64 protein-coding genes, 2 tRNA genes and 2 pseudogenes (2 of these 68 only partly in view) are annotated in these 53161 nt (G+C 54.8%); 28 read left to right on the top strand and 40 right to left on the bottom strand.

Annotated elements, in window-relative coordinates; genetic code table 11:
• On the bottom strand, window positions 1-266 hold the 5' portion of the coding sequence (locus tag ACR3EM_RS17580; RefSeq protein ID WP_480468821.1) for a ferritin. It extends 244 nt beyond the left edge of the window; the window shows 266 of its 510 coding nt (coding positions 1-266); the start codon lies at window positions 264-266; its stop codon lies beyond the left edge, outside the window.
• A 352-nt stretch (window positions 267-618) separates the two neighbouring features.
• Between ACR3EM_RS17580 and ACR3EM_RS17575 the strand changes: the two genes are divergently transcribed.
• Together ACR3EM_RS17575 and ACR3EM_RS17570 are read left to right on the top strand one after the other, a co-directional pair.
• Window positions 619-693: transfer RNA gene (locus tag ACR3EM_RS17575), tRNA-Gln, on the top strand.
• Window positions 694-856: 163 nt separating this feature from the next.
• Window positions 857-1630 carry a DUF4145 domain-containing protein gene (locus ACR3EM_RS17570; RefSeq protein ID WP_480468820.1) on the top strand — a complete coding sequence of 258 codons (774 nt, stop codon included), beginning with the start codon at window positions 857-859 and terminating at the stop codon, window positions 1628-1630.
• A gap of 631 nt (window positions 1631-2261) precedes the next feature.
• On the opposite strand, the gene ACR3EM_RS17565 is transcribed toward ACR3EM_RS17570, so the two are convergent.
• The gene (locus ACR3EM_RS17565) at window positions 2262-2714 is read right to left on the bottom strand and encodes a MarR family winged helix-turn-helix transcriptional regulator (protein ID WP_480468819.1); all 453 of its coding nucleotides are present in this window, start codon (window positions 2712-2714) and stop codon (window positions 2262-2264) included.
• A gap of 139 nt (window positions 2715-2853) precedes the next feature.
• Here ACR3EM_RS17565 and ACR3EM_RS17560 point away from each other — a divergent pair, with 139 nt between their 5' ends.
• The 3 genes from ACR3EM_RS17560 to ACR3EM_RS17550 all read left to right on the top strand — a co-directional run bounded on the left by ACR3EM_RS17560 (window position 2854) and on the right by ACR3EM_RS17550 (window position 4372).
• Window positions 2854-3222, top strand: coding sequence for an antibiotic biosynthesis monooxygenase family protein (locus ACR3EM_RS17560; protein ID WP_480468818.1), 369 nt, complete (start codon window positions 2854-2856; stop codon window positions 3220-3222).
• 37 nt (window positions 3223-3259) lie between these two features.
• Window positions 3260-3703 (top strand): hypothetical protein, encoded by a 444-nt coding sequence (locus tag ACR3EM_RS17555; protein WP_480468817.1) that lies wholly within the window; start codon window positions 3260-3262, stop codon window positions 3701-3703.
• A 411-nt stretch (window positions 3704-4114) separates the two neighbouring features.
• Window positions 4115-4372 carry a hypothetical protein gene (locus tag ACR3EM_RS17550; protein WP_480468816.1) on the top strand — a complete coding sequence of 86 codons (258 nt, stop codon included), beginning with the start codon at window positions 4115-4117 and terminating at the stop codon, window positions 4370-4372.
• Between the two features lie 146 nt (window positions 4373-4518).
• Here the strand turns inward: ACR3EM_RS17550 and ACR3EM_RS17545 are convergent, their stop codons facing one another.
• From ACR3EM_RS17545 to ACR3EM_RS17535, 3 genes are all read right to left on the bottom strand, one after another.
• Window positions 4519-4782: a hypothetical protein gene (locus ACR3EM_RS17545; RefSeq protein ID WP_480468815.1), complete on the bottom strand. Its 264-nt coding sequence runs from the start codon at window positions 4780-4782 to the stop codon at window positions 4519-4521.
• 569 nt (window positions 4783-5351) lie between these two features.
• Window positions 5352-5570, bottom strand: coding sequence for a GDCCVxC domain-containing (seleno)protein (locus ACR3EM_RS17540; RefSeq protein ID WP_237217120.1), 219 nt, complete (start codon window positions 5568-5570; stop codon window positions 5352-5354).
• Window positions 5571-5574: 4 nt separating this feature from the next.
• Window positions 5575-5898, bottom strand: coding sequence for a hypothetical protein (locus tag ACR3EM_RS17535; RefSeq protein WP_170499188.1), 324 nt, complete (start codon window positions 5896-5898; stop codon window positions 5575-5577).
• Between the two features lie 98 nt (window positions 5899-5996).
• Between ACR3EM_RS17535 and ACR3EM_RS17530 the strand changes: the two genes are divergently transcribed.
• The 4 genes from ACR3EM_RS17530 to ACR3EM_RS17515 all read left to right on the top strand — a co-directional run bounded on the left by ACR3EM_RS17530 (window position 5997) and on the right by ACR3EM_RS17515 (window position 8181).
• Entirely contained in the window at window positions 5997-6386 is a 390-nt protein-coding gene (locus tag ACR3EM_RS17530; protein WP_170499190.1) for a MerR family transcriptional regulator, read from the top strand.
• 503 nt (window positions 6387-6889) lie between these two features.
• On the top strand, window positions 6890-7096 hold the full coding sequence (locus ACR3EM_RS17525; RefSeq protein ID WP_170430361.1) for a cold-shock protein: 207 nt from the start codon (window positions 6890-6892) through the stop codon (window positions 7094-7096).
• A gap of 18 nt (window positions 7097-7114) precedes the next feature.
• The gene (locus ACR3EM_RS17520) at window positions 7115-7750 is read left to right on the top strand and encodes a fatty acid desaturase (RefSeq protein ID WP_480468814.1); all 636 of its coding nucleotides are present in this window, start codon (window positions 7115-7117) and stop codon (window positions 7748-7750) included.
• On the top strand, window positions 7678-8181 hold the full coding sequence (locus tag ACR3EM_RS17515; protein WP_480468813.1) for a fatty acid desaturase: 504 nt from the start codon (window positions 7678-7680) through the stop codon (window positions 8179-8181). Before ACR3EM_RS17520 ends, ACR3EM_RS17515 begins: the two co-directional genes overlap by 73 nt.
• On the opposite strand, the gene ACR3EM_RS17510 is transcribed toward ACR3EM_RS17515, so the two are convergent.
• From ACR3EM_RS17510 to ACR3EM_RS17465, 10 genes are all read right to left on the bottom strand, one after another.
• On the bottom strand, window positions 8173-8421 hold the full coding sequence (locus ACR3EM_RS17510; RefSeq protein ID WP_170353732.1) for a ParB N-terminal domain-containing protein: 249 nt from the start codon (window positions 8419-8421) through the stop codon (window positions 8173-8175). The genes ACR3EM_RS17515 and ACR3EM_RS17510 overlap by 9 nt on opposite strands.
• A 180-nt stretch (window positions 8422-8601) precedes the next feature.
• Window positions 8602-9183, bottom strand: coding sequence for a hypothetical protein (locus ACR3EM_RS17505; RefSeq protein ID WP_480471869.1), 582 nt, complete (start codon window positions 9181-9183; stop codon window positions 8602-8604).
• Window positions 9184-10822: 1639 nt separating this feature from the next.
• A complete protein-coding gene (locus tag ACR3EM_RS17500; RefSeq protein ID WP_480468811.1) occupies window positions 10823-11455 on the bottom strand; it encodes a tyrosine-type recombinase/integrase in 633 nt (210 codons plus the stop codon).
• Between the two features lie 523 nt (window positions 11456-11978).
• Window positions 11979-12584 carry a hypothetical protein gene (locus ACR3EM_RS17495; protein WP_480471868.1) on the bottom strand — a complete coding sequence of 202 codons (606 nt, stop codon included), beginning with the start codon at window positions 12582-12584 and terminating at the stop codon, window positions 11979-11981.
• Window positions 12585-12959: 375 nt separating this feature from the next.
• On the bottom strand, window positions 12960-14081 hold the full coding sequence (locus ACR3EM_RS17490) for an alanine/ornithine racemase family PLP-dependent enzyme (protein ID WP_480471867.1): 1122 nt from the start codon (window positions 14079-14081) through the stop codon (window positions 12960-12962).
• On the bottom strand, window positions 14078-15277 hold the full coding sequence (locus tag ACR3EM_RS17485; RefSeq protein ID WP_480468809.1) for an N-acetyltransferase DgcN family protein: 1200 nt from the start codon (window positions 15275-15277) through the stop codon (window positions 14078-14080). Before ACR3EM_RS17485 ends, ACR3EM_RS17490 begins: the two co-directional genes overlap by 4 nt.
• Before the next feature lie 92 nt (window positions 15278-15369).
• Window positions 15370-16182: a hypothetical protein gene (locus ACR3EM_RS17480; RefSeq protein WP_480471866.1), complete on the bottom strand. Its 813-nt coding sequence runs from the start codon at window positions 16180-16182 to the stop codon at window positions 15370-15372.
• A gap of 30 nt (window positions 16183-16212) precedes the next feature.
• Window positions 16213-16566, bottom strand: coding sequence for a hypothetical protein (locus ACR3EM_RS17475; protein WP_010442293.1), 354 nt, complete (start codon window positions 16564-16566; stop codon window positions 16213-16215).
• Between the two features lie 3 nt (window positions 16567-16569).
• Window positions 16570-16878, bottom strand: coding sequence for a hypothetical protein (locus ACR3EM_RS17470; RefSeq protein ID WP_170499210.1), 309 nt, complete (start codon window positions 16876-16878; stop codon window positions 16570-16572).
• 446 nt (window positions 16879-17324) lie between these two features.
• Entirely contained in the window at window positions 17325-18077 is a 753-nt protein-coding gene (locus ACR3EM_RS17465; protein ID WP_170499212.1) for a Crp/Fnr family transcriptional regulator, read from the bottom strand.
• 135 nt (window positions 18078-18212) lie between these two features.
• On the opposite strand from ACR3EM_RS17465, the gene ACR3EM_RS17460 reads away from it, so the two are divergent.
• A complete protein-coding gene (locus ACR3EM_RS17460) occupies window positions 18213-18446 on the top strand; it encodes a hypothetical protein (protein ID WP_010442296.1) in 234 nt (77 codons plus the stop codon).
• Between the two features lie 387 nt (window positions 18447-18833).
• Window positions 18834-19205 carry a hypothetical protein gene (locus ACR3EM_RS17455; protein ID WP_480468806.1) on the top strand — a complete coding sequence of 124 codons (372 nt, stop codon included), beginning with the start codon at window positions 18834-18836 and terminating at the stop codon, window positions 19203-19205.
• 41 nt (window positions 19206-19246) lie between these two features.
• Here ACR3EM_RS17455 and groL read toward each other — a convergent pair whose 3' ends face one another.
• From groL to mgtE, 4 genes are all read right to left on the bottom strand, one after another.
• Window positions 19247-20887: a chaperonin GroEL gene (gene groL / locus ACR3EM_RS17450; RefSeq protein WP_480468805.1), complete on the bottom strand. Its 1641-nt coding sequence runs from the start codon at window positions 20885-20887 to the stop codon at window positions 19247-19249.
• A gap of 51 nt (window positions 20888-20938) precedes the next feature.
• A complete protein-coding gene (groES, locus tag ACR3EM_RS17445) occupies window positions 20939-21250 on the bottom strand; it encodes a co-chaperone GroES (RefSeq protein WP_480468804.1) in 312 nt (103 codons plus the stop codon).
• Window positions 21251-21582: 332 nt separating this feature from the next.
• Window positions 21583-22134: a 2OG-Fe(II) oxygenase gene (locus ACR3EM_RS17440; RefSeq protein WP_480468803.1), complete on the bottom strand. Its 552-nt coding sequence runs from the start codon at window positions 22132-22134 to the stop codon at window positions 21583-21585.
• A gap of 218 nt (window positions 22135-22352) precedes the next feature.
• On the bottom strand, window positions 22353-23717 hold the full coding sequence (gene mgtE, locus ACR3EM_RS17435; protein ID WP_480468802.1) for a magnesium transporter: 1365 nt from the start codon (window positions 23715-23717) through the stop codon (window positions 22353-22355).
• A gap of 95 nt (window positions 23718-23812) precedes the next feature.
• Between mgtE and ACR3EM_RS17430 the strand changes: the two genes are divergently transcribed.
• Genes ACR3EM_RS17430 through ACR3EM_RS17420 form a run of 3 tightly spaced genes read left to right on the top strand, consistent with a single transcriptional unit; the run spans window position 23813 to window position 26537 of the window.
• Window positions 23813-24091: a hypothetical protein gene (locus ACR3EM_RS17430; protein ID WP_480468801.1), complete on the top strand. Its 279-nt coding sequence runs from the start codon at window positions 23813-23815 to the stop codon at window positions 24089-24091.
• 5 nt (window positions 24092-24096) lie between these two features.
• A complete protein-coding gene (rimK, locus tag ACR3EM_RS17425; RefSeq protein ID WP_480471865.1) occupies window positions 24097-25497 on the top strand; it encodes a 30S ribosomal protein S6--L-glutamate ligase in 1401 nt (466 codons plus the stop codon).
• Between the two features lie 5 nt (window positions 25498-25502).
• Complete coding sequence (locus ACR3EM_RS17420) at window positions 25503-26537, top strand: succinylglutamate desuccinylase/aspartoacylase family protein (RefSeq protein WP_480468798.1); 1035 nt, start codon at window positions 25503-25505, stop codon at window positions 26535-26537.
• 47 nt (window positions 26538-26584) lie between these two features.
• Here the strand turns inward: ACR3EM_RS17420 and ACR3EM_RS17415 are convergent, their stop codons facing one another.
• The 6 genes and pseudogenes from ACR3EM_RS17415 to ACR3EM_RS17390 form a co-directional block, all read right to left on the bottom strand.
• Window positions 26585-26950, bottom strand: a complete 366-nt coding sequence (locus ACR3EM_RS17415; protein WP_480468797.1) for a hypothetical protein — start codon at window positions 26948-26950, stop codon at window positions 26585-26587.
• Window positions 26951-26968: 18 nt separating this feature from the next.
• Entirely contained in the window at window positions 26969-27217 is a 249-nt protein-coding gene (locus ACR3EM_RS17410; RefSeq protein WP_480468796.1) for an EF-hand domain-containing protein, read from the bottom strand.
• Between the two features lie 389 nt (window positions 27218-27606).
• Window positions 27607-27824 (bottom strand): annotated as a pseudogene (gene groEL, locus ACR3EM_RS17405) (chaperonin GroEL); the annotation flags it as partial.
• Window positions 27825-27903: 79 nt separating this feature from the next.
• Window positions 27904-28113, bottom strand: coding sequence for a hypothetical protein (locus ACR3EM_RS17400; RefSeq protein ID WP_480468795.1), 210 nt, complete (start codon window positions 28111-28113; stop codon window positions 27904-27906).
• 53 nt (window positions 28114-28166) lie between these two features.
• Window positions 28167-29045, bottom strand: a complete 879-nt coding sequence (locus ACR3EM_RS17395; RefSeq protein WP_480468794.1) for a LysR family transcriptional regulator — start codon at window positions 29043-29045, stop codon at window positions 28167-28169.
• A 455-nt stretch (window positions 29046-29500) separates the two neighbouring features.
• On the bottom strand, window positions 29501-29689 hold the full coding sequence (locus tag ACR3EM_RS17390; protein WP_480468793.1) for an EF-hand domain-containing protein: 189 nt from the start codon (window positions 29687-29689) through the stop codon (window positions 29501-29503).
• A gap of 361 nt (window positions 29690-30050) precedes the next feature.
• Between ACR3EM_RS17390 and ACR3EM_RS17385 the strand changes: the two genes are divergently transcribed.
• Window positions 30051-30443: a LysR family transcriptional regulator gene (locus tag ACR3EM_RS17385; protein WP_480471864.1), complete on the top strand. Its 393-nt coding sequence runs from the start codon at window positions 30051-30053 to the stop codon at window positions 30441-30443.
• A 38-nt stretch (window positions 30444-30481) separates the two neighbouring features.
• Window positions 30482-30913, top strand: a complete 432-nt coding sequence (locus tag ACR3EM_RS17380) for a hypothetical protein (protein WP_480471863.1) — start codon at window positions 30482-30484, stop codon at window positions 30911-30913.
• Between the two features lie 49 nt (window positions 30914-30962).
• On the opposite strand, the gene ACR3EM_RS17375 is transcribed toward ACR3EM_RS17380, so the two are convergent.
• The 5 genes and pseudogenes from ACR3EM_RS17375 to ACR3EM_RS17355 all read right to left on the bottom strand — a co-directional run.
• Complete coding sequence (locus tag ACR3EM_RS17375) at window positions 30963-31109, bottom strand: hypothetical protein (protein WP_480468791.1); 147 nt, start codon at window positions 31107-31109, stop codon at window positions 30963-30965.
• Window positions 31110-31230: 121 nt separating this feature from the next.
• A complete protein-coding gene (locus ACR3EM_RS17370; protein ID WP_480468790.1) occupies window positions 31231-31392 on the bottom strand; it encodes a hypothetical protein in 162 nt (53 codons plus the stop codon).
• Window positions 31393-31926: 534 nt separating this feature from the next.
• A complete protein-coding gene (locus tag ACR3EM_RS17365) occupies window positions 31927-32448 on the bottom strand; it encodes a hypothetical protein (protein ID WP_480471862.1) in 522 nt (173 codons plus the stop codon).
• Between the two features lie 26 nt (window positions 32449-32474).
• On the bottom strand, window positions 32475-32723 hold the full coding sequence (locus ACR3EM_RS17360) for an EF-hand domain-containing protein (protein WP_480468788.1): 249 nt from the start codon (window positions 32721-32723) through the stop codon (window positions 32475-32477).
• A gap of 301 nt (window positions 32724-33024) precedes the next feature.
• Window positions 33025-33198: pseudogene (locus ACR3EM_RS17355) on the bottom strand (helix-turn-helix domain-containing protein); the annotation flags it as partial.
• Window positions 33199-33280: 82 nt separating this feature from the next.
• Here ACR3EM_RS17355 and ACR3EM_RS17350 point away from each other — a divergent pair.
• The gene (locus tag ACR3EM_RS17350; RefSeq protein WP_480471870.1) at window positions 33281-33658 is read left to right on the top strand and encodes a hypothetical protein; all 378 of its coding nucleotides are present in this window, start codon (window positions 33281-33283) and stop codon (window positions 33656-33658) included.
• A 670-nt stretch (window positions 33659-34328) separates the two neighbouring features.
• On the opposite strand, the gene ACR3EM_RS17345 is transcribed toward ACR3EM_RS17350, so the two are convergent.
• The 4 genes from ACR3EM_RS17345 to ACR3EM_RS17330 all read right to left on the bottom strand — a co-directional run bounded on the left by ACR3EM_RS17345 (window position 34329) and on the right by ACR3EM_RS17330 (window position 38051).
• A tRNA-Arg gene (locus ACR3EM_RS17345) sits at window positions 34329-34405 on the bottom strand.
• Window positions 34406-34469: 64 nt separating this feature from the next.
• The gene (locus tag ACR3EM_RS17340) at window positions 34470-35852 is read right to left on the bottom strand and encodes an ATP-binding protein (RefSeq protein ID WP_480471861.1); all 1383 of its coding nucleotides are present in this window, start codon (window positions 35850-35852) and stop codon (window positions 34470-34472) included.
• A gap of 18 nt (window positions 35853-35870) precedes the next feature.
• A complete protein-coding gene (locus tag ACR3EM_RS17335) occupies window positions 35871-37289 on the bottom strand; it encodes a dihydrolipoyl dehydrogenase family protein (protein ID WP_480471860.1) in 1419 nt (472 codons plus the stop codon).
• Window positions 37290-37292: 3 nt separating this feature from the next.
• Window positions 37293-38051, bottom strand: coding sequence for a TVP38/TMEM64 family protein (locus ACR3EM_RS17330; RefSeq protein ID WP_480471859.1), 759 nt, complete (start codon window positions 38049-38051; stop codon window positions 37293-37295).
• Between the two features lie 269 nt (window positions 38052-38320).
• Between ACR3EM_RS17330 and rpmH the strand changes: the two genes are divergently transcribed.
• The 11 genes from rpmH to ACR3EM_RS17275 all read left to right on the top strand — a co-directional run bounded on the left by rpmH (window position 38321) and on the right by ACR3EM_RS17275 (window position 47127).
• Window positions 38321-38455 carry a 50S ribosomal protein L34 gene (gene rpmH / locus ACR3EM_RS17325; protein WP_005980833.1) on the top strand — a complete coding sequence of 45 codons (135 nt, stop codon included), beginning with the start codon at window positions 38321-38323 and terminating at the stop codon, window positions 38453-38455.
• A gap of 25 nt (window positions 38456-38480) precedes the next feature.
• Window positions 38481-38903: a ribonuclease P protein component gene (gene rnpA, locus ACR3EM_RS17320; RefSeq protein ID WP_480471858.1), complete on the top strand. Its 423-nt coding sequence runs from the start codon at window positions 38481-38483 to the stop codon at window positions 38901-38903.
• A complete protein-coding gene (gene yidD / locus ACR3EM_RS17315) occupies window positions 38900-39130 on the top strand; it encodes a membrane protein insertion efficiency factor YidD (protein ID WP_480471857.1) in 231 nt (76 codons plus the stop codon). The genes rnpA and yidD overlap by 4 nt, the downstream gene beginning before the upstream one ends.
• Before the next feature lie 38 nt (window positions 39131-39168).
• Window positions 39169-40062, top strand: coding sequence for a tRNA 2-thiocytidine(32) synthetase TtcA (gene ttcA / locus ACR3EM_RS17310; RefSeq protein ID WP_480471856.1), 894 nt, complete (start codon window positions 39169-39171; stop codon window positions 40060-40062).
• Window positions 40063-40133: 71 nt separating this feature from the next.
• Complete coding sequence (locus ACR3EM_RS17305) at window positions 40134-41672, top strand: putative bifunctional diguanylate cyclase/phosphodiesterase (RefSeq protein WP_480471855.1); 1539 nt, start codon at window positions 40134-40136, stop codon at window positions 41670-41672.
• 126 nt (window positions 41673-41798) lie between these two features.
• On the top strand, window positions 41799-43622 hold the full coding sequence (yidC, locus tag ACR3EM_RS17300; protein ID WP_480471854.1) for a membrane protein insertase YidC: 1824 nt from the start codon (window positions 41799-41801) through the stop codon (window positions 43620-43622).
• Complete coding sequence (locus ACR3EM_RS17295; RefSeq protein ID WP_480471853.1) at window positions 43619-44356, top strand: MOSC domain-containing protein; 738 nt, start codon at window positions 43619-43621, stop codon at window positions 44354-44356. The genes yidC and ACR3EM_RS17295 overlap by 4 nt, the downstream gene beginning before the upstream one ends.
• Entirely contained in the window at window positions 44353-45006 is a 654-nt protein-coding gene (gene yihA, locus ACR3EM_RS17290) for a ribosome biogenesis GTP-binding protein YihA/YsxC (protein WP_480471852.1), read from the top strand. Before ACR3EM_RS17295 ends, yihA begins: the two co-directional genes overlap by 4 nt.
• Window positions 45007-45066: 60 nt before the next feature.
• Window positions 45067-45930, top strand: coding sequence for an acetylglutamate kinase (argB, locus tag ACR3EM_RS17285; RefSeq protein WP_480471851.1), 864 nt, complete (start codon window positions 45067-45069; stop codon window positions 45928-45930).
• A 19-nt stretch (window positions 45931-45949) separates the two neighbouring features.
• Window positions 45950-46633 carry a ferredoxin gene (locus ACR3EM_RS17280; protein ID WP_480471850.1) on the top strand — a complete coding sequence of 228 codons (684 nt, stop codon included), beginning with the start codon at window positions 45950-45952 and terminating at the stop codon, window positions 46631-46633.
• Window positions 46630-47127 carry a SixA phosphatase family protein gene (locus ACR3EM_RS17275; protein ID WP_480471849.1) on the top strand — a complete coding sequence of 166 codons (498 nt, stop codon included), beginning with the start codon at window positions 46630-46632 and terminating at the stop codon, window positions 47125-47127. Before ACR3EM_RS17280 ends, ACR3EM_RS17275 begins: the two co-directional genes overlap by 4 nt.
• A gap of 46 nt (window positions 47128-47173) precedes the next feature.
• On the opposite strand, the gene ACR3EM_RS17270 is transcribed toward ACR3EM_RS17275, so the two are convergent.
• The 6 genes from ACR3EM_RS17270 to ACR3EM_RS17245 form a co-directional block, all read right to left on the bottom strand.
• Window positions 47174-47965, bottom strand: a complete 792-nt coding sequence (locus ACR3EM_RS17270) for an amino acid ABC transporter ATP-binding protein (RefSeq protein WP_269149813.1) — start codon at window positions 47963-47965, stop codon at window positions 47174-47176.
• Window positions 47966-47977: 12 nt separating this feature from the next.
• Complete coding sequence (locus ACR3EM_RS17265) at window positions 47978-49276, bottom strand: amino acid ABC transporter permease (RefSeq protein WP_480471848.1); 1299 nt, start codon at window positions 49274-49276, stop codon at window positions 47978-47980.
• Window positions 49277-49279: 3 nt separating this feature from the next.
• Window positions 49280-50512, bottom strand: coding sequence for an amino acid ABC transporter permease (locus ACR3EM_RS17260; RefSeq protein ID WP_480471847.1), 1233 nt, complete (start codon window positions 50510-50512; stop codon window positions 49280-49282).
• A 125-nt stretch (window positions 50513-50637) separates the two neighbouring features.
• Window positions 50638-51654, bottom strand: a complete 1017-nt coding sequence (locus ACR3EM_RS17255; protein WP_480471846.1) for an amino acid ABC transporter substrate-binding protein — start codon at window positions 51652-51654, stop codon at window positions 50638-50640.
• A 206-nt stretch (window positions 51655-51860) separates the two neighbouring features.
• Window positions 51861-52568 carry an ATP12 family chaperone protein gene (locus tag ACR3EM_RS17250; RefSeq protein ID WP_480471845.1) on the bottom strand — a complete coding sequence of 236 codons (708 nt, stop codon included), beginning with the start codon at window positions 52566-52568 and terminating at the stop codon, window positions 51861-51863.
• 1 nt (window position 52569) lies between these two features.
• Window positions 52570-53161: the 3' portion of an HAD-IA family hydrolase gene (locus ACR3EM_RS17245; protein WP_480471844.1), read on the bottom strand. Its footprint extends 83 nt past the window's final position; only the last 592 of its 675 coding nucleotides appear in the window; its start codon lies off the right edge, out of view — the gene reads right to left on this strand; the stop codon is at window positions 52570-52572.

Below are 53161 nucleotides of genomic sequence, written 5' to 3'. Positions count from 1 at the left end.
TCCAGCACGTCGACCGGCGACGCATAATCCGAGTGCGGTTTCGCAATCCCTTCCAACTCAATTCGCGCGCCTCGCTTGGCGACAAAATCGAAGATCCGCATCGCGTGTGTTTCCTCTTCGGCCGAATGGCCCCGGAACCAACTGGCAAATCCTGGCAAATCCTGAGCCTCGAAATAAGCCGACATTGCAAGATAGCTGTAGGAAGCGTTCAACTCATTATTGATCTGCTTGTTCAGCGCCTCGGCGACTTTTGGGTTCAGATTCATCGCGTGCTCCTTCCAACTCAGTGGCGTGTGGTTGGAAGATAGTATCAGGGATTGATATCCTCAATGGCGAGGCTTCTTATTTTATAATAATAAACAATACCTTACAATTTTCCTTCTGTAGCTGAGTTTCACCTGCAACTGCATCGGCCGTCTTATCTCGGGCATTGATCTTCCCCTCAAACTCTTCGCGCGCGGGCATAACAGGTAAGCAATGAAGACGCCGATATGGTGTTGAATTATCGGATCACATCCACCGCAAGTGTCATTCAAAATTATTTCCAGATTGATGACACTTTTGTCCTAAAAAGCTCTTGAACCCCGCAACCAACAGTCGTAGATAGCCGCTCACCGTTGGGGTGTAGCCAAGTGGTAAGGCAGCGGTTTTTGGTACCGTGTATCGTAGGTTCGAATCCTACCACCCCAGCCATGATTTTCCCGTAACATATTGATTTTGAACAAGGTTTTATAATCTCGTTCCGTAAATGTTGCGGGATGAGGAGAAATCCCGCAACATTTTTGAAGTTGCCTGCATCTGGCGCTTTCACTAAGGCTTTGAAATAATTGGGGAGTCCCTTTTTGTTTGAGGCAAGATGAAATACGTTCCACCGTCGACTGAAGAAACCGCATTCAACTGCCCACATTGTGGCGCGCTGGCCAAACAGTTTTGGCGGTCAGCCTACGCGCATCCAATGGACAAAGACGCGACACCTCAAATCTGGACGCGCGAACGAGTCGACAACTTCGACTTTGATCAGTTTAAGGACGAAGTACGCGAGGATATGCGAAGATTGGTCGAGCGTTGCGCAACCGGTGCTCCTTTTTTTGAAAAGGATGAAAAGTACGTAAATTCTCACATTGGGAACCTCTGGTTGAGCCGCTGCTATAACTGCGATCAGCTTTCGGTTTGGATTTACAATCGTTTAGTTTATCCTGTTGTTGGGAGTGCCCCAGTAGCGAATTCTGATCTACCAGCCGAAATTAGGCGTGACTACGACGAGGCAAGTGCGATTCTTGATGTGTCACCTCGAGGTGCTGCGGCGCTAATCCGTCTGGCAATACAAAAGCTATGTGTGGAGCTTGGGCAGTCGGGCAAGAACATAAATGAAGACATTAAGTCCCTTGTTCAGAATGGTTTGGACACTCGTGTTCAAAAGGCGCTGGATGCTGTGCGCGTCATAGGAAACAATGCCGTCCACCCGGGCCAAATTGACCTTCGAGACGACCGAGCGACCGCCGAAACCCTGTTCCGGTTGTTAAACCTTGTCGCAGAGAAGATGATCTCAGAACCGAAGCATGTCGACGAAGTCTATGCAACTTTGCCCCAGTCCCAATTGGACGCGATTCAAAGACGCGATAAGAAATGACAGGTTTCTGCGTTGCAGAAATTCCCGCAACAAATCCCGCAACATTTTCTCGCCAAACCAGCTGCAACTTATTGAAATTAAATGTTTTTTGAGAAAATCAGAATCCTACCACCCCAGCCATGATTTTCCTCTGTGTCGTCCGGTATGAATCGGAACTTGTCCGGCTTGAAACGCAACTTTTGTCGAGTAAGAGCGCAACTTTTACCAAAACTGGCGGTTTTGCAATTGGCTCTCAGCCCAGTTGGCTGGTTGCCTAGTTTTAAAGAACTGCCACGGTACATGAGGTCTGGAGGTCCTGGAAACAGCACCCAGGGCGGGAACAGGCCGAGAAAATTCTGGGCGAAGAGCAGTGCCGGGAGTTGGAGATGATTTTCCCGAATGCGTTTCCTTCATCTGGAAATTCCGCCATGAATGATGCCAGAACCTTTGCTGTTGGAAAAAAAGCCAGAAAGCTATTGCAGAGACATAGGCAAAACAAAAAACCCATCTATGCCTAGTCGTTTTAGGGGTCGAGCGCGCCTGAGTGCTAAATCCTTTTTCTAGCAAAATTTGGCTGAGCTGCCGTTTGTTCCAAGCGCGGCGGATTCAAACATAGAGCCCAGAACGTCCGATGCTGCACTCTGTACGAATGTCAGCTTTGGGTCGAACTCTGATCTTGTCGCGTTGAGGTTTCTTCAAGGCGTGTTTTGAGACGGCCCACAACTTCTTGCGTTGTCGCAATATCATCTGGCGACAGACCTTTCGAGAGTTCATTCACCCATGGGATTTGCTTCGCAATCGCGGCTTCGTATAACTCCTGCCCCTTTCGAGTCATGACAACCAAGTGCGCCCGCTTGTGGTGTGGGTTCGGCTGAAACTCCACCATGCCTTCTTTGCTCAATTCATTGATGATCCGTTGTACGCCCTGCCGGTGAACGCCCATCGTCCGTGCATGCCAGGCAACGGATTCCGGTCGATCAGAATAGGCGATGGCACCAAGAATCTGCCATCGGGCACTTGTTAGACCGAGTTCTGATACGAGGCGATCACCGGCAAGCTGCAATCGACCGTTCAGCCGAAACACATCCAGTATCAATGCTGTCACGGCTTCTCCTTCTTCGGTCCTTCGCGCATCCGGCATGTCGATTCCTCATTTTATTTGACAACGTGTTGTCATTATGCTTGAAGCTTCCTAAATATGACAACATGACACCAAAATGAAACTACTTTCAAGGAGTACCGAAATGGTCAGCTTCAAACCCCTCGACCCCGAGTTTCCTATTGAGCGGCAATTGGGCATCGACGCTGGACCCGTCGTTCTTGTCAATCTCTTCACAGTCGATCCCGGTGACCAAACCGCCTTGGTTGAAGCTTGGAAGAGCGATGCCCAATGGATGAAAAAGCAGCCGGGTTACATCAGCACTCAACTGCATAAGGCTATTGGTGACGGCAGCATGTACCTGAACTACGCGGTCTGGGACTCTGTTGCGGACTTCCGCGCCGCGTTTTCAAACCCCGAGTTTCAGCGGCAGCTCAGCCACTATCCCTCAAGCGCTGTGACCGCCCCCCATCTGTTCGAGAAGGTTGCGGTGCAAAATTGCTGCACGGCCTGACGAAATCTTTTCCAAAAGCCAATTTGAGTGGACCGCTATGAAAACAAAGATTCACGCCATCACGGGCGGCATCGGCTTTGTGATGATCCTCCTCTTCTGGACATCAACAGCCTCCAGCGAGCTCTTTGCGAGCCATGAAACAGTCGCAACCGTCAAGGCATTGATCTTGAAAGGCATGTTCATCCTCATCCCGGCAATGGCCATCGCTGGCGGGTCAGGCATGGCAATGGGCCGGAAACGCAAGGATGCACTTACGAAGGCCAAGAAAAGCCGCATGCCTGTCATTGCGCTGAACGGCTTGCTGATCCTCGTACCGGCTGCTTGGTTTCTGGCTGGCAAAGCCGCTGCTGGCGAGTTCGACAGCACCTTTTACACAGTTCAGGTGATTGAGTTGATCGCTGGCGCAGCCAACCTCGCGATGATGGGATTGAACATTCGCGATGGCTTGCGAATGACCGGCAAAATTCGGAGGCCTCGCTGAGAGCTCGATTCTAGTCCAAGCACTGGCGAAATTGTCGACATTCGAGCAAACGCAGCGAATTGGTGCATTGTTGGGCCAAGCGGATCTCAAGATACACCTAACACAGTGTCGGCCTACTGGTCGCTTAGAACAACCAAAGCTTGAAAGTGCCAAGCGCAACAAACCGCAATCACCCGTGACGGGTGTTATGTGAAGCAATCTCTGGTTGAGTGGTCCGTCCGTCCACAGCCTACCGGCCCAATCACCTAACACCACATTGAGCGGCTTTTTCCCGCCCCATTGATCTTGTTCGCCCAGTCCGATATTCAGACGGGCTGCGTTTTCGGCCGTCTATCCGAGCCCAGCCCGAACCAACGAGCCAACCGATGGAGGGTGCCATGTAGTTCAGAAACTGCATGAAAGGCCAATGACATGGCCCACTACAAACGCAAACGTCCCCGTACCGTGCTTGGGAACGGGTACTCACGCCTAGGTCTGAGCCGTCGTCTCGGAAAAGACCCGGATGAGGTCCGGTGGCTTGGCAATTGGCCACGCTATCACGACATCACCTGTCACACGCGTCCAACGAGACGCAAATCCAAGGCTCTTGCGTCCGGCATCCTGAAAGGCGCTGATCCTGACGACCTAGTCTGGCCCGATGGGCGCAAGCCCCACCACTATTATTGGTGAGTATGTGCGGCGGAAGCATTCCATAACTCCGCCGCGCACTTTGGCTCAGGTGGCCGTTGAGACGACCGAAGCAGTTTGGCCCGTTGCGGCCATCGTTAGATCACGAACCGAGTCCAGCGTCTTTTCTCACTATGAACCGCAGCAAGTTATTGCCCTCGGTCATGAGGTCGTGGCGATCTTCGTTCTTTTTCACTACGGATGCCCACGCCATTTGATCCTGTATGAACCCCATGTAGCTCCCGCACGCGTTCAAGCGTGATGAGTTTGGGTGCTGAAATTTCCGTACCCAGAACTTTCGCGCCGGTCTGCAGCGGATAGTTCTCCCGTACAAAATCCTGCACGCAAGCCCTGAGCTCCGCTGTTGCCGGGTCCTCTTCAGTTTCTTTCAGCCAGGTATAGAATTCGCCCATATCTGTTGTGAAATATGACCGCTTGGTGGAAGACCGACGCCTTGCACGTTCCAACTCGGATTTCAGGGTTTCCGGTCCATTCTTCAAAACCTCGAACCCAGTTTATGACTCAAAGGTCACAATTCAACTGATGTCCAACATCGGGGGCGCCTTCCGATGTCGAACGTTCACCTTGCTTCTGGTCCAACTATGACGGTTGGGTCAGGTTCGTGTGACGTTCAACACGGTGTCGGGCGACTCATAGTTTTGCCATTGGCACGCGGCCAAGTCATTGATTTTGAATCAACTGGATTTTCCTCGATGCACTAGTTTTGCCTTTTGCGACTCAAAGGTTTTCCATTGCGTTGGAGCAGAGTGATATCAGCCATTCGTCTCAGGTGCAGAGAAAGCCCAGAAAGAGCCCAACCTGTACCCTGGATTTTATTGCTGCATGCGCTTGTAGCAGTAACAACATTGCAACTGCCGAATATCTTGTGCGGCCAAGCAGCGGAAAGAACTGTCATTCATGCAAATAGCAGCGATGCTCGCGGCGGCAGTTCACAGTTTGCTCAACAAAGCCGTCCTTCACTTCATCCGCAACAGCTATCGCCTAGCTGAATTGGTGGACACGGGACCGTGGCATATGAACAGTAAACACAACAGTCGCCTTCCAACGGCTTCAAAACTGTTTTGCACGACTTGCATTCATAGAACCACTGGCAAGCATCCGTTGGCATTTGCTCGGTTTCGCTGTGGCCGCACTTCGGGCAAATCAGGGTGCTTTCTAGGACTACAGTTTGTTTTGTCATAGTCTCACATCTGCATGATCAGGTAATCGTTAATCCGTGCCTCGTTAAACACAACGACCCAAGCCACGCCGGTGATTAGAGTTGTTCCTGCAAGCCGCCATTTTAACGTCGGTAAGGAACCGCGCCGATAAGATACCAGCCACGATATCGCGACGAGCGCCGTTGAAATCGTCAGCACATAGTAACTCGCTGCCGCAACCTTCCCAAAGATTGCCAACCAACTGCCGCCCAGCCCCAGTAACATCATCATCATGGGCAAAACGCAGCAAGTCGCGACGCCAAGCGCTGATAGCGATCCCAAATAGCTGAGGCTAAGGTACTTCTGCATTCTGTTTCCCTGATGGACTACGTCGCGCGGAGTTGTAGAGACAACAACCTCTCGTATAACTTCTGTAGCCACTACAGGATCAAGACAGGAAATCTCACATGTTTGCGATTGGGGAGGCATCCCGGCAAAGCGGTGTCGGAATTGAAACTATCCGCTACTACGAACGCGAAGGGATCGTGCCGAAACCAGAAAGGGCATCGAATAATCGACGCATGTACTCTGCGCACGATGTGGGACGGCTTTGTTTTCTAAGGAAGTGCCGAGACTTGGGTTTTGCGCTTGCCGATGCAAAGGTGCTTCTCAACCTGTCCGAAGGTGATAGCGAGGATTGCCAATCCGTTAAGGAACTGGCCGAGCTTCATATCTCCAATGTGCGTATGAAGATAATCGAACTTAAGCGATTGGAGGCCGCCCTGAATGAACTTACGGCCAACTGTAACATCGGTAACGTTTCTTGCCCGATGCTTACGCAGATACGGACCTACTAATGGCACTTTGAGGCTCGCAGTCGCCCTATGCCAACGCAGCATGACCCAAGATTCGGGCCGCGCAGAATCTACCGTTCGTTAGAGAGGTCAACTCGTTGATTTAGTAATGTTTCAATCAATCAATGAACATTTGTGCCTGGCCGCGGTGTTCTTGAAGCACGCGGCGATTTCGGACAGTGAGCCCTACCTGCCGTGCCTGAGCAATCAATTTGCTGCATACGCATTCGGCAGGTTTTATCGGAAGCCGACCTCTGATTTCCGAACCACAGAGCAATGGTTCTGCTTATCTTTGTCCCAAATTGGGCTGGGCAGACTTAGATCTTCTGTTGCTTTCCGTTGTATCAAGGCTTGTATCGTGTGTACTCGAAGTCCATATACACAGGGCTTACGTTTTTCTTTTTCGACCTGCTGTCTCCCAAACTCGGCGTTCAGTCTTTCGATTCAGACCGACCACGCCGAGTCGCCGCAATAATGCGGGCGGCAAGTATTAGGAGACTTCCACCATGGCAAATGGCACAGTAAAATGGTTCAACTCGACCAAAGGTTTTGGCTTTATCGAACCTGAAGATGGCAAGCGCGATGTGTTCGTGCATATCTCAGCACTTGAGCGTTCCGGCATCAGCGAATTGAAGGACGGCCAGAAGGTCACTTTTGACGTCGAAGCTGGCCGTGACGGGCGCGACAGCGCCGCCAATCTGGCACTGGCCTGACCTTTTACGGGCACCCTTATGGGGTGCCCGTTTGCACAATGGGCTGCTAAAAGCCCTTGGAGAACAAGTCAGTTGCAACAGCAGGAATTGACCCGGGCGCTCGCGCAATACCGTGTGCCCGATACGAAGCGTAGCGTTTTTGAACTGACAATCACTGTCATCCCCTTTTTCGCGCTATGGGGCGCAGCGTGGTTTGCGCTATCCCTTAGTATCTGGGTCACTGTTCTATTGGCCATCCTGGACGCCGCATTTCTGGTGCGTATCTTCATCATCATGCATGATTGTGGTCACGGATCTTTCTTTAGAAGCCGCACCGTTTGCAATTGGACCGGCCGGGTTCTGGGTGTTCTCGCCCTGACACCCTATGACGTCTGGCGGCAAAGCCATGCGATTCACCATGCCTCAACCGGTAACCTTGATCGGCGTGGTATGGGTGACATTCCTACATTGACCATTGAGGAATACCTGAAACGGAATTGGTTCGGGCGTGCCGCTTACAGGTTAATCCGGAACCCTTTTTCCTGTTCTGTATCGTACCGGTCTACACGTTCTTTTTTCAAAATCGCTTGCCCTTTGGTTTCATGCGGTCAGGCTGGCTGTATTGGGCAAGTGCAATGGGAACAAACGCCGCGATTGCGGTGGTCCTGGCTCTGATTTTTTGGGCCGGAGGCATTGAGGTTTTAGCGTATGTTTTCCTGCCAACCATGATCGTCGCCGCATCGATTGGTATTTGGCTATTCTATATTCAACACCAGTTTGAACACACGACCTGGGAACGGGAAGAAGTGTGGAATCTTCAGAACGCCGCATTCTATGGAAGTTCTCACTACGCCCTGCCAGGCATCCTGCGGTGGTTCTCTGCCAATATCGGTGTGCACCATGTTCACCACCTTGCCAGCCGCATACCGTTCTATCGGCTAAACGAAGTTTTGCGTGACCATTCTGAGTTGGAAAACTGCCAGCGTATTACTCTATATCAGAGCCTTCATTGTGCGCGATTGCATCTTTGGGATGAAAAAAGTCAGCGCCTGATGACATTTTCAGAGGCTTTGTCAAACGCCAATCCCAAAAAGAGCTTAGTGTAGTCTGGCGCGGACCAAATAGGCTTCAATAGTATCACCGCCGAGGGCGCGGATAGCCTCTAGTCGGTGAAGACCTTCAATCAGCACGAACCTTTTGTTGTCAGCGCGTATCTGGATCGGGGTCTTCTGGCCATTCTTCAGGATATCTTCGGCCAGCGTCAGAACTTTTTGTTGATCAAGCGTTTTCGCCCGTTTCACAGGTACATAGATCAGGTCGAGCGGATATGGTCTTTTCTCCAACATAAGCTACGTGAGCAACCTTTCGTGCATTTGTTGCGGTTCGAAGTTCGCTACAAGAGCTGGGGCTGGAACGTACGTCATAGAACCGAACGAACAGCGTCGCGCAGTTCCTGATGCATGATCCAGGTTGCTGGCTCATCTTCACTTTCGATGTGAGAAAATGCCAGGACCTGAGCGGCGCCATCATTCTGTACCGATCCGGCGTCGGGTAGATCTAGTTCCGTATTCTGCGATCAATAGTCCGATTTTCTTGAAAACCTTGATGGACGCCTCGCGCGATTTGTAACCGGCCGCCTGAGACAAGTGACCAATGGTCAGACCGTCCTTGCCTGCGATAGTAAGTGCTTTGAGCATTGTGACCTGCGCAGGGGTGAGCCTGATCTGTCGCAACGCCTCGGTATATTCTCTTTCACTGGGAACGAGGGTGCCAGAGTTTCCCTCCAAACGGCGTTGACCGCTACGCTTCCTGTCTCGTTCTTCGAGAATTTCTTTTAAGGCTTCAATGGCCAATGCTGGTGTTTCGCCAACTGCATCGGCAATCATTGCCTGCGTTTTAGCCGGTGGCTTAGGAAATGCCCTTGCAACACAATTGCCGCTCAGAACGCCAGCCTTAATCATGTACTTTCCAAATTCTTCCTCAATCACTCCTGATACGTCAGCGTTCCGCAACTTACGAACACTGCGGTCCTGAAACGCTCTTTGTTCCAGACCATGAGCTGACATCTTTGAACCGGGAAGGGTTACTTGAGGGGCATTTTTACGCATCAGAGAAACACCACCACAATTATCGCTGCAACGCACACTGCTAACGCAATAGATATCTTAATCCCATAAGACCGGCGACGCACCTTTTCGGCTTTGAGAATTTTACCCAGGTTTTCGTCAATCGAGTTATGGTTCACGGCTTAGTCCTTCCGGATTTGTCAGGCGGCTTTGGTTTCCACCAACTTATTGTCGCGGCACATTTTCGGTGCACTGGTCGTTCTGTCTCGTGAACGGCCGGTTACATTCCCAACCATCACCTCTTCGATTCAAATGAGCGTTTGAAGGGACAAGAATCGCAACGCACTTGTCCCGGTTTGCGCGAAAACCACGTTCGCATTTCCATCCGGAATAAGTTTCAGGCGCGAGGTATGCATGCTGTGGAACTGCCACAGGCTCACAGCCGCTATCCGCTGCCCTGTAACCTCTGATGCACACCCAACCATCCGCGCTGTTTTTGTCAGTCAGGCGGCCGTTGCTCGGGACACTAATCGCAACACAATCCTGGTCTTCCTTACGAAATCCCCAGTCACAGTGTACTTCCTGTGCGCCAAACCGGGTTTCGACGTACCCATTTTGAGGCGCAATCAATTCTTCGCATTTTTCTCCGACTCGTCGGAAGAGCCGATTGCACTCCCATCGATCTCCAGTCGATGCAAGATATGCGTTTTTAGGAACTGCTATTTCCTCACAAAGATCTCCAACACGCTGGAATCCATGGTTGCATTCCCAAACTGGACCATAGGAACTACCGGTCAAATGCGCATTTTGAGGTGCGTTTGCTCTTTGACACGATCCGTTCTTGTTTTCGAAACCTTCGTCACAAACCGATCCGTCGGCATTGCCTGCGACTTGGGCAGGAAGCTGCGTTCCTGAGAGCAACACCAAGAGTGTCGGGATCAGGCAAAGAACGCGGCGCAAAAACACGATGAATGACTGAATGAAGCGGAGCCTGAGACCTGATCTATCGGGCATCAAGCACGCAATTTATGAGCCATGTGCTGTTCATACGGCGCCTTCTTTAATTGGTCACCCGATGACTGGGGCTTGTCAGGTGACAGTTGCGAATGCTTGCGAGGAACTAGCTCATCACGAAGACCCCAGTGAAACCCGTTCCTATGCTGGGGCACATGCTACAGTTATTCTGAAGGCCATTGGATCATCGAAGCCGGCAGCATCGCGGCGACGAGTAACTTTCACCAATGCACTTTTGTGGTCCTTAGCCAGAATAGAGTCAAGGAAGTTTCCCTTGTCGCAATGCAAGTACCGCCAGGGCAGGTAGTTTTTGAAACTGCCGGTGACCAAGATCCTTGGTGAACTACCGAAAGAAATTGTCTGGCCTGAGTGCGGCGAAAGAGGAGTATGTGATCAAGGCTTCCCCGTGACTATGAATGACTGGCCTGATAACATTGGCTGCAACGCAGCGATTTTCGCGCCGCTTCTGCACAAGTACTCGCGGCGTGATCAAATGGCCGCTCGGTCCCGCACCCTGTAAATTGCGCCTGAGCCGAGAAAACTGTGCTGCGAGCGTACGCAACAAGATTTTGACACTTCCGCTCAGGGCACGCTACGTCCCACTCCTGCGTAAAAGAACTAGAACCACTATGGATTGGCGACCGACAGCGCCGCTCGCCAAACTGTCTCAGATGTCTATGCGCTCTGCAATGCTTAGCGCGTCTTCCAATTCAACGCCCAGGTATCGCACGGTGCTATCGACCTTTGTGTGCCCAAGCAGAAGTTGGACCGCGCGGAGATTTCCTGTCTTGCGGTAGATCTCAGCTACTTTGGTTCGGCGAAGCGAATGCGTGCCATATCCGCTCGGTTCCAATCCGATTGCGGTCACCCAGTCTCGAACCAGCCTGCCATACTGGCGCGTCGAGATGTGTGGTCGATTATGGAATCGGCTTGGAAACATGAACCGGCTAGCAAACATTTCCGGTGATTTTACCCATACCAATACAGTTTCTCGCGTGTTTTCCGTCAGTTCGAATTGAACAGATCGCTTGGTTTTGCTCTGGATCACCGAAACACGCTCACGGACGCGATCGTCTTTGACAAGATCGGTCACAGCGAGTTTGACCAGATCGCAGCCGCGTAGCTTGCTATCAATCGCGACGTTGAACATTGTGAGATCACGCATATTTCCAGAAAGTTCGAGCCGGGCACGGATCGCCCAGACCTGTTTTGGGAGTAGCGGTCGTTTCTGACCGATGATCCGCCCTTTGTTCCAAGCTCTGGGTTTTGGGGTGACTGCAGGTAGTTGGACTCTTGGCATATTTTGCACTCCGATCCACCCTCCGCACCCAAGCAACAGCACCGCGCTGACCACCGAATAGTACAAGCGGCGTGAATGCCTGCTGTCCGATTATGAATACTGGCATGGTTTAAGTGTGTGCATTAGGCGGCTTGAGCCCATATCACTACGCATAAGAACGGTTCGAGTCCAAACCGCGCGTACGCTTCGTCTTCAGCACCGATTACCGATCGGGTTCCACGTTAAAAGGCCCGGGTCAGCACCAATAAGATAAAATGAGATATGATCAGAAAAGCTGGTAAGACCGGCGTCAGGTTATCAGCGACGCCGAGCTAACCCAGGGCTTACTGATACGCCATTTCGCCACGCGCTCAACCCCTTGCAGCGTCGACAAATCCGCTCTCCGAACCCTTCGCTCCAGAATGGCGTTCTGCAACGAAGACACGGGCGTTCTTGCGGCACGTCATTGTGGGCGCGAGCCATGATCGTATCTGCTTCGTTGTCGGAGTCTTCCATCAGTTCTTAGCCTCGATTTCTGTTTTGGTTAATACAGCGACTGGAAAAGAAAGTTCCGAGCCCTAAGCCTTGAGATTGAAGGAGCTGCCTGGTTCAGACTGTCCGATGGGACGGCCTGTAATCCGAGGGGTTTTAATAGGACGAACTGGCATTCCTTCGTTCTCAGCAGCTTGGACAGCGAAAGCATACCGAGAACCGCTTGCGCATCCTCGTGGTATGGCTCGTTGATCTGATGATCCGTCGTCTGCCTCAGAAATGAGCGACCCGAGTAGAGGTGCCGAAGTTGAGTCTCAGACACACCATCCGCTTCCATGATCAGTTGCACCATCGGATCGGCCAAAAGTTGGTCGAGCAAGAATTGTGACAACTCTTTCGCAGACAATTTATCTATTGCGCGTGCTCTGTCCAAATCAGCAAGAGAAACGGTCAAGGTTCGCGCCAGACCGGGGTGAGATTTCCGTGGATGCAGAGAGATTAGCACTGATGCTTTCCAGGCTTCTGGATCCAAATAATCTGGTGGTGCGGAAAGCTCAGTTTCTATGTCGTATTCGCCCGCCGGGAGTAATTCGTCAAAGCCAGGGAAAGTAAACGGCCTGGAAAAGACTGCGATTGTCTTGCTGGTTATCTGGTTCATTTGGGTAGTTCTCCTTTGCTGATAGCGCTCGGAGATGCAGACAAAAACAAGCCACCCTCTCCCGGCAGGGTATTATGAACTTTGAGGTTTCGGCTTTGGTTTTTCGGGGACGGTGTCAGGCGCTTCAGACGTAACTTCTTTTTTCGGCGCGTCCGCATCGTTTTCCTTCAGTGCGGCAGCCGCTCTGGTCGTCAAGTCCTTGAAAGACATCATTTTGATCCTTTGATTGTCCGCACCACCCACGAGCCCAGATGGGGTGTGAAAAGTGAATGCGGATACCACCAATATAGGTATTGGTGGCCCAATTTACTACGTAAAGCCGTAGAATAAGACGGGTGGCTGAAGCAGAACCGAGGCGGCGGCAACCCTGGCGCGCTACTTTCGCTTCGAATATGGGCGATCAGTGTTCGCTGCGGTGCAGTCAACCAATGCGCCATCACCATGGAAGACTTTTGCTACATCGGGTGCAGCCATGCCGCGCGAGAGCGCGCTATAGTTCAATTTCAGCTTCACCTCGCCACCAGGGCGAAGCAGACAACTGGTGTTTTCAACAACGATATGATCACTGGTGGCTCCGACGAACGTGACGCCAGCAGGGAATATTAGACCCGCCGCATCGGTGTCCTGGAGTCCAATCGCAAGGATCGACCGAGTATTCGAAGGACTGTCTAAAGTCACACACTGCATTGAAGGTATAGGATAATTCATTTGCAAGGGATTTGGATTTGATTTGGCTTTCGTTTCGATCACTTCCGCCCAAAGCGTAAAAGCATCTGTGTAAAGCCCGCCGATCGCGTGCCCCGATACGGGATCGGTACCCAACAGGATAGCCTCACCCAGACGCAGGTTGTTGATCTTTCCGGTCGCACCCTTGCCAAGCGCCCATGGCAAACTGGCGGAGCCGCCGCCTGACACTGTTTCAAGAGCGGGTCCAAACGCGCGCTCGGTGTCGATGGCAAGCGACGAAAGCAATGCCATTGCTTCTGCAGAGGGTGCCACATGACCCAGACAGGCAAAATTTGCGCCAATCCCCTTCAGAGAAATCCCTTCCATTCTAAGAATTTGAAACACAGTGCTTTCAAGGTGTTCAGGCGGGATTCCTTCCCGCATATCCCCCATTTCCACCATCAGGATAATGTTGTGAGTAATGTTCTTTCCCAGCGCACTCATGGCCAGGCTTGCGATAATGTCCATCTCTGTGTTGAAGCTTACATCGCAGTAATCAACAACTTGCGCGACCTGGCTCAGCATGGGTGTTCGGATCAAGGATATGGAGCACGAGATTCCAGCATCGCGCATACGCATGATATTGCTGATCCGCGCGTCCGCCAGCCCTGTCGCGCCGCCTTCAAGCATAGCATTCGCAATCTCAGGGTGACCGCACACGGCTTTTGTCACGCCTGTAACCGTAATTCCACGGGGTCTAAGGCGATCGACAAGGAACCGTGTGTTGTAAAGAATTTTGCTCAGATCAATGTCGATACGCAGCTTGCTCATTCAATCGTCGTTACAGGTACGTGCTGCAAACGCGGAAAGGCAGAAAGAACCATGTTCACCAAGTTTGATGAAGGACGGTTCAGAGCGTCAGTGACCGGGAGGTACAATTTGCAGTTATAATCTGTGATGGCCTTTGAAATCTCAACATCATTCATTCCTTCATGGTTGATCGTCATGCCAATTACCTCTGTGTTCGCAAAAGCCTCGATCAGGGTGATTTCATCGCAAGGGTCGGGCATAGTCATGTTGGGGAAATCACATCGACGTTTTCGTTTAGGCGCGTGTTGAAGAATAACTGCATGTGGCTGACTGCCTCGCAGAATGAATGCTGATGTGCAAAAGGCCGGATGGCTTAGCGCGCCCTGGCCCTCGATCACTATGACATCCGGGTGTTCATCTTCAGATGCTGCAACAACAGCGCGCTCAAGCTCGCCACAGCAAAATTGCGGCGGCACCGAATCCATCGCGACACCATACTTGGCGCCCTGCATCAATCCTGTCTGGCCGGTACCGACCAAAACTGTTTTGATCCCATGCGCGTTAAGGGCACATGTCAGGATTGTCGCGGTTGTACGCTTTCCAATTGCACAATCGGTGCCGAACACCGCGATGCGGATCGCCTGGACGTCTCCAATACTGCCATCTAACAGGCGCAGGTCGGGATTGGGCCGCGGCTTGCGAATGTCGCGTATCGTGACATCGTGAATTTTGGCAAATCCGGCGAGCTCTTTATCATCACTAAGAAATTCATGCAGTCCACTCACGATGTTCATTCCGAGCGTTATCGCATCCACAACAACTTCGCGATCCTCAAGGGACATTCTGCCGCTGGCCGGCGCCATTCCGTAAATAAAAGTGTCGGGGATCGTAGCTTCATTAGCGACGGCGGCATCAAGATCATCGAAGATGGGAACCTGATTTGCGAAATTATCAAGCACTTTGCCACTGTCACAACCGCCATACGTGCTGTCGATCACCGAAAGAACGCGATAGGCCTGTGAATGTCGAACCAGACCATTAGCCGTCTTGCCATCGATCTTTGCGAAGTTTCCTTCGCAATACACAATTGCAGTCGGTGTATCTGTCACGAGTGTCTTGCGGTGAAGCTCTGGAAAAACTGCTTGTTCAGGCGCCAGCTTTTGCGCATCGCTGGCAATGAACTGCTTGGCATCCGACGCAATGGGTACGGGTTTCATATTTGTTCCTTTTTAGAGTGTGAAACGCGCGTCCTTGGTAAGGACGGGCAAAAATTGTGAAGTTTGGGAAAGTGGGCTTTCTGTCTGAATTCTCACTGGTTCAGAACACACAGCCCTTCTGATCGATGATAGTTTTTGTGGCATTGCCACCCATTGCCGGATCGGTCGATATGGGCATTTGCCGGTAGCTCGATTGCATTGCAGCGATCACCGGACGCCTCGTAGCCACGTTCGCATTTCCATCCAACTCCATGGATCGCGTCATCGTAGAAAGCATTTTCAGGCACAAACACGGCATCGCACCGTCCGTCGCGCTCAAAATACCCACGCTCGCACGTCCAGGGACGCCCGCTGGTTGATGCGTTCAGAAAACCGTTTTCCGGCACCGCTACTGCCACGCATGCTTCTCCGTCTTTTTCGTAGCCACGGTTGCAACGCCATGCAGATCCATAAGTGCTATTCGTCAGGTAAGCATTATCCGGCACCACGATTTTCTGGCAGCTATCGTCTACTCTTGTGTATCCACGCAGGCACCGCCACCTCTCACCTGATGGATCGAGATATCCACCTTCAGGCACAATCACTTCAGTGCATGAGGTGCCGCCAACTTCAACAAAGCCGTGCATACATGCCCACCCTGAGCCGTAGGTTCTGTTTGTGGGGTATGCATTCCCCGGCACGACAATGGCCACGCATTCTTCGCCTTCCAACCGATAGGACAAATCGCATTCCCAACCGTCGCCATACTTATTGGGATGCGCGTTATCCGGGATCGAATTTGTTTCTGCCGATGCGGGACTTGATGAGATAAGGGAGCCCGTCAAGCAGCTGAAAACGCCAACAAACAGCGCCGTCATGAAGTGAGAGTAAAACCAGTGCTGGTTTTTCGATTTGTCCTGGTGCAAACGACGTTGTCCGAATGTTGAGTGATTGAGTTACGATCCATCCAGGTTCAGCCCCTCAATGCAGGCCTGTGCTAGATCTTTGTTGGGGGTTTGGGATCCCGGTACCGTTGCCCAGCCGGCTGCCATAACGGCATCCTTTCGCTTGAAAGAAGTAGCTTCTTTGATCGTCGTTATTTTTTCGGCGCGTTGGGTGTCAGTTCTCGCCATGTCGACGCAGATCGGAACCAACGCAGCGATTACATTGTCGCGGGACATGGCGTTGGCCATCTTGTCCGCGTTACTGCCGGTCATCCATCCACCCCAAGAAAATCCAACGACGCCTACGAAAACCCCTCCGATCAGGGCGCCGTAGATTCCGGGTTTAAGCCATTCGGGCGTGTTCATAATCTATTCCTCCTGCGGGGAAAGCGCCGCATCGCTGTCATTGTTAGATGTGGCCAAGGTTTGGTCTTGCTTGAGCGCCAGTTCAAAATCTTCTGGGTCAATTGGGCGCATTTCCGTGCGGCCTGGCTTGCTGCCTTTGCCCTGAACTGTCAGGTAGGTTCCGGTTCTGCGATATGCTTCGAAACTCAGGCCCTGTAGTAGTTCTTCAACAACAACTACTTCATACTCGCCTGCAGGAAGTTCATCCGGGTAGCCGGACAAAGAGAACGGATTTGAAAACGTCACCAAAGAACTGGACGATCTCGTGCTCACCTTGGTCCTCCATATAGTTTGTTGGATCTTCCCCGCGCAGTCTGCCGCGGTACACGCTCGTAAGCGCTGCGGTAGTACTGGCGTTGTAATTTAGAATAATGTGCAAATGGCAGACGCGCGCTGATCGATGTTAGTCTGCGGCCAATGACCTGAGATTTTATTGGAATCTCAAATGCATTTGGTGCCCGAGGATCAGGTACTGCCAAAAATTGACTAACCTGCGTCAGTGCAACGATGTTTGGATTCCGGCAACGTGATGTGTGTTGGCGGGATATTTGCTGGCGTGTTCTTAACGAGTATTTGAGAAGCGCAGGAAATCCAGTACCGCAATCGGACTGTATTTATCTTGCGCTTCTTTTTCGGTGAAATCCAAAATCTGCCGAAGCGAATGGCGTCTCTAACCAGGTAACTATCATCAAAATCCCGGCATCGCTGAAGGGGTGAACCTATTGCTTCAACAGTGGCCCGGCCTGATCCAGATAAGTGGGGTCAAAACCGGCCAACGTCACCAGTCCGTCATAATCATCAAATGCCACTTGCCCGGATTGAAAAGTAACCAACCCCTTCTCCCGCAGTTGCCGTAGGACACGATTAACATGCACGGCACTCAGTCCCAGCGCATCGGCAAGGTGGTATTGTGTCAGGGGGCAAGTGTATCCCGTCTTGTTTGCCATCCCGACCTGAGTCAACCTCACACCAAGTTCCAAAAGAAAATGCGCCATGCGCTCACCCGCATCTCGCCGTCCTATGTTGACCAGGTGCTCAACCACCATCGCTTCATCTCGAGATACCGCCCAAAGAATTGCTGTCGCCAGCCGGGGCGTCTGCGCAAATGCTTCCAGGAGATCATCCACTACTACTTCAATGGCTTGGATTTCCATGATTGGTTCTATGCTGTGATCCGAGGTGTGCAACAAAACGCTTCGCAAGCCCAGAAAGTCACCCGGTATTTGGAAATCGACGATCTGACGCGACCCGTCAGTCTGGGTTTTGTAGGAACAAACCCAGCCCGAGGCCAGAATGTAGGCCGCCTGCTCTGATTGCCCTTGATGCACAAGGTCACGTCCGGCTTCAAAGGTTCTGCGACGCTTGTGCAGGCGTGCCAATACCGCAAGTTCAACCTCAGTCAGAGCGACGAAGTTTGAAAGCTTTCGGGTGAGTGGACTATTTTTGATAGTGCGCAAGTGTTCTTCCTTCATCGATGAGCAGCCCGCGAAACTATCCGACGCCAAGACTGCTTTCGATCAGTTAAGTATACAGCAATCTATGCCAGTATGGTGCAATTCATCGTGGCGCTTCCATGCTTGGACGCCTGTTAGAAAAGGACGTCTACCATGGCTGACCGGCAAGACCATTCAGGAATGGCCGCACTCTCAATTTGTGAAGCGCTTTTGCTTGCAATTAAAGATCGTGAGCTTCTGCCCGAACATGAAATTGTGGGAGTTCTGCATGACGCAGCTGCTGTCCACGAAACAGCGGTCGGCAATAACGATGAAAAGGACATGCACCAAGCCGCCGCTGTTCTGATAAACAAGATCATTGCTTCCGGCTATCGCGTTCGGCAGTAACGTTAGTTTCCTGTCAGAAAAACAAGATTACGCTCGTCAAAAAAGCATAACAACAAATAGAAGCACTATTGGTGCTTCGTTCCCGATCAATTCAAACACGAAGCAAGAACCAAAGATCCAATCTCTGCAATATCTCAACTTAATGAAAAATTCCACGACCGCGAATTACTCCCTCTTCCCCGCCACCTGCATGAGCCACAACGAGAATTTGCTTACTGGCTGAAGGCCCGCATGGCCTGTCCTACTGCACTGCCTGCGACAACGCAAACGTTGGCTTTGTTCGGCGTCTAAGTTGCTGATCCTATGTGCCTCGAAACTACAGTTTGATAGTATCGCATCATCATAGCTTTGAATGACCGGTCTGGCGACAACAGCTGCAACGCAGCGATGAATGTGCTGCGACAGCAAATCAATGCTGCGTCAGCAATTGCCGCAATCGCACAAGTCCGGTTTGTCCGCACCTTACCAGTTCGAGCACCGCGCGGCGAATGGCCATCCGTCCCAGATCCGTCTTTCACGGATCTCGCGGCGAAGGTGTCGGCAGAGCCCAACCTGTACCTTGGAATTTCTCGCTGCGTGCGCTCGCAAAATGAAAATTGCCGCAAGCGCTTAGATTTCTGCGCCGCAGGTAAGCGGGAAGACCGGCCATTCGTTCAGGGTGCGGCGAGCTACGTACAGGAAGCTTACTGGTTGCGAATATTCTCGATCTTCGCTGCGGGTGCGGGGAAGCCTATTTCGGTCAATGAAGCCCATTGCTAGATAAAACGAAGGGGGCCAAGGCCCCCTTCTTGTGACTTAGCTTACATCATGCCGCCCATGCCGCCCATGTCGGGCATGCCGCCTGCAGGTGCGCCTTCTTTGGCGGGCTTGTCGGCAACCATCGCTTCCGTCGTGACCAGCAGGCCAGCAACCGATGCCGCATCTTCCAGAGCAGTACGAACAACTTTGGCCGGGTCGATCACACCAAACGAGAACATGTCGCCATATTCTTCGGTCTGAGCGTTGAAGCCGAATGCGGCATCCGAAGATTCGCGTACTTTGCCGGCAACAACCGCACCGTCGACGCCCGCGTTCTCAGCGATCTGGCGCAACGGCGCTTCAATCGCCTTGCGCACGATGTTGATGCCTGCATCCTGATCGGCGTTTGCGCCTTTCAGAGTCTCCAGAGCTTTACCGGCCTGAACCAGAGCAACACCGCCGCCAACGACCACGCCTTCCTGAACAGCAGCGCGGGTTGCGTTCAGAGCATCGTCCACACGGTCCTTACGCTCTTTCACTTCAACTTCGGTCATGCCGCCAACGCGGATAACGGCAACACCGCCTGCCAGTTTGGCAACGCGCTCTTGCAGCTTCTCACGGTCGTAGTCGCTGGTGGTTTCTTCGATCTGGGTGCGGATCTGAGCAACACGTGCTTCGATCTCGGCTTTCTCGCCAGCACCGTCGACGATGGTGGTTTCGTCTTTGGTGATCTCGATTTTCTTGGCGGTGCCCAGCATGTCCATGGTGACGGACTCGAGCTTCATGCCCAGATCTTCGCTGATGACCTGACCACCGGTCAGGATTGCGATGTCCTGCAGCATGGCTTTGCGGCGATCGCCGAAGCCCGGTGCTTTGACAGCAGCAATTTTCAGGCCGCCGCGCAGTTTGTTGACAACCAGAGTTGCCAGCGCTTCGCCTTCAACGTCTTCTGCGATGATCAGCAGAGGCTTCTGCGACTGGATCACCTGCTCGAGCAGCGGAACCATCGGCTGCAGCGAGGACAGTTTCTTTTCGTGCAGCAGGATCATGCAGTCGTCGAGCTCTGCGATCATCTTGTCTGCGTTGGTGACGAAGTAAGGCGACAGGTAGCCACGGTCGAACTGCATACCTTCGACAACATCGGTCTCGGTTTCCAGACCTTTGTTTTCCTCGACGGTGATAACGCCTTCGTTGCCAACCTTCTGCATCGCATCCGCGATCTGCTGGCCGATTTCGGCTTCGCCGTTGGCCGAGATGGTACCAACCTGAGCAACTTCAGCGCTGTCTTTAACTTCACGCGAAGCGTCTTTGATACCTTCGACAACCTTGGCAGTTGCCAGATCGATGCCGCGCTTCAGGTCCATCGGGTTCAGGCCAGCAGCAACCTGCTTCAGACCTTCGCGAACGATGGCTTGAGCCAAAACGGTTGCAGTGGTGGTGCCGTCGCCGGCTTCGTCATTGGTGCGGCTGGCGACTTCTTTCACCATCTGCGCGCCCATGTTTTCGAACTTGTCTTCCAGTTCGATGTCTTTGGCAACGGTTACGCCATCCTTGGTGATGCGCGGCGCGCCGAAGGATTTGTCCAGAACCACGTTGCGGCCTTTGGGGCCCAGCGTCACTTTAACGGCATCAGCCAAAATATTTACACCGCGCAACATGCGATTGCGGGCATCGGTCGTAAACTTGACGTCTTTAGCAGCCATGTGACTTGCTCCTTAGTATGTTGTTTGTTGTTACCTGGTGAACCTGAGGCGTCAGGCGGCTTTTGCCGCAGCAGAATCCTCGATGATCCCCATGATGTCGCTTTCTTTCATGATCAGCAGTTCTTCACCGCCGATGTTGACTTCGGTGCCCGACCATTTGCCGAACAGGATCCGGTCACCTACGGAAACGGCCATTGCGATCAGCTCGCCGTTGTCCTTGCGTGCGCCTTCGCCGATTGCAACAACTTCGCCTTCGCTGGGCTTTTCTTTTGCGCTGTCTGGAATGAGCAGGCCGCCAGCGGTTTTTTCTTCGCTCTCAACGCGACGAACCAGCACACGGTCATGTAGAGGTTTGAAGGCCATTCTGAATTCTCCTCAATTGGCGATTCATCCTATTAGCGCTTCCAGCTGGAGAGTGCTAACAAGCGAGATTTCGGAAGGGTAAATCACTGTTTCAAGAGGTTTGACTGTAAATATTTTTGGCGTCGCGGCGCTCAGATAAAAACGTTATAAATCAACTTAATAAATAAAAATGGGTAGCTCAAAAATTAACATCTAATACGAAGCAATGTTACTTCCCGACTGCCGATCAGCACAGGTTCGCGGGGCGCTTCGCTGCCGATAGTCTCACACCCGACGATTGATAAATTCAAGCCTCCTCACATAGAGCAAAAAGAAGCCCATGATATGCCGGCTCAACGAAAGGCCGGGCCATGCGCCCATACTGTCAGAGAGTATCGCTCGCCCTGCTCAACCGGCGTCACCTGATGTAGCAAAAAGCTGGGAAAGACTGTCGCGCTTCCCTGATACCGACTGGCTGTCACTGCGTAGGCATCAGGCATGATCTCAAGGTCGCCCCCGTCATACATTCCCGGCTTGCTGAGCTGAACAACCAGCGTCAGTTTCCGTTTTCGAGCGGTCGGGCCATCTCCTATATCGGAGTGCCAGGCAAAATGACCCCCATCAGAGGCCTTGTAGCATGCAACCTGCGGGCTCTCGGAGAACTCCCGCAGATCAAAGTCAAACTTGTCAGTGTTGGAACGGCGCACCAGGCTAATGAGACGCGCCATGACCCATCCGGTTCCATTGACGTCGTCCAGCCAGGTCACATCACATCTGCGCAAGTTGTGATCCCTGTTCTGGCCGACCAGCAAGGCCTCATTTGCCGGGGCTTGCTTCGATGCGGCAACAATTTGCTCGCATTCCCGGGAGGTGAACGCTCCGGGAATCGAATGTATTTCCATCATCCTGAACACCATTTGTCAGATTGCCGCTGAATATTGCGACAACCTGCTCATGTCGCTGCGCCGTTTTCGACCAAAGCGTTCGAAAGCGACGCTTTTTTGTTTGTGAGACGCAAAATTATTTGGGATTTGCGGTTCCAAGACCACGTGCCTGTTCAACCATGATTCATACTGGGTTTCGGAATGGCAAATGCCCGTCGGACTAAAGTCTCACGTCACATTCAGACCAAAAGCGGCATCATTGCCGTCGCGAGGCTTAAGACGAGGAAAAACCCTGCCATGTCAGTTATCGTCGTCAGCAAAGGGCCGCTGGCGACCGCTGGGTCCTGACCGATGCGCTTCAACAGCAAAGGCAGGACGCCGCCGATTGACACAGCTATGATTGTGTTGAGCCCAAGCGCTCCTCCGATCACCAAACCCAGAAACGGATTGCCTTTCCACATCCACGCAACGGCGCCGATCAGAAGCCCCAAAACGAACCCGTTGATCACTCCGACCGACACTTCCTTGATCCAGACCCGCATGGCATCAATCGGTCGGGCAAGGCCGAGGGACAGTTCGCGCATGCTCACGGCGACGGCCTGATTGCCCGAGCAGCCGCTCATGTCGGACACCATCGGCAGGAAAACAGCGAGCGCGATCACAGCAGCGAGGGTTTGTTCGTAGGCGGCGATCACGCTAGCTGCGATCACGTTAAGAACAATATTGGCCGACAGCCATTGTAGACGCCGCCGCGCCCGAAGTGGAATCGGCATCGACCGAAGTTCATCGCCGAAGACACCCTGACGTTTCAGGCTGGACGATTCCGCGCGTTTCAGCAGAGCTTCATCGACGGCTGAACGTGAGACGACACCCACCAGATGCCCGTCCGCCTCGACGACCGGCAACCCAAGAAACGGGTGTTCACCGAACAAGTCTTCCAGCTTCTCCAGCGGCATGTTGGCCTGGACGGTAATTGGGGGCACCATGATATCAGTCAAACGCGCGCTTCGGCGAGTGGACACGAGGCTGCGTAATGAGACCACACCAATTGGAGTGCCATTTGAGTTCAGTACGTAGGGATGCTGGCCCCGATACCGTTCGAGGTCATATTCTTCGTTGGCGAAGCGCCTGAGCACTCTTCCCACTGTATCGGTCTCGGAAAATGTGAAGGCTTCTGCAACCATGAGGCCGCCCGCGACATCGTCCTCGTACTCGACCAAACGACGAACTTCTGCGGCATCTTCGGGATCCATCCGAGTAAGGATCGCCTCCGCATCCGCGTCTTCAAGCTCTCCAATGACATCAGCCTGAACATCCGAATCCAGCTCTTCGATAACCTCTGCGGCTTGCTCCGACCCCATGCGCTCGACAAGATCGACTGCCAGCGCATTCGGTGCCTCTTCGACAAGTTCGGCAGCCAATTCCGGTGGCAGCAACGAAAGTGCGATGCTCCGCTGTTCTCCTGGAAGATTGAGTAACTCACGCAATGCATCGCTCAACGGAAGAGGATCAAGCAGGTTTGCGAGTTCAGCCCCGTCACGCTCTGACAAAGCCTGCTGCAACTGCATTTCCAGTTCCTTTGGGAAAGTATCTGTGTCGCTCATATTCAATTCTTTGATGGGGATTCTGGTCAATGTTGGACTTATAGCAGATTTTAATTGTCTATAGACAAATAATTATTGCCAATATAGGAAAAGTCATGCGTGAAAATGACTGGATATCCATGACCGCTGAACGCTTGGCGGAACTTTACGATCAGGACTTTGGCGGTAAGGCAAATGGACGTTATCGAATTCCGGATAAGCTCGTGCGTCGGATCGCAGGGCGCAGGCGTTTATACGAAACTGACATCCGTGCATTGTCGGTCTCGCTTTTCGAACTTGGGTACGTGTTAATCGATATGGACACGTTTTATGTCGTGATGAGCGCCAATTCGTTTGTGAACTACAGACGTGCCAACGATGACTGCATAGAGTAGACGCTATGGTGAAGCGTGCGGCACACCCAGAAATCATAGGTTGGCGTGAACGCATCAGCCTGCCCGACTTCGGAATAGAGAATATCCCGGCCAAGATAGACACCGGTGCAAGAACCGCAGCACTCCATGCTGTAGATCAGACAGTGTTTGAAATTGACGGCGAGCGATGGGTTGAGTTCATGATACCAGTCCAGAACCGCCGTTCACCAAACCGGGTTCGAACCAGAGTTGTCGACGAACGCGAGATCAAGAACACAGGTGGTGTCCCAGAACGTCGACTGATCGTTAGAACGCAGCTTTTGCTTGGACGGCATCGTTGGCAGATCGACGTCTCTTTGGCCAACCGTGCGAAGATGGAATTTGATCTGATCCTGGCCGCACCGCCATTCGCAGGCGGGGATTTTAGTCGATCCGGGTCACTCCTATCTGCTGGGTTCCGGAGAAGCTCCAACAGGGATCAAGAAGAAAGCCAGACGCAAGGACCCGGAAGGACAACGCCAATGAAATTTGTCATGCTGGCCCGGAACCCGGACCTTTATTCGCACCGCCGTCTGAAAGAAGCCGCCGAGCAGCGCGGCCACGAGCTTGATATCGTGAACACGCTGCGCTGCTACATGAACATCGCTTCACGCCGGCCGGAGGTCTATTACGATGGTAAGAAGCTCGGGCGTTATGACGCGGTGATCCCCCGGATAGGAGCGTCGGTCACGTTCTATGGATTGGCCGTGCTGCGGCAATTCGAAATCATGGGTGTTTTCCCACTCAACGAGTCAGTGGCGATTGGCAGATCGCGCGACAAGCTGCGCTCCATGCAGCTCATGGCGCGGGACGGCATTGGTTTGCCGGTCACCACCTTCGCTCATGATCCGAAACAGACCGGCGAAGTTCTCAAACTCGCGGGCGACGCTCCACTGGTGGTCAAGCTGCTGGAGGGTACGCAGGGCATCGGGGTGGTTCTTGCCGACTCAAACCGGTCGGCAAAATCCGTTGTCGAGGCTTTTCGCGGCGCGAAAGTTAACATCATGGTCCAGGAGTTCATCAAGGAAGCGGGCGGCGCAGATATTCGTGCGCTTGTGGTTGGTGGCCGTGTTATCGCGGCGATGCAGCGGAAGGGGGCCGAGGGAGAGTTCAGATCCAACCTGCACCGGGGTGGAAGTGCCCAACCCATCAAGATCTCGCCCGAGGAACGCTCTACCGCCGTGCGTGCAGCCAAGACGATGGGGCTGAATGTCTGCGGCGTAGATATGCTGCGCGCCAATCATGGAGCGGTTGTCATGGAGGTGAACTCCTCACCAGGACTTGAAGGGGTGGAAAAGGCAACCGGCATTGATGTTGCGGGCAAGATCATCGAGTTTCTGGAAAAGAACGCCACCAAGGGAAACACCAAGACCAGAGGGCGCGGATAACGGCTATGCGCGAGCCATTTGAAATCGGTGGTTTCACCGTCCCGGCAGGCACGCGGGCTACGCTCGATCTGCCGGTGAGCGTGATGTCCGATCATACGCCTGTCAGCATGTCAGTGCATGTGGTTCATGGCCGCCGCCCAGGACCAGTCCTATTTGTCAGCGCGGCAATTCATGGCGATGAGGTGATTGGCGTCGAAATCGCACGGCGATTGCTACGGGCACCTCAACTCGACAAGATCGCGGGCACTTTGCTGGTTGTGCCAATCGTGAACGCGTTCGGCTTCATGACCCAATCGAGATACCTTCCGGACAGGCGCGACCTAAACCGGTCGTTTCCCGGCAGCGAGGGTGGATCATTGGCGGGCCGCCTCGCACATATCTTTATGACCGAAATTGTTGAGCGTTCCGATCTCGGTATCGATCTTCATTCTGCCGCGATCCACCGCACCAACTTGCCTCAAATTCGAGTTTCTCCGGCTTCGGATGCGACGATCAGATACTCCGATGCGTTCGGTGCACCGGTCGTCATGATTTCCAAGCTGCGCGACGGGTCCCTGCGAAAAGCGGCACAAGAGCGAGGTGTCGATGTGCTGCTGTTCGAAGGGGGAGAAGGGTTGCGTTTCGACGAGCTTTCGGCTCGGGCGGGTCTCGCAGGTATTCTTCGGGTTATGAACGCGATGGGCATGGTCGCCAAGCGTGGCATCGCTCCCGTGCGTGAAGCGCCGGTTCACGCACGGACGAGTTCCTGGGTGCGCGCTCCGGTCGGTGGTTTGCTTAGAACGTTCAAGGCGGCAGGCGAATATGTGGAGGTCGGCGACTTGCTTGGCCGGATCTCGGACCCTTTTGGTGAAATCAGAATGGATGTTCTTGGAGAAGCGGACGGTATCATTGTGGGCCGCACCAATTTGCCATTTGTGCACGAGGGTGATGCCTTGTTTCATATCGCCAAAACGACGAGCGCCGATGTTGAAATGCGGGTCGACATGATCGCCAATCAGCTCGACGGCGATCCAATGTTTGATGAGGATGAGATCATTTAGGTGGTCAGAAAACAAGAACGCGGGGCAGTTGCCTGCCCCGCGCCAGATTACGAGATTGTACGCAATACGCGGCTCGCTTTTACCTCCCAAACTGCGAGCGCGATCAGCGCCGATCCCGTTAGCCATGCATTTGCCGTCGCCACAATGTGGCCGGTAAAGCTCAGGGCCGCAGGTGCGGCAATTAGAGAAACCCCAAGTGCCGATACCGGAGCCACCCGTGCGAGAAGGTGGCTCCGGTCGCCAGCGCCAGCCATGACCAAAGCACCAAAGCCAGTGGCCATGAAGACGAGAGCTTCAGATTCAGCCATACCCTGTAACAGGGTTTCCTGACGAAACAGGAGAAATGGGGACAGAACCAGCCAGATACCCATCGCGGCAAGCAGCCATTTCTGGGGTGGGATTGGCTTTCTCATAACCGTGACGACCTTTGTTTACTGATCCCCTACTGGGCCGGGAAGAAGTTCTGCATCGACAGCGGTAACGAATTCGCCGTCATTGATGAACCCATCGGAATCCGCATCAATCTCCAGGAAGAAATCTTCCGAGGCTTCAGGGTACTTTGTCTGAAGCTCAGCCAAAGACGCCATACCATCACCGTCCATGTCTAAGTCGGCAGGCGTTGCGAATGCCGGAAGGGCAAACACTGAAGAGAGCAGAGCAACAATAGAAACTCGACTCATTTTTCTTCTCCATGAGAATATGGGCTACCTTTCATGGCGCGCCCAGTTTGAGGTTGGTGTAGCGCGTGGGCGTCGGTTGGGCTTCTCTGTTACCCAGATTGCAACGGCTCCGCAGATCGGGACCTCCACTACAATATGAGAACGGTTGATTTGCGTTCCGACCTGGTGGGGACACTTCCGCGCTACGCAATGGATATGGCACAAACGTACCCTATTGAATAACGAATTTTTCTCGCGGATAATATCGAATATCCGAATAGGTGACCCATGGACATTGAACTTGCCCGGACCTTCCTGGCCGTTGTTGAAACGGGTACTTTCTTCGATGCTGCTGCTCAAGCGCGGAAAATCCGGCGCGACACTCACGCCTGCAGTTCGGCGTTTCCTTATCGCATCAGCTATCTGCTGACCAATTGCAGCCTCACCATTGGCAGAGATTGTGCCGACTATTGCGATCTCGGCTGTGTCACCGACGGGGGCGAGACATCGATTTCACTTCGGTCACAACAGCCGCGACGGCCTTGTCGATCCCGCGTTTGATATCCATGGGGTTCATGCCCGCAGCCACGGCTTTCATGCCCTCTTTGACGATGGCATGTGCCAAAACGTGGTAAATGGCTATCGCCGAAATCGACTACAATAGGCCTTCAGGGAAAATTCTGAGGACACCTCAATTTTCGCCGAAACTAGAGCCGCATAGTCTCCGACCCCCAATCAGCCTCCCTTTGCAAGGTCTCTGCAGGTTCCCAATAATCCAGGTCTGGCGCGTCATCGAGGCACTCGAAATCGTCGATTTCCTGAGCTGTATCTTTCCGCAGCGGGCGGTCATACAGACGCCTGATCACCTCGAATGGATACTTGGCGAACATCGGGATTGGTCGATCAAAAGCAGTCATCGTTTCCTCCTGGGAGCATCTACTGGTCAAGGTGGCTGGCCGTCTTCAGCACCCTAATGAACGAGTGTCATCTTGCGCTGGATTGCTGTCACTGCAGGGTTGGACGTCTCGGTTAGGATCGCTTTCAGAACGGCCATCACATTCTGGCTCATCTCGCGATCAAAAATTGCGTAGGCGGAATAGGGAATGCGTGGTGCGTCCGTGACAACATCGAACTCCAAATCTGACAGGTGTTCGCAGATCAATCGATACGGAAAATAGCCACTGGCTCCAACGTCCTCCACATAATCGACAACGGCCGGGCTAGCATCCAACTGCAGGTTCGGTGTCACAAGATGTGGAAAGTACAGAAGATGCTCGGCCCTGAACTGCGGACCCCAGTCGAGGAACACATAAGAATTGTCTGGCGATGACTGCTTCTTGTCATGGCCCACAAAGACATATTCATCACGAAACAGATGCGCACGTTCACCCACATCAAAGAGCGAGGCATCATGCGTAATGACAGCATCCAGGCTTCCAAATTTGAACTGTTGGGCAAGCGTTTCCGGGGTGCCAACGACCGTCTTGATCGCAGTCTTTGGTAGCTCATTTCTGATCCTGAAGAAGGACGGCAGAAGTATATGCTCCCACAGATAGGAGGTCGTTCCAATCTCCAGCGCAACTTCGATGTCTTCTGGCAACGCAACTTCCAGTTTTGCCTTTGTCCAGGTGCGTATCAACGCCCTAGCATGCGGCAGGAAATGCCGACCAGCTGGCGTGAGGTTTGGGGCAGATCCGTTTTCCTTGAAAACCTGCTTGCCCAGCAGACGTTCCATAGCAGCGATTTGATCGCGCACCGTCGCTTCCTCCAGGCTCAGTCTTGCCGCGGCCTTACGGAAACTGCCGGTTTCGACAATCGCGACAAATGCTCGTGCAAACTTAATGTCCATCTAGCTACTTCCATGCGTTCCGGAATGGTCCAAAGGAGTGAGGGGCGGTTTCCCACCCCTCGGTGACAAACTTACTAAGAACTCAACTCGGTTTGAGACTTCACCAGTGCAAACAGAGTTGTCACCAAAACACCAAGACCGATCAGTCCGGTGTACCAAGCCGCCACGACATTGCCGGAAAATCCGAACAACCAGGGCGACGTGATCAGTCCAGCTCCGAGAATACTGCCAATGGCAATTTGAATTGCACGGTGCCTCTTGTATCAGAAACCCGCGATAACAAGGGCAAGCAGGCCGAATACCATCAAGGTCACCGCTTCATTGGTTACCACACCTTGAAACAGGGCGCCTGGTTGAACATCAAAAAGGGGGACAGGGTCAACCAGAGCCCAAATGTGGTATCGAGCCATCGGAACAGATCAAACGTTTGCATGGCAAGCGTTCCCTGGTCGGCTTTACTTATCGCCTTCGGGATCAGCGATCAGGTCGTCATCGATCGCAACGAGCATCTCTTCGTCATTGACGAGGCCGTCACCATCAGTGTCGATTTCCTGAAACACCTCTTCTGTCAGGTCAGGGTAGACCACCTGAAGTTCCGCCATCGACGCGAAGCCGTCGCCATCCGTGTCAACATCGGCGGTCATTGCGCCTGCCGTTGTGGCAAGAATAGAAGCGAGGAAAATAGCGTAGAAAATGCGATTCATTGTATTCTCCTTTCTCGATTGGGCTGCCCTCAAGCAGCCCTTGTTGTTTTTTGGGCGATCTCGGAGGCGCTTAGCGATCCGAGTTGTGTCCGGCTTTGGCAGCGCCGACCGTTGGTTTGTCCTTGGACTCCGGTTTCGACGCGGGTTTGGGCTTGGGCTTGGGTTTGGATGTCGATTTCATGTGAAATACTCCTGATCACAGCGAGCGAGAGTCGCTCGCAGGATCAAATTCTCACATTCGTTCAAACTTGAATAACGAACTTAACATGACGATGTTATCGTAGATGCAAATAGGTGCCGAATGGATATCGAACTCGCCCGAACCTTTCTTGCTGTCGTCGAAACCGGTAGCTTTCTCGAAGCCTCAGATAAGGTGCACGTTACCCAATCGACGGTAAGCATGCGCATCAGAACCCTTGAACAACAGCTTGGGCACCCCGTCTTTGAACGGAGCAAGACAGGGGCAACTTTGACGCCAGCCGGAGTGCATTTTCAGCGGCATGCAGTCACGCTTGTGCGAACGTGGACGCAGGCAAAGCTGGATGCCGCATTGCCTGCCGAACTCTATGCCTCACTTGAAATCGGTGCATTCCCCAGCCTGTGGGATGGGTTCTTGACCACAGCTATGCCAGGCTTGGAGAACACGTTGCCAAACGTGGCCGTCAAAGCGTCCTGGCCAACGCAGTCGATCTGAACCAGCAAGTCGAAGATGGTATTCTAGACCTCGCAGTCATGTACCGTCCCAGAAATACGGTTGGGCTTGTTGCACTGCAGCTCTTTGAAGACGAATTTGTCCTCGTCAGTAGCGACATGGAAGAATTGGGAAACCCACTCGGCGGCCGTTACATTTTTGTTGATTGGGGACCCGAATTTCGGGCGGATCACCTACTGAATTTTCCTGACCTTGTCACGCCAGGCTTGCACCTGGAAATCGGAACACTTGGGCTGCAATACCTGATGTCCACACCAGCGTCGGGTTACTTTCCGCGCCGAATTGTTGAAACAGGGATCAAGGACGGATCGCTACGAATCGTAAATAATGCACCTAGGTTTGCCTACGCAGCTCATGCTGTTTTTAACAAAGAACAAAGTGACAGCTTTCCAGGCCAGGCGGCCAGTTACCTGAAGGAAGTCGCAAGATCCTTGCTGGTCGGTGCAAAGTGAATGCGTTGACGCATACTGCGTCAGCGCATCCGATCACCAAGCTAGTCGATCATCCCTCCGGTGACGAAACCTCAGGGCTGGTAGGGATCAGTGTCTCAGTTTCTCCGTCGCCGAAGCAGCCGCTGACGAAAGCGACAGCGACGACAAGAACAACGGTCGCCGCGACACCCGCAATCCATAGACGTCTGTCTTTCATGGTGAGTGTGTCAATCGCTGAAGCCAAATTTTCGGATAATGCAGCAAAAGATGCCTGCATACGCTTTTTAGCGACATGCAGGCCTCAAGCCCGCTGTTGGACTCAAGTGGTAGCCGGAAAGCTAGTTCTGGGCGGGTGAATCGTTAAAATCTTCACGCCGGGTTTTGGCATGTTTCTTGGCAAACTTGCGCAACTGTTTTTTTGACTTCAAGCGAGACAAAATGCTCGTAGGGCTGCGATCCTGGTCGCGGATATACTTATCTACGGGTTTCTGCTTAGCCATCTCTGATTCCTCAGACCAACGATTTCATCATTGCTCAAAGCTACGCGCGCCACGGAATTCTGAGAAGCGAATTTATCTGCGCGTTGATATTTGTTTTGTCAATACACCCTCCTTAGACGCAGTCTATTTTCGGACATCTGGCTCCGAAGTTGACGGGGTGAAATAAAGTTTCCGATTCCTGAAGCGGCCATTGGCGTGACTGCAGCGAAGGTTTTCTTTGCCTGGATAGTGTTGAAAAATCGGGATTTGGGCCGATCACAGGTGTCGCGTCAATTGGTCAAGCTTTTCGTTTCAGCCCTTTGGTGCTGATTGTGGGTCCAGTTCAACGAGGTTCCTGAGGTTGTGCGGTGGCTGCAAGTTGGAACTGTTCGTGTACAGAGACCGTTGGCAAATTCCTGCGAGGCCTGGCCTCGGACGAAGGCGATTTTGAGCGCTATCGCAGCGGCATCCATACATAGTTAACGATCTCGGTGAACTTGTCGGCGTGGTTTTCTTACGAGGTCTCATGACGGCAAAGCACCAGTTGCCGGGACGTCAACCGCTGATCGTCACAGGGTGAATCGATTTTGTCGGCTTACCAGACCTCTGACAGCTTGACCTGAAGGCCAAGATCGTCTCTGGAGCCTTCCGAGGCTCACCCAGCCGGCGCCAGTAGCGCAATGAATACAGGGCAATTCCCCGCCCTTCACCTGCCTGGGAGCCGCCGTGTTGATTGTTATCAAAACACTCGGCAACTGCGATTGAGATGAGCGCAACCCCTACGATTCTGGCACTTAGCGCGACCGTGTACTGTTCGGCGTAGCCGAGCGCCGACGTACCTCCCAGTATTTCAATTCCCAATGCTATTCCCAAGGCACCACGAACCCAGCAATAATGTTGCGAATTCAATACTGCGGTCACCAACGCCTGAAAACCTATGGACATCGAAACAAGAACCACCAGGGCCGAGGTTCCAATGGACAGGCTGGCCTGGCTGAGCATGACGAAGGGGGACAAGAGTAGCGAGAGGCCTGCGGCACCTAGGAACAGTCTTTTGATCCGTGTGCTGTTAGACATGTGTCGATCACTCCGCGACGACCGGATTATGCGTCAGTTACCGGGTCAGTGACGAGTTCTTCTCCGACCGCTTGCAGGAATTCTTCATCATTGACGTATCCGTCGTCATCAAGGTCGATCTCTCCGAATAGTTCTTCTGTCACTTGAGGATAAAACGCCTGGATTTCGGCAAAAGACGCCATTCCATCACCATCGGTGTCGATTTCGGCGGGCATTGCAAAAGCCGATGTCACCATCAGCATCGCGAGTAGTGCACCTATTGATACGCGGCTCATGATTTTCTCCATGAATGGGGCACCCATAGGATCCCAGGTTGAGATCTTCATTCTTGATGCGGCGGCCCAAGAGCGGGACCGTGAAAACTCCTCACTCAGGCGTCGGCGTCACGAGAGATCGGGAGCGACACTTCTCACAATATCATGGATCGTGTTCCGAACATGTGTCGGCTCCAGACCGCTACACAGACAATATGGGGTCAATCGATTGGTTTGAAAAACAAATTTATGTTGACGCTGATATCAGAACTACAAATAGATAAGTATGGGCATTGAATTTGCACGGACATTCCCCAAGGAGGCTGAGATCCATCAGGGCTTCTTCGCCGCCTTGTTCATACAGTTCCTTGAACCGGTAGAAGCTGTCCCGCGAATAACCTATCACCTTGTAGGCCTGTGAAACGCTGCCGAGTTGCTTGGCCAATTCCAGCAGCCCCAGCTTCGGCTTGATGATCTTTTCCTGAATGCTTGTCATTGATCGACACTCCTTGCTTGCGCTCCAAAAGAGCAGAAATGTCAGATCAAGTCGTGTGTTTTACACATAATCAACGGTCAGCATTCGCGTTCGTCCTCTGGAAGATCAGCTTGGTCAGCCTGTCTTCGAACGCGGGAAGAGCGGAGCAAAGTTAACGCCCGCAGGAAGCCAGTTTCATCGCCCCGCCCAGGCGTTGGTGCGAACCTGGTCTCAAGCACGGCTCGATGTCTCTCTGCCGGTCGTCTGTGACATGTTGTTGGAATTCGGTGCCGTACCGAGTTTGTGGCACAAGCTGCTGATCGATGCGCTCCCGATGCTTCGGGAAGCCCAAACTAAGGTGTTGCACACGCGAGCAAGTACTGCGCCAGCCAATACCCGCAGGGACGATGGCGGCAAAGTCCCACGTCGTTCGCATAAACCTGCCACGTGGCGACGGTACGTTTTGGAATATGGTCGTTGAACGCGGTTTGAACGGCCGCTGTGGCAACACTTGCTGTGACATGGCTAATTCAGTGCTGCTCCTGCGAGACGATGCTGCGTCAGCGAAAGCCACAGATCGAATGACAGCAAAGTCCGCATTGCAGTCTTCGTCGATCCGGACCTCGAAAGGCAGATTTTCGCAACCAACGGATGATTGACAGCGTCGTAATAAACCGCGCATCTCACTGAAGCGGTTTTATGTGAAGCGATCTCTGGTTGAGTAGTGGCCATTCAGTGGAACGAGTACAAAAGGCTGCCTCGCGCAAACAGTACTCGCGCAGCCCACACCGCCGCACATCTTTTGGGGACAGTGGGATTTGGACAAGCCAAACGCCCCTGTCCATCAGGGGTAAGACGCTGCCTTCCCCCTCGGGCAACCCTATTAGACAACACCGTGTCCTCGGCTGCGCCTGCGGGCCGCACCACTATTGTCGAATAGCATTGCCTCGCCCCCATCCGCGTTCGCCACGTGGCAGATCAGCAGGAACAAGCGCCTTCGGCGTCTGATCTGCAAATCAGCCCTGATTTTCCCGAAAGGGAAGTCAGGATCATTGAAATCGGTCTAGGTGCTGGATGAAGGAAGTGTGGCGAAAATGGCAAGGTTCTGTCGCTGGTGGCAGAACTATGTGTCGCCTGACACACGGTACAAGTGGCGGACCGAGGAGGATTCGAACCCCCGACCCCTTGATTCGTAGTCAAGTACTCTATCCAGCTGAGCTATCGGTCCGCGTTGGTGAGGCGCTATGTAGACCCGGGGCTGAGCGCGTGCAAGCGGATTCTGCAAAAAATCTTCAAAAAGTCACGCCGCCCCGGGGAAGCCTTATTTCAAAGACAGTTCCCTGCGCTCCGGTATCCTTCAGGAATAGGTCGCCACCATGGCCACGCACCAATTCCTGCGATATTGCAAGGCCAAGACCGGATCCACCCTTTCGAACCCCACCCTGAAATGGCGTGAACAAATTCTCACGTGCTTTGGGTGGTAGGCCAGGTCCTGTATCGCTGATTTCGATACACCACTCGGTGTCCTGTTCCACAGCGGAGACGGTGATCCGACCCGGCTTGCCCGCAGCAATAAGAGCCTGACGGGCATTGCGTACGAGGTTCAGAATAACGCGGTAAATCTGTTCGGGATCGGCGCGGATCACCAACTCCTTGGGGACGTCATTGACGATTTCGACACAGGCATCGGCGATAGCAAGCTGTTCGCTGGCAACAACATCAGCGGCAACGTCCTGCAGGTGCACCATGGTCAGGGTCGGGGCCGGCTCTTCGGCGCGACCGAAAGCCAGCGTGCTTTCGCATAAAGACACCGCACGGGTTATCGAGTTGACCAGCTTTGGCGCCAAGCGACGCACCAGCGGGTCGTCACTGGTCTCGATCCGGTCAGTGAACAGCTGTGCCGATGTCAGGATATTGCGAAGATCATGGCTGACCTTGGCGACCGCCCCGCCCAGTTGTGCCAACCGCTCGCGTTGCTTCAGGGCCTGCGTTAGATCGGTTTGGAGCGTCTGAAGCGCCTCTTCCGCCTCACGCAGTTCGGTCACTTTGGAGCTGGGGGAGATGATACCGCGCGCGTCCTCCGGTGCGGTTGCATAGCGCTGCATATAGCCGACCACGCCTTTGATCGGACGAACCAGCACCACGCGCACGGCGAGAAACAAGAGCGATGCCGTGATAATCGAAATTACGAAAGACAGCCCGAGAATGCGTAAGCCGTAATCCGTCATCGCCATGCGCAGGGGATCGCTGTCCATGGTCACTTCGATCAGCAGGCCTGCATCTTTCACCGGGGCGCCAATCACACGGACGACCTCATTTTCAGGCGTAAAGAGCCGCGAAGTGGCGTCACGGATCAGTACCCAGGCACTGGCATCGCGCAGATCATAGGTCTTGGTGATCCGGTCTGGTATGGGCGACGACAGCATCAATTGGCGCACCTCATCGCGACGCAATACAACGTTGTAGACGCCGGCATTGGCCAGCAATTCAGCCTCAAGATCATCGGCCAGCATATCATCGGCCAGCAGTGCGAGCGATGCTATCTGGGCCCGCTCCAATCGGTTGAGCAGGAAATCCTCACGGAAGCGCGCGATTGAGGGCACAAAGATCAAGATTTCGGCCAACATGACGAAGACCGTCGTCAGGATCAGAAATCGGCCCGACAGCGAGTTCACTTTGCGCTCCTCCTCGGGTCAGGGAATCCAGCGCTGGATAAATCTGACCACTCTTTTAACCGTTTGATTCTCAAACAGCCTTGGCGAGAAATAAGCGCCCGCCACCCGTTTGTTAAGCTCTCCGATCGTCGGATAGGGTGAGACCATTGCAGCAATCTGACCCATCTTGAGGTTATTGGCCAAGGCCAGCGACCACAAGTTGATCAATTCTCCGGCCTGATGCCCTACGATTGTTGCGCCGACGGGTCGGCCTTTTACGACCATCACCTTAATGAAACCCTTCGTCTTCCGCTCGGAAATGGCGCGATCATTGTGATGAAAGTCAAAGCGCGCGATTTCCAGCCTGTCACCGTGCTGTGCGCGGGCCTGCGCCTCGCTCAGACCGACCTGCGCCAGTTCTGGGTCGGTATATGTGGCCCAAGGAATATGCGCCGTTTTCGCCTTTGACGGCAGTCCGAACAGGGCCGAGCGGATAATGACCCCGGCCTGATATCCTGCCACATGAGTGAATTGCAGCCCGCCAGCCACATCACCGATTGCGTAGACTTTGCGATTGGATGTTCGCAGAGACTCATTGACCTTGATGCCTGTGCGTGTCCGATCAATCCCGGCAGCTTCAAGGTTCAGCCTGTCGATATTGGCCTTACGCCCAACCGCCAGCAGCAGGTGAGAGCCTGCATAGATTTCTCCGTTCTCGGTGACGACCTCGATAGAATCCGCATTGCCACGAATCTGAGCGACCATGGCGTTTTCGTGGATCGCAACACCCTCAGCCTTCAGGCTGTCCAACACAACTGAAGCTGCCTCGGGGTCGTCCTTGCCCAGCGCTTTCATGCCCTCGATGACTGTGACTTTGCACCCCAGCCGGATATGCGCCTGCGCCATCTCCATGCCGATGGGGCCGCCGCCGATGATCAGCAGGTGTTCGGGCTTGTCGCGCAGGTCGAATAAGGTCTCGTTGGTGTAATATGGCACCTGATCCAACCCGGGCAGAGGCGGCACCAAAGGCGCAGAGCCGGTGGCCACCACGACACGGCGGGCGGTGATCAGATGGTCTCCGGCCTGCACCTGCGTAGGCGAGACAAAGCTGCCATATTCCCGGATCACTTTGACGCCAAAGCCTTCGAAACGTTCCTGACTGTCCATCGGCTCGATCTGAGCGATCACATCATGAACGTGATCCTTGACAGCGGCATAGTCGATCTGCGGCACCACATCCGAGATACCATAAGCGGACGCATGCGCCTGACCATAGGCTACCTTGCCACTGGCGATCAGAGCCTTTGAGGGGACGCAGCCGAAATTCAGACAATCGCCGCCCATCTTGTGCCCTTCCAGAAGGACGACATCCGCACCCATCTGACTGGCCCCGGCAGCCACGGACAGCCCGCCCGACCCGGCGCCGATCACCAGGATATCGGTCTTCAACTCTTGCATGGGTCAGGCGTCCTTTCGGCCACGGAGGGATTTGATGACAATCGGCAAAGCGGCCAGAACACACAAGCCAATGATGGGGCCAATGACAAACGGTTCCCACAGTAGCGAGACATCCGGCGTCTCGCCCCGGTCGAACACGCCACCCAGCCCGACACCGATCCAGGTGTAGACAATGCCGCCCGGGATGATGCCCAGCGCGGTCGTGATCAGGAAATTACGAAACTTCACCCCCACCAGCGCAGGCACCAGATTGGCCACAAAGAACGGCACGACGGGCACCAGACGTAGCAAGAACAGAACCGAGATTTCGTTCTCACGCAGCCCGTCCTTAAGCTTCTTGACCGCACCTTCCGAGGATTCCAGCCGCGCTGTCAGCGATGCACCCAACCCCCAGCGTGCTGCCAGGAAGATGGCCGATGCGCCGATGGTCGCGGCAACAACGTTGAATACGGTCCCGGCGAAGAGACCGAACAGGAACCCTCCGGTCATCGAGGCCACTGCCGCTCCGGGCAGCGAAAAGGCGACGATCACGATGTAGATCGCAACAAATGCAGCAGCCATGGCCCAGTAATTGGCGTCACGCCATTCCAACAACGCCTCGCGGTTGTCGCGCAGGGTCTCAAACGTCAGGTAATCACCTAAGGTGAAAAACCCCACCGCAGCTACGGCGAGAATCACCAGCAATGGAATATGGCGCGCAAGCCCGCTGCGCGGGGCCTGAGTTGCATCACTCATCAGGTTGTCCGGTTTTGTACGTTTCATTCTGGCTATAACATGCGACGCATGCGGGTCGCGCAACAGAGACCTCACGCGGCGTTGATGTTTATGGCAGGGAATGTGAGGGATTCAGGCACTATAAGCCGCGATTTGAAACCTTTTGCTAGTACCGGTTACAGAATTGTTGCAAAAGGCCGCAAAACCCCCACCTAGGGGTTTGACTTAGCACCCGTGACCCAGTAGAGGACGGGCTTCGAACATTAGGGCCAGGCGAATCCGCGCCGCACCCACCGCTATAGATTGGAGACGGAGCGATGAAACGCACCTATCAGCCTTCGAACCTGGTTCGCAAACGCCGCCACGGTTTCCGCGCGCGCATGGCCACCAAAGCCGGCCGCAAAATCCTGAACGCGCGCCGCGCACGTGGCCGCAAGTCGCTGAGCGCGTAAACCGCTCACTGATCAGGTTATGAACATGACGCCGCCGGAGGCCCCTGAGGATGGTAGCAACCAGCCGAGGGTGAAGCCCCCGGCGGCGTCCGTTTGCGCGCCCGAAACGTTGACCGTATTGCAGAATCGCTCGGACTTTCTGAAGGCCGCGCGGGCGAAACGTCAGGGTACGGCCTCGATGATGGTGCAAGCGCGCAAACGCAGTTCCGACGAAGCGTCCGGCATTCGCGTCGGGTTCACCTGTTCCAAGAAAGTTGGCAATGCGGTGGCCCGCAACCGCGCCAAGCGCCGCCTGCGCGAGGTTGCGCGTGCCGTTCTGCCCGTTCAGGGTCGCGAGGGTTGGGATTACATTCTCATCGGACGTGCCGAGGTCACAGCTGCCCGCCCCTTCGACGCGCTGCTAGACGATCTGCGCTATGCGTTGCGCAAATTGCATGGCGGCAAATGACACTGCTTGCGCATATCCTCGCCCTGCCCGTCCGGGCGTATCGGCTGATCTTCAGCCCGTGGGTCGGTTTCAACTGCCGCTATCAACCCACCTGTTCAGCCTACGCGCTGGAGGCGCTGGAGAAGCACGGCCCCGTCAAGGGCACATTGCTGGCCGCCCGACGCATCGGGCGCTGTCATCCATGGGGCGGCGATGGCTATGACCCAGTGCCAGACGAAAAACCCTGACCCTTGCCCGGTTCACCCATCTGCGATAGGCCCCGCCCATGTTTGATGAAGCCGACGATATCCATCCGCTCTTTGCCGGTGCGCCCTCGACCACCGAGTTCAAGAAACTGCGCAAACGCATCGTGCGCCAGACACGCGAAGCCATCGAACATTATGGGATGGTCGACCCGTCCGCGCATGACAAAGACGGTAAGCCCCCACGCTGGCTGGTCTGTCTGTCCGGAGGCAAGGACAGCTATACCCTATTGGCGGTGCTATACGAGTTGAAATGGCGGGGCTTGCTGCCTGTCGATCTGCTGGCCTGCAACCTCGATCAAGGACAGCCCGGATTTCCCGCGACTGTGCTGCCCGAGTTTCTGGACCGCATGGGCGTACCCCATCGCATCGAATACCAGGACACCTATTCCATCGTGATGGACAAGGTCCCGCAAGGGCGCACGTATTGCGCGCTGTGTTCACGCCTGCGCAGAGGCAACCTCTACCGGATTGCACGAGAGGAAGGCTGTTCGGCGGTTGTTCTGGGCCATCACCGTGACGATATCCTTGAAACCTTTTTCATGAACCTGTTCCATGGCGGGCGTCTGGCAACCATGCCGCCCAAGCTGGTGAATGAAGAGGGCGACCTGTTCGTCTATCGCCCCCTCGCCCATGTGGCCGAGGCCGATTGCGAGAAATTCGCCAAGGCGATGAACTATCCCATCATCCCCTGTGACCTGTGTGGCAGTCAGGATGGTTTGCAACGCCAACAGGTCAAACAGATTCTGGATCAATGGGAAAAGAACAACCCTGGACGGCGGCAGGTGATGTTCCGGGCGCTGACCAACGCGCGTCCGTCGCACCTGTTGGATCCAAAACTCTTTGATTTTGCAAATCTTTCGCTTGATCCGATTCAAAAAGACAAAAATTCGGACGAAATTCCACAGCTGCGTTAACGACTGACTCAGATTGGTTTCCTACGCTCGGCCTGCGCGACCCATGCACAAGCCGAAGGCCGTCGAAACCGATGCGGAATATTGTCTCTGTTGACCGAATCCTTGAGTTGCTGCGCACCGGCCTCAGCGGGCCGCAGGCGCTTGCATTTGTACCTGCCGCCTGCCTCGCTGCCTTCTGGCTGGGTGGAGAGGTCGCTTTGCTGCTCACGGCGCTTGGTTTGCCGCTGCTGAGCGCCGCGAGCGGTTGGGGTCGCCAGCTGCATCGGGCAACAAGCCCGGGGGCTCGCCCCTCCGGATTGGTTGCGAACGACGTGTTCCAGGCCGAGATGCAGGTTCTGAGCGACACCGCAAAAGGTAGCGGCGACAATGCTGCCTGTATCGCGGTGGCATTGGATGACTTCGCCGATCTGATGGATGCCCATGGTCAGGCCGCAGCGAACCATATCACACTGCAATTCAGTGATCGCATCCTTGCCATCATCCGAAGCCACGATGTCTTTACCCACATTTACCAGAATCGGTATCTGATCGGGCTGCAACCCTCGCCCCACCTCGATCTTGAGGCCTGTATTCAGATGTCAGGTCGTCTTCAGACCGCGATCGAAGATCCTGTTCTGCTCAACGGTGCCAGCGTTTATCTGTCCTGTTCAGTGGGTTTTTGTCTGCGTTCCGATGTGCTGGATGCAGATGCCGGGGAATGGATCGAAGCCGCCTGCTCCGCGCTCACCGAGGCCCAGCGCAGCGGGCCTTCGACGATCCGCGCTTATTCTACCGAGACTCGGCGGCGGTCCCTGGTTCGCGCCAACCTGCGGCGGGATTTCGAGGCCGCGCTGGACCATGGTGAGATACGCCCTTGGTTCCAACCACAGATCTCCACGGATACGGGCAACATCACCGGGTTCGAAGCGCTTGCCCGATGGGAACACCCAAGCAAAGGAGTCCTCGGTCCTCAGGTCTTTCTACCTTTCGCCGAGCAGGCCGACCTGATGGAGCAACTGGGGCAGGTCTTGCGGCATCACGCTTTTGATGCAATGCGAAACTGGGATCGCGCCGGCCTCGTGGTGCCTCGGATCGGCATCAATTTCTCGTCAGACGAGCTGCGCAATCCCAGCCTTGTTGATCGGCTGAGATGGGAATTGGATCAGTTTGACCTGACCCCTGACAGGCTGGCCGTCGAAGTGTTAGAGACTGTCTTTTCCCGCCGTCCCGACGACGTGATCACCCGAAATGTAACCGCCTTAGCGGCCCTGGGTTGCTGCATCGATCTGGATGATTTCGGAACCGGCCATGCCTCGATCGCATCCATCAAGCGCTTTGACGTTTCACGCATCAAGATTGACCGTTCTTTCGTGACCAGGGCAGATCAGGACCCTAGTCAACAACAACTGGTCAGCGCCATTCTGACGATGGCAGAGCGGCTGAACCTGGAAACCCTTGCTGAAGGTATCGAGACGGCTGGTGAGCACGCATTGATGGCGCAATTGGGCAGTGATCACGTACAGGGGTTCGGCATCGCCAAACCCATGCCTTATGAACAGACGCAAGAGTGGATCGCCGCGCACCGGGCCAAGATCAAGGGCACCCCCAAGATCGGGCGCAAAATGGGATGAATTCGATGTAACTGGTGGATTGAATCCGCCATTGCGGCGAATTGGCTGGCGATTCCGCTTGACCTTTGGGCCTGCACTCTGTTGAACCCACCGGGTGTGTTTCACTGCTTAAGGTGGCTGTCCCCGATGGACGATCAGAATAAGAATCTTATCCTCGCAACCGCGCTCAGCTTTCTGGTGATCCTTGTCTGGTTCGTACTGTTCCCACCTCCGGAACCGACGGCGACAGAGGAAGAGGCCACGATCGCTGCTCTTGAAGGTGACGAGGTTCAAACGCCCAGTGCCTCCGGCACTGTTGGTGAGGCAAGCGCCGCCGCTGACGAAACACTGCCCGAAGAACAAGCCCCGCGCGTAGAGATCGACACACCGCGTCTGAAAGGCAGCCTGTCACTGTCGGGCGGCCGCATTGATGAGCTGTTCCTGAAAGACTACAAAGTTTCCATCGACGAAGGTGCTCCCATTGTCGAGCTGCTGTCCCCTGTAGGCTCTGAATCCGCCTACTACGCCCTCTACGGTTGGGCCCCGGGTTCTGGCGTATCCGGCACTGATGTTCCCGGTCCCAACACCCTCTGGACGCTTGAGCAGGGCGACGCGCTGGGTGTGGACACTCCAATCACCCTGGCTTGGGACAATGGCAACGGCCTAACCTTCCGACGCACCATTTCGGTAGATGAAAACTACATGTTCTCGGTGACCCAGTCGGTCGAAAACGCCACTGCGTCCGAGGTCAGCATGGCTCCTTACGGCATTCTGGCGCGTCATGGTATCGGCGAAGATGGCGATCTGCCGGGTCTCAAGAACTTCTTCATCCTACATGAAGGCGTGATCGGCATGGCGGACGGCACATTGTCCGAGGTCGATTATGGCGATGTGCGCGATTTTGACATCGACTCCACTGAGCGCGCACAGGCCGAGGTGTATCAGGTCAAACAGGACGGCTGGATCGGCTTTACCGACCATTACTGGATGACCACCTTGATCCCCGACCCCGGATCGGCGTTCAAAGCCGCGGCCAAATACGACTCGCGCCGCAAGATCTATCAGACGGAAACCGTATTGCCGACGCTGACCGTTGCCGCTGGCGCGACCGAAGAGGTCAGCACGCGTCTGTTCGCGGGTGCCAAGGAATGGGAAGCCATTCGCGAGTATCAGTCCGAAGGCGTGCAGAAATTCATCGACAGCATCGATTGGGGCTGGTTCTTCTTCCTGACCAAACCGATCTTCTGGTTGCTTCATAATATCAACCTTCTGATCGGCAATATGGGCTGGTCGATCATCGGTCTGACGCTGATCATCAAGGCGATCCTGTTCCCGCTGGCATTCAAATCCTATGTCTCGATGGCGAAGATGAAAGAACTCCAGCCACAGATGGAGGCCCTGAAAGAGGCTGCTGGCGATGACCGCCAGAAGATGCAACAGGGCATGATGGAGCTCTACAAGAAGGAAAAGGTGAACCCCGCCGCGGGCTGTTTGCCGATCCTGCTGCAGATCCCGATCTTCTTCTCGCTGTATAAGGTGATCTTCGTCACCATCGAACTGCGTCAAGCGCCCTGGTTTGGCCCGTTCCAGGATCTCAGCGCGCCGGATCCAACCTCGATCTACAACTTCTTTGGCTGGCTGCCTTGGGCAGCGCCGCAGCCCGAGAGCTTCATGGCGCTGATCTTCATCGGTATCCTGCCGCTGTTGCTGGGTATCTCGATGTGGCTGCAGCAGAAGCTGAACCCGGCACCAACCGACGCGACGCAGGCGATGATCTTTGCCTGGATGCCGTGGGTGTTCATGTTCATGCTGGGTGGCTTTGCAAGCGGTCTGGTTGTCTACTGGATTGCAAACAACACGATCACCTTTACCCAACAATATCTGATCATGCGCAGCCAGGGCTATACGCCTGATGTGTTCGGCAACATCAAATCCGGCTTCAAGCGCACGCCAAAAACGGACGATAAATGAGCGGCGCAGTTACCGCGCTGTGGCGGCATCCGATCAAAAGCCACGGGCGTGAAAGCCTTGATCAAGTCACCATGACCCCCGGGCAGACCATGCCCGGGGATCGTGTTTGGGCAGTGGCGCATGAGGTTTCCAAGGCAGACGGGTCGGAATGGGTGCCCTGCACCAATTTCAGCCGAGGTTCGAAGGCACCTCAATTGATGGCAATCTCGGCGCAATTGCACGGCAACACCGTCACGCTGCGCCATCCAAACAGGCCCGACCTGAGCTTTGAGCCTGATACGCAACAGCAAGCGTTTCTGGAGTGGGTCAAGCCGTTGATGCCTGCCGATCGCGCTGCATCCGCTCGTATTATCCGCGTTCCCGGTCGCGGCATGACGGACAGCGATTATCCATCAATCAGCCTGTGCAGCATGGCCTCGCATCGAGCAGTCGAACAGAAGCTGGGTCGCGACCTATCCATCACCCGTTGGCGCGGCAATATCTGGTTCGATGGGCTCCCGCTGTGGGAAGAGTTCGACTGGATTGACCGCGATATCCGCATTGGTGAGGTGGTCTTTCACGTCCGCGAGCGTATTACACGCTGCATGGCGACCACCGCCAACCCTGAAACGGGCGAGCGGGATGCCGACACGCTGGGTGCGTTGAACAGCTGGGATCATCAGGATTTCGGTGTCTACGCAGAGGTGCGGGAAGGTGGCATCATCCGCGCCGGTGACAAGGTTCAACTGCTATGACCGCGCTGCCATTCCCACTGGCCGAGACGCCCGACGAGTTTGCAGCGGAAATCGGGCGCAAGCTGTTTGCCGGACCTTCAGAGTTTGTCAAAGGCGTCGTCGCTATGGACGGATTGCCTGCCCCTGACCGGCTGGAAGTCTGCTTCGCCGGGCGTTCGAATGTGGGCAAGTCCAGCCTGATCAACGCACTGACCGGCACCAAAGGTCTCGCACGTGCCTCCAACACACCGGGCCGCACACAAGAGATCAACTTTTTTACCCAAGGCCCAGAGCTCTATCTGGTGGACCTTCCCGGCTATGGCTATGCCAACGCACCGGTCAAGGTGGTTGAGAAGTGGCAACGGTTGCTGAAGCAATACCTGAGCGGTCGTCAAACCCTGCGCCGTGCCTTTGTGCTGATCGACTCGCGCCATGGGGTGAAACCGGTCGATGCCGAGATCATGAAGCTGCTGGACACCAGCGCCGTAACCTTTCAATGCGTGCTGACCAAGGCCGACAAGGTCAAGGCCAAAGATCGCGAGAAGGTTCTGGAACAGGTGCGCAGCGCATTGTCGAAACACCCTGCGGCATTCCCTGAAATCGTGCTGACCTCGTCCGAGAAAGGCGACGGGATTCCGACCTTGCGCTCGATCATCGCGCATCTGGAATAGCTTCGCCCTTGGCAGCGCCGGGCAAAGGCCCTAACACGGTGTGTCAGAGGGACTTTAGCCATGAAGACACGAGATATGAATCGGGACTGGATCGCCACAGCAGCCACCTTGAACAGCGCCCTGCCCTACCTGCAGCGTTATGACGGCGCGATTGTCGTCATTAAGCTGGGCGGCCACGCCATGGGCAGTGACGAAGCAATGGAAAGCTTTGCCCGCGACGTGGTTCTGATGCGCCAGGTCGGGGTGAACCCGGTCATCGTTCATGGCGGTGGCCCGATGATCAATGCAATGCTGGACAAGTTGGACATCCAGTCTGAATTCGTGGGCGGCAAGCGCGTGACCGACAAAGCCACCGTAGAGGTGGTTGAGATGGTGCTTTCGGGTCTCGTCAACAAGCGCATTGTGCAGGCGATCAACGGCCAGGGAGGCTCGGCCGTTGGTCTGTCGGGCAAGGACGCTAACCTTATGATCTGCAACCAAACGGACCCTTCGCTCGGGTTTGTCGGTTCACCATCCGAGATGAACCCCAAAATTTTGCACGATCTGTTCTCACATGACGTGATCCCGGTAATCGCCCCCTTGGGTGCTGGCCGCGAGGGTGAGACATTCAACGTCAACGGCGACACAGCAGCGGGTGCGATTGCCTCAGCGCTCAAGGCGGATCGTCTGCTGCTGCTGACCGATGTCTCGGGCGTCAAGAACGCCGCCGGAGAGGTCGTGACCGAACTCAAAGCCGGGCAAATCCGTGAAATGACGCTGGAAGGCACGATTGCGGGCGGTATGATCCCAAAGACAGAGACAGCTCTGGACGCCCTCCACAGCGGTGTTCGAGCCGTTGTCATCCTTGACGGGCGCGCGCCCAATGCGGTTTTGCTGGAGCTGTTCACGGAACATGGCGCAGGCTCGCTGATCCGACCTGACTGATCGATGCGTTGAGGTTTCGATGACTGACAAATCAGACACCTCTTCAGATATCTGCCCAGAATTCACGCGCGTCGCGCAAGCTGCTAAGGCTGCAGGCCTCATCATCATGGGCGCTTTGCACCCCCGCGTGACTGAAACCAAACAGCTGGAGACCGGCACACTGATATTGCTGGGGACTGCCGGCGCCTTCTGGCCAGTATTGAAAGCCGCCCCTGAGTGGCAACACACAGATCCGGTGGATCGGTGGTCAACCCGCGTTGTTGGCCAGATGGCGCATGAGCTTGGCGCTGAAGCTCACTTTCCATTCGGCGGCCCGCCTTATGCGCCTTTCATCGACTGGGCGCTCAAGTCCGGTCGCACCTTCAGCAGCCCGGTCGGAGCGCTGGTGCACGATACAGTCGGGATGCTGATCTCGTACCGAGGGGCGCTACACTTCCCGGAAGAATTCGCGATCCCTGAAGTTATTTCCGCCTCGCCCTGTACCACTTGCTCCGCGCCCTGCACCACAACGTGCCCGGTTGGCGCGCTCAATCCTCATAGTTTCTATGATGTTACGGCCTGCCATGATCATCTGAACACAGACGAAGGTCAGACCTGCATGACCGGGGGATGCCTTGCACGACTGGCTTGCCCGCTCAGCGCGGGCGCAAAGCGCGATCCGGAACAGTCTGCACACCATATGAGGGCATTTCATCCCTCATGACCCGCACACTGATCTTAGCCCGCCATGCCAAATCGAGTTGGGACGACCCGTTCCTGAACGATCATGATCGCCCGCTGAATAACCGCGGACGCAAATCAGCGGCAGCAATTGGCGGATGGCTTCGCAAGAATGGCTGGTTGCCGGATGAGGTGATCAGTTCGAGTTCTGCGCGTACGCACGAAACCTGGGACAGGATGGGGCTTGAGGCCGCCAGTGTGGAGTTCACCCAAGGCCTCTACCATGCGGGGTCAGATAATATGCTCTCCGTTTTGAACGGAGCCCGAGGACGAACGGTTCTGATGATCGGGCACAACCCCGGTATCGGGGATTTTGCTAAAAGGATTGTACGGCAAGCGCCGGATCATCTCAGATTTTACGACTACCCGACTTGTGCGACGACCGTGATCCGGTTTGAAGCTCAGAGCTGGCCAAACGTGACTTGGCACAGTGGCGCAGTAGAAAGATTTGTCATTCCGCGCGAGTTGATGGAATGAAAAAAGGCGGGGTCAAAACCCCGCCTTTTCAATCGCTTCGCTTGGATCAGTGTCCCAGAATCTGGCTGAGGAACAGCTTGGTCCGCTCGCTTTGCGGGTTGTTGAAGAACTCTTCGGGTTCGTTCTGTTCCACGATCTGACCGGCATCCATAAAGATCACGCGGTTGGCGACCTGACGGGCAAAGCCCATCTCGTGGGTCACACAGAGCATGGTCATGCCTTCTTCGGCCAGTTCGATCATGGTGTCGAGCACCTCTTTGATCATCTCCGGGTCCAGCGCCGATGTCGGTTCATCGAACAACATGATCCGCGGCATCATGCAAAGCGAGCGCGCGATCGCCACACGTTGCTGCTGACCACCCGAAAGCTGGCCGGGATATTTCAGCGCCTGATCCGGAATCTTCACCTTTTCAAGGAAATGCATCGCGCGCTCTTCGGCCTCTTTCTTGGGCGTCTTGCGCACCCAGATCGGGGCCAGCGTGCAGTTTTCCAGAATGGTCAGATGCGGGAACAGGTTGAAGTGCTGGAACACCATGCCAACCTCGGACCGGATTTTGTCGATGTTCTTGAGGTCATTCGACAGCTCGGTCCCGTCTACGACGATCGTGCCCTGCTGGTGTTCTTCCAGCGCGTTCAGGCAGCGGATCAGGGTCGATTTGCCCGACCCTGACGGCCCAGCGATAACAATCCGCTCGCCCTGATTGACGGTCAGATTGATGTCGCGCAGCACGTGGAAGGACCCGTACCACTTGTTCATGCCGTTGATTTCGATGGCGACCTCGTCGCTCACCTGCATCTTGGAGCGATCGATTTCGCGTTCTACTGCAAGTTCAGACATGTGTTGAACTCCTTAACGATGATCCGTGGCAAGGCGACGCTCGAGCCACTGGGAATATTGAGAGATGCCGTAACAGACGACGAAGAACAGAAGCGCGGCAAAGCCCAGAAGCTCCCAATAGACGCCGTTCCATTCGGTCGACGCCAGGATGGGACCCCGGATCATGCCCACCAGATCGAACATCGAAATGACCGAAACCAGTGTGGTGTCCTTGAACAGGCCCACGGCCACGTTCACGATCCCGGGGATCGAGATCTTCAGAGCCTGCGGCAGGATGATCAGCCGCATCGCCTGCGGGTAATCCAGACCCAGACTGTCTGCTGCCTCGTACTGTCCGCGCGGAAGCGCTGCCAGACCGCCGCGGATCACCTCGGCGATATAGGCGGCGGAGAACATGGTGATCATGATCACAACGCGCAGGAACAGGTCGACCGTGCTGTCAGGCGGGAAGAAATACGACAACATCACCGAAGCCACGAACAGCAGCGTGATCAGAGGCACGCCACGGATGAATTCGATGAAGATAACGCAGACCCACTTGATCAGCGGCATGTTCGACTGACGGCCCAGCGCAAGTGCAATCCCCAACGGGACAGACAACGAAACGCAGGCCAAGCCCAGCATCATGTTGAGCATGAAGCCCCCCAGATCGCGGCTGGGAACAGCTGAAAGCCATGCCCCCTCGGACGCATCTTCTGGGATCAACGCACCGCCAAGCTTCCAGACAACCAAAGCAACGATAATGGCCCCGAAGAATCCAGCGGCAAAGCTGTTCTTCCCGAGCTTCTGAAAGACAGCACCCGCAGCAACGCAGCCAAGCAGCGCGACGAAGGGTACCAAGATCGTGCCACCCCAAATCAGCCAGAAAGCGATAAAGGGATAGAGGGCTGTAAAGATCAGTAGCTTGCGCGGAAGGTCAAAGAACAAGACCGGCGCAACAGCTGCAAGCATCAGTACAAAGGCCAGATTAGGCCGCCAATACGCATCGTCAGGATACTTGAACCCGTAGATAAGCTGAGGCCAGCGTTCGGTCAGTACCGCAAAACACGCCCCTGTTTTACCAGCAAGGATCTCGCGGCATTCCGCAAGTGAGTTGGCATTCCACACACCGTTCATAATCCATGGCAACGTATTCTTCAGAAGCACATAGATCAGCATCAGCGACAGAACCGTCAGGATCGTGTTGGACACGCCCGAGAAGAGGTTCTCGCGCAGCCATTTTACGATACCCGTCTGGTTCGCCGGTGGAGGCGACGGAGGGATGGTGCCTTCGGCCACAAAGGCGATCGGGTTTGTTGTTTGATCAGCCATGGCTCAGCGCTCCTTCAACTTGACGGATGCGTTGTAGATGTTCATCGCCATCGAGATCAGCAGCGAGGCTGTCAGGTAGAACAGCATCAACAGCAGAACACACTCGATCGCACGCCCGGTCTGGTTCAGCGTGATACCGCCAAGAGTCGCAGTGATATCCGCGTAACCCACGGCAATCGCCAGAGAGGAGTTCTTGGTGATATTCAGATATTGCGAAATCAGCGGCGGGATGATTACCCGCAGCGCCTGCGGCAGGATCACAAGGTTCATAATCCGACCCGGGCGCAGACCCAAAGCGGCCGCGGCCTCGGTCTGACCTTTGCTGATCGCCTGAATGCCCGCGCGTACGTTTTCCGCGATAAACGCGCCGGTGTAGATCGAAAGTGCGAACCACAAGGCAATCAGTGGCCCACCGATCTTGATGCCACCGCTGAAGTTGAAACCTTTCAGCGCGGGCACATCCCAGGTCAGACCCATGATCACCATCAGGATGGCCAACGGAACCAGCCAGACGGCCAGCTTCACCATGCCGGTCTTGGGGCGATCACCAGTCTGTTCTTGTTTCAGGGTCGCGCGTTTTTCGATTTCACGCGTTGCAAACCATGAGCCGACCAACACAGCAATGACCAGAAGCCAGTTCAGAATGTTAACGCTGAACAAGCCATTCGCGAATTCGGGTCGCGGAATATAGACCCCACGATTGGTAAAGGCGAACAGATCGAACAACATGCTGGAGGTCGGGTTGTCACCACGGAACGCCCTGGGCCCCGGCAGCACAGCCGTCATGATGGTGAAGATAATGATGATCCAGATCAGGACCGGAATGTTCCGGAAGATCTCGACATAGACCGCCATCAGCTTTGAGACGAGCCAGTTGTTCGACAGACGCAACACGCCCGCGATCACACCGAAAACAGTGGCAGTGATACAGGCCAGGAATGCAACCAGCAGAGTGTTGAGGATACCGACAACAGCGGCGCGTCCATGCGAGGACTGGCTGTCATATTCGATCAGGCGCTGGTTGATGTCGTACCCCGAAGGGTCGCCCAGAAATGAGTAGGAAATATTGAGCCCTGCGGCCCGGAGGTTCTGGATCAGGTTGTTGCCAAGATACCAGATGGAAAGCGCAATAACGACGGCCGCGATCACCTGAAAGGTAAGAGAGCGATAGCGGGTATCGTTTATGAGCATTGACAACCGAAAATCAGCTTTCGGTGGGTCAGTCATAGTCGACATATTTTGGGATCCCCGTGGCTTGCGGACTCTTCTTTATCGGCAGGGTTTTCCCTGCTCATTAGCTGTCCGCAGCATTTTGATGAGAAGAGGGCGCAGGTTGCCCCGCGCCCTCTCCTTCGAATGTCTTAGCGGAACGGCGGCGAGTACAGCAGGCCGCCGTCGGTCCACTGTGCGTTCAGGCCGCGTGCCAGACCGATCGGGGTTTCTTCACCGATGTTCTTGGCAAAGACTTCGCCGTAGTTACCACCGGCTTTGATTGCCTTGGCCGCCCAGTCGGCGTCCAGACCCAGCATCTCGCCCAGGGTGCCTTCGGTACCCAGCAGACGGTTCACTTCGGGGTTGTCGGTGCCGGCTTTCATCTCATCGATATTGGCCGAGGTCACGCCCAGCTCTTCAGCCGAGACCAGCGCGTTCAGGGTCCAACGGACAACGTCGCCCCACTCGTGATCGCCGTGACGGACCAGCGGGCCCAGCGGCTCTTTCGAGATGATTTCGGGCAGAAGGACGTGATCACCGGGGTTTTCGAACGTGGCGCGGGTTGCGGCCAGGCCCGATGCGTCGGTGGTGTAAACATCACATGCGCCAGCCAGGTACTGCTGCTGCGCTTCAGCGTTGGTTTCGATCGGAACCGGCTCATAGCTGATGTTGTTCGAGCGGAAGAAATCCGCCAGGTTCAGCTCGGTGGTGGTGCCGGTCTGGATGCAGACGGTTGCGCCGTCCAGTTCCTTGGCCGAGCTCACGCCCAGTGCCTTGGGAACCATGAAGCCCTGACCGTCATAGTAGTTCACACCAACGAATTCGAACTTCAGGTCGACGTCGCGGCTGAAGGTCCAGGTGGTGTTACGGGCCAGCATATCGATCTCGCCCGAAGCCAGAGCTGTAAAGCGGGTCTTACCGGTGGTCGGAACGAATTCAACAGCGTTTGCATCGCCCAGAACAGCAGCGGCAACGGCACGGCACAGCGAGACGTCAAAACCCTGCCATTCGCCATTTGCGTCGGGTGCAGCGAAGCCGACCAGACCGGTGGTCACACCGCAGTTCAGCTTGCCGCGTGCTTTGACATCGTCAACGGTCCCTGCCGCAGCTGCGCCAGCGGCCAGGCCGGCAATAGTCGCCACGCCCAAGATTACGGATTTTTTCATTTTTACCTCTTCCTGATTTTCCATCCCTTTCAGGGACGGTTCGATCCGGCGCAGGCGCGCCAGAAAGGTTACCCAAAAGGTGTCTCCCCTTTAGTGGCCCAAGTTTGGGCGTATTCATCAACAAACGTCAAGGGCCGGATCAGCGAAATCGATAGGTCGATGTTGCAGAAATTGCGCTCAAAAAGGCTATTTTTGCCAATCAAGTCTCAGGAAGAGAGATCAAAGAAGTGTTTTGCGTGCAAAAAGGCGGCCTCTTTGATCCGGGCGGCGGCGTCCGCTTCCTCGTCATGCCCCCACTGTTCGATCTGCCACAGTTCATCAAGCCCCGAAATGCGCCATATCTCGTCCGGTTTGCGCCAATTCTGAGCGGCGGCAAAACCAAGAATCAATGAACCCGACAGACTCACGAGATCGTGAAACGCAGCCAACTGGAACGGATTGAGACCGCGAACCCGCGCGCGCAGTGCCTCCAAAGCAGCGGTATTCTGCGGTTGATGCACCACACCGGCCAGTGGAACCAGCCGCACCCCCAGCGCCTCAGCCGCCCAGTCAAGCGCTGGATCCCATGCCTCGGCCTGCCGCGTCTGGAGCGTTTCGGGATGGGTTGCGCGATAGCACAGCAAGTCCGAATCGCCGTAATCCGCAAGCATGTCGGCAACTTCGGCATGCTGATGACGTACCTTATCAATGGCCGCGTTGGCCGAGCGGGTGAATGGCATCGTGCTCGGATCGACCTCGTTTTCCTGCGCATCCCATTCGGCGGCAACGGCCTCAGCCATTGCGCGGGTGGGCAGCACCAGAGCTGCCTTGGCGGGTGTTTTTACCCGGCGGCCATCCAACTCGACCGTATGGCCATCTTCGGCCTCCACGACCGTGCTTGAAGTCCAGAAGCGTTTGGGTTTCCAGTCGCTCATCTTAAATGCCCCAGATTCTGGCCAGTGCGTCTGGCAATTGCTCAAAACTGTCGATCACGGTGTGCGCGGCGCGCAACGCGGATTGATCGTGATAACCCCAACTGACCCCGATACCCGCGATCTGCGCGACTGCGGCCATCTCCATATCGAAGCTGGTATCGCCAATCATCGCCGCCTGTTGTTGCGCGACGCCGGTTTCCACAAGAGCAGTTTCAATCATCGAAGGGTGCGGCTTTGAAGGGTGATGGTCTGCCACCTGCCGCGTGACGAAATAGCGCTCAAGCCCGTGCGCCTCTAGCAACGCATCGAGACCGCGTTGGGATTTGCCAGTGGCAACACCCAGCAGGATTTCGTCACGCTCATGCAGTTCCTCGATCACCTCGCGGGCACCGGGATAGAGTGGTGAGCTGGCAGCACCCTGTTCCAAACGCTGCGCGTGATAGGCTTGCTTGTAGCCCTCGACCAATCGATCTTGCACATTCACCGACTGATCCGGTGCAAGGCGTGCCATAGCATGTGGCAGCGACAAACCTACAATGGACAGAATTGCCAACCGATCCGGAACAGGCAGCGAAAGCGCTTGAAAACTGGCG

Source organism: Ruegeria sp. AH3, assembly GCF_056536265.1.
Note: the sequence above shows the minus strand (reverse complement) of the source record. Positions and strands in the feature narration are given on the sequence as shown.

What these genes read in the sequence shown, in the direction of transcription:
- ACR3EM_RS17570 (WP_480468820.1), top strand. Translation starts at nt 857, where the DNA reads ATGAAATACGTTCCACCGTCGACTGAAGAAACCGCATTCAACTGCCCA.
- ACR3EM_RS17560 (WP_480468818.1), top strand. Translation starts at nt 2,854, where the DNA reads ATGGTCAGCTTCAAACCCCTCGACCCCGAGTTTCCTATTGAGCGGCAA.
- ACR3EM_RS17555 (WP_480468817.1), top strand. Translation starts at nt 3,260, where the DNA reads ATGAAAACAAAGATTCACGCCATCACGGGCGGCATCGGCTTTGTGATG.
- ACR3EM_RS17550 (WP_480468816.1), top strand. Translation starts at nt 4,115, where the DNA reads ATGGCCCACTACAAACGCAAACGTCCCCGTACCGTGCTTGGGAACGGG.
- ACR3EM_RS17545 (WP_480468815.1), bottom strand. Translation starts at nt 4,782, where the DNA reads ATGGGCGAATTCTATACCTGGCTGAAAGAAACTGAAGAGGACCCGGCA.
- ACR3EM_RS17540 (WP_237217120.1), bottom strand. Translation starts at nt 5,570, where the DNA reads ATGACAAAACAAACTGTAGTCCTAGAAAGCACCCTGATTTGCCCGAAG.
- ACR3EM_RS17535 (WP_170499188.1), bottom strand. Translation starts at nt 5,898, where the DNA reads ATGCAGAAGTACCTTAGCCTCAGCTATTTGGGATCGCTATCAGCGCTT.
- ACR3EM_RS17530 (WP_170499190.1), top strand. Translation starts at nt 5,997, where the DNA reads ATGTTTGCGATTGGGGAGGCATCCCGGCAAAGCGGTGTCGGAATTGAA.
- ACR3EM_RS17525 (WP_170430361.1), top strand. Translation starts at nt 6,890, where the DNA reads ATGGCAAATGGCACAGTAAAATGGTTCAACTCGACCAAAGGTTTTGGC.
- ACR3EM_RS17520 (WP_480468814.1), top strand. Translation starts at nt 7,115, where the DNA reads ATGGGGTGCCCGTTTGCACAATGGGCTGCTAAAAGCCCTTGGAGAACA.
- ACR3EM_RS17515 (WP_480468813.1), top strand. Translation starts at nt 7,678, where the DNA reads ATGCGGTCAGGCTGGCTGTATTGGGCAAGTGCAATGGGAACAAACGCC.
- ACR3EM_RS17510 (WP_170353732.1), bottom strand. Translation starts at nt 8,421, where the DNA reads ATGTTGGAGAAAAGACCATATCCGCTCGACCTGATCTATGTACCTGTG.
- ACR3EM_RS17505 (WP_480471869.1), bottom strand. Translation starts at nt 9,183, where the DNA reads ATGCGTAAAAATGCCCCTCAAGTAACCCTTCCCGGTTCAAAGATGTCA.
- ACR3EM_RS17500 (WP_480468811.1), bottom strand. Translation starts at nt 11,455, where the DNA reads ATGCCAAGAGTCCAACTACCTGCAGTCACCCCAAAACCCAGAGCTTGG.
- ACR3EM_RS17495 (WP_480471868.1), bottom strand. Translation starts at nt 12,584, where the DNA reads ATGAACCAGATAACCAGCAAGACAATCGCAGTCTTTTCCAGGCCGTTT.
- ACR3EM_RS17490 (WP_480471867.1), bottom strand. Translation starts at nt 14,081, where the DNA reads ATGAGCAAGCTGCGTATCGACATTGATCTGAGCAAAATTCTTTACAAC.
- ACR3EM_RS17485 (WP_480468809.1), bottom strand. Translation starts at nt 15,277, where the DNA reads ATGAAACCCGTACCCATTGCGTCGGATGCCAAGCAGTTCATTGCCAGC.
- ACR3EM_RS17475 (WP_010442293.1), bottom strand. Translation starts at nt 16,566, where the DNA reads ATGAACACGCCCGAATGGCTTAAACCCGGAATCTACGGCGCCCTGATC.
- ACR3EM_RS17465 (WP_170499212.1), bottom strand. Translation starts at nt 18,077, where the DNA reads ATGAAGGAAGAACACTTGCGCACTATCAAAAATAGTCCACTCACCCGA.
- ACR3EM_RS17460 (WP_010442296.1), top strand. Translation starts at nt 18,213, where the DNA reads ATGGCTGACCGGCAAGACCATTCAGGAATGGCCGCACTCTCAATTTGT.
- ACR3EM_RS17455 (WP_480468806.1), top strand. Translation starts at nt 18,834, where the DNA reads ATGAATGTGCTGCGACAGCAAATCAATGCTGCGTCAGCAATTGCCGCA.
- groL (WP_480468805.1), bottom strand. Translation starts at nt 20,887, where the DNA reads ATGGCTGCTAAAGACGTCAAGTTTACGACCGATGCCCGCAATCGCATG.
- groES (WP_480468804.1), bottom strand. Translation starts at nt 21,250, where the DNA reads ATGGCCTTCAAACCTCTACATGACCGTGTGCTGGTTCGTCGCGTTGAG.
- ACR3EM_RS17440 (WP_480468803.1), bottom strand. Translation starts at nt 22,134, where the DNA reads ATGATGGAAATACATTCGATTCCCGGAGCGTTCACCTCCCGGGAATGC.
- mgtE (WP_480468802.1), bottom strand. Translation starts at nt 23,717, where the DNA reads ATGAGCGACACAGATACTTTCCCAAAGGAACTGGAAATGCAGTTGCAG.
- ACR3EM_RS17430 (WP_480468801.1), top strand. Translation starts at nt 23,813, where the DNA reads ATGCGTGAAAATGACTGGATATCCATGACCGCTGAACGCTTGGCGGAA.
- rimK (WP_480471865.1), top strand. Translation starts at nt 24,097, where the DNA reads ATGGTGAAGCGTGCGGCACACCCAGAAATCATAGGTTGGCGTGAACGC.
- ACR3EM_RS17420 (WP_480468798.1), top strand. Translation starts at nt 25,503, where the DNA reads ATGCGCGAGCCATTTGAAATCGGTGGTTTCACCGTCCCGGCAGGCACG.
- ACR3EM_RS17415 (WP_480468797.1), bottom strand. Translation starts at nt 26,950, where the DNA reads ATGAGAAAGCCAATCCCACCCCAGAAATGGCTGCTTGCCGCGATGGGT.
- ACR3EM_RS17410 (WP_480468796.1), bottom strand. Translation starts at nt 27,217, where the DNA reads ATGAGTCGAGTTTCTATTGTTGCTCTGCTCTCTTCAGTGTTTGCCCTT.
- ACR3EM_RS17400 (WP_480468795.1), bottom strand. Translation starts at nt 28,113, where the DNA reads ATGACTGCTTTTGATCGACCAATCCCGATGTTCGCCAAGTATCCATTC.
- ACR3EM_RS17395 (WP_480468794.1), bottom strand. Translation starts at nt 29,045, where the DNA reads ATGGACATTAAGTTTGCACGAGCATTTGTCGCGATTGTCGAAACCGGC.
- ACR3EM_RS17390 (WP_480468793.1), bottom strand. Translation starts at nt 29,689, where the DNA reads ATGACCGCCGATGTTGACACGGATGGCGACGGCTTCGCGTCGATGGCG.
- ACR3EM_RS17385 (WP_480471864.1), top strand. Translation starts at nt 30,051, where the DNA reads ATGGATATCGAACTCGCCCGAACCTTTCTTGCTGTCGTCGAAACCGGT.
- ACR3EM_RS17380 (WP_480471863.1), top strand. Translation starts at nt 30,482, where the DNA reads ATGTACCGTCCCAGAAATACGGTTGGGCTTGTTGCACTGCAGCTCTTT.
- ACR3EM_RS17375 (WP_480468791.1), bottom strand. Translation starts at nt 31,109, where the DNA reads ATGAAAGACAGACGTCTATGGATTGCGGGTGTCGCGGCGACCGTTGTT.
- ACR3EM_RS17370 (WP_480468790.1), bottom strand. Translation starts at nt 31,392, where the DNA reads ATGGCTAAGCAGAAACCCGTAGATAAGTATATCCGCGACCAGGATCGC.
- ACR3EM_RS17365 (WP_480471862.1), bottom strand. Translation starts at nt 32,448, where the DNA reads ATGTCTAACAGCACACGGATCAAAAGACTGTTCCTAGGTGCCGCAGGC.
- ACR3EM_RS17360 (WP_480468788.1), bottom strand. Translation starts at nt 32,723, where the DNA reads ATGAGCCGCGTATCAATAGGTGCACTACTCGCGATGCTGATGGTGACA.
- ACR3EM_RS17335 (WP_480471860.1), bottom strand. Translation starts at nt 37,289, where the DNA reads ATGCAAGAGTTGAAGACCGATATCCTGGTGATCGGCGCCGGGTCGGGC.
- ACR3EM_RS17330 (WP_480471859.1), bottom strand. Translation starts at nt 38,051, where the DNA reads ATGAAACGTACAAAACCGGACAACCTGATGAGTGATGCAACTCAGGCC.
- rpmH (WP_005980833.1), top strand. Translation starts at nt 38,321, where the DNA reads ATGAAACGCACCTATCAGCCTTCGAACCTGGTTCGCAAACGCCGCCAC.
- rnpA (WP_480471858.1), top strand. Translation starts at nt 38,481, where the DNA reads ATGACGCCGCCGGAGGCCCCTGAGGATGGTAGCAACCAGCCGAGGGTG.
- yidD (WP_480471857.1), top strand. Translation starts at nt 38,900, where the DNA reads ATGACACTGCTTGCGCATATCCTCGCCCTGCCCGTCCGGGCGTATCGG.
- ttcA (WP_480471856.1), top strand. Translation starts at nt 39,169, where the DNA reads ATGTTTGATGAAGCCGACGATATCCATCCGCTCTTTGCCGGTGCGCCC.
- ACR3EM_RS17305 (WP_480471855.1), top strand. Translation starts at nt 40,134, where the DNA reads ATGCGGAATATTGTCTCTGTTGACCGAATCCTTGAGTTGCTGCGCACC.
- yidC (WP_480471854.1), top strand. Translation starts at nt 41,799, where the DNA reads ATGGACGATCAGAATAAGAATCTTATCCTCGCAACCGCGCTCAGCTTT.
- ACR3EM_RS17295 (WP_480471853.1), top strand. Translation starts at nt 43,619, where the DNA reads ATGAGCGGCGCAGTTACCGCGCTGTGGCGGCATCCGATCAAAAGCCAC.
- yihA (WP_480471852.1), top strand. Translation starts at nt 44,353, where the DNA reads ATGACCGCGCTGCCATTCCCACTGGCCGAGACGCCCGACGAGTTTGCA.
- argB (WP_480471851.1), top strand. Translation starts at nt 45,067, where the DNA reads ATGAAGACACGAGATATGAATCGGGACTGGATCGCCACAGCAGCCACC.
- ACR3EM_RS17280 (WP_480471850.1), top strand. Translation starts at nt 45,950, where the DNA reads ATGACTGACAAATCAGACACCTCTTCAGATATCTGCCCAGAATTCACG.
- ACR3EM_RS17275 (WP_480471849.1), top strand. Translation starts at nt 46,630, where the DNA reads ATGACCCGCACACTGATCTTAGCCCGCCATGCCAAATCGAGTTGGGAC.
- ACR3EM_RS17270 (WP_269149813.1), bottom strand. Translation starts at nt 47,965, where the DNA reads ATGTCTGAACTTGCAGTAGAACGCGAAATCGATCGCTCCAAGATGCAG.
- ACR3EM_RS17265 (WP_480471848.1), bottom strand. Translation starts at nt 49,276, where the DNA reads ATGGCTGATCAAACAACAAACCCGATCGCCTTTGTGGCCGAAGGCACC.
- ACR3EM_RS17260 (WP_480471847.1), bottom strand. Translation starts at nt 50,512, where the DNA reads ATGTCGACTATGACTGACCCACCGAAAGCTGATTTTCGGTTGTCAATG.
- ACR3EM_RS17255 (WP_480471846.1), bottom strand. Translation starts at nt 51,654, where the DNA reads ATGAAAAAATCCGTAATCTTGGGCGTGGCGACTATTGCCGGCCTGGCC.
- ACR3EM_RS17250 (WP_480471845.1), bottom strand. Translation starts at nt 52,568, where the DNA reads ATGAGCGACTGGAAACCCAAACGCTTCTGGACTTCAAGCACGGTCGTG.